This is a genomic window from Streptomyces dioscori (genome assembly GCF_003024195.1).
Taxonomy (GTDB): Bacteria; Actinomycetota; Actinomycetes; order Streptomycetales; family Streptomycetaceae; genus Streptomyces; species Streptomyces dioscori.
On the sequence record NZ_KZ679051.1, the window covers coordinates 121,790 to 179,460 of the forward strand.

Consider the following 57,671-nt stretch of genomic DNA (forward strand, 5'->3'; position numbering starts at 1 on the left):
CCGCGGCACCGACCACGCCCTCCACCACCGCTGGCAGACCGGCACCGGCGGCCCCTGGTCCGACTGGAGCCCTCTCGGCGGACAGATCGCGTCCGATCCGGCCGTCGTCCTGAGCCCCAACCGCGCGTTGTCGGTGTTCGCCCGCGACCCCGAAGGGCGTATCACCCACACCTGGCAGCACGGCGCCGAGCACGGCCACGCGTGGAACGACACCTGGGTCGACATGGGCGGCGCCGCACAGGGCCGACCCACCGTCCTCGTCGGCCGCGACGGAGGCATGGTCCTCTTCACCCGCGGCACCGACCACGCCCTCCACCACCGCTGGCAGACCGGCACCGGCGGCCCCTGGTCCGACTGGAGCCCCCTCGGCGGACACCTCACCACCGACCCGGCCGTGGTCCTCAACCCCAGCGGTGATCTCTCCGTCTTCGGACGGGACCCGCGGGGCCGGGTCACCCACACCTGGCAGCGCGGCCCCGAGCACGGCCACGCGTGGAACGACACCTGGGTCGACATGGAGGGCAGCCTCGCCGCCGATCCCGACGCGCCCGCGGCCGCGGCCGCCGGCGTACTCGCGGCTCCGCGTACCCCGGTCCAGGACCAGGCCCCGGCGGTCGCCCGCCCCATCCCGTAACCGTCCGCCCAAGGATCAGGAGCCCCAGGATGGCCTGCCACATCCCGCCCCACCACGATCGCGAAGTGACCGAGGCCGTCTACCTCGTCGGCGTCGAACTGCAGGTCTCGGACAAGGTGATGCTCGCCGGTTTCGAGGCCGGCTGGGTCGAGTCCCACATGAACAACCTCGACTGCGGCGACCGCGACTCCCTCGGCGTCTTCCAGCAACGCCCCAGTCAGGGCTGGGGAACCCCGGAGCAGATCCGGCACGTACCGTACGCGGCCCGGCAGTTCTTCGTGCGCGCGGTACGGGTCGAGGAGCAGTCGCCGCAGCTCACCGCGGGGCAGACGGCCCAGAAGGTGCAGCGCTCGGCCTTCCCGGAGCGGTACGACCAGGTCGAGGCGAAGGCCCGCGCTCTCCTCGACGAGGCGCGGGAGGCCGCGGGTACGCCCGCGCTGCCCGCGCCGCGCGTCAGCACCGGGGTTCCGTCCGTCGTGGACCACGGCTCGGGGATGGCCGTCTTCGGCGTCGACGACACGGGAGGGGTGTTTCACCGCTGGCAGAACGAACCCGGCGGTTCGTGGTCGGCCTGAACCGCTTTGTCCTCAAACGCCGGACGGGCTGAAGAATCGCGGCGCGTCCGCGAAATCTTCAGCCCGTCCGGCGCCTGAGGACCGGGGGCCCGGGGGCAGCGCCCCCCGAGTACCTACTCCCCTTCCTTCTCCAGCGCCGCCAGCGCCGGGTCCAGCACGATGTCCGCGTCGCGGGCCTCCGTCGTCGGGTCCTCCGGGAAGTGGCAGGCCGTCAGATGGTTCTCACGGTTGCCGGAGATCTGCACGAGCGGCGGCTCGCTCGTCGCGCACTTGTCCTGCGCCTTCCAGCAGCGCGTACGGAAGCGGCAGCCGGACGGCGGGTGGATCGGCGAGGGGACGTCACCGGAGAGCCGGATCCGCTCCCGGTCCTCGGTCTCGTCGTCGAGGGCGACCTCGGGGACGGCCGACAGCAGGGCGTGCGTGTACGGGTGACGGGGCCGGTTGTAGATGGAGTCGCGGTCGCCGACCTCGACCACCTTGCCCAGGTACATCACCGCGAGGCGCTGCGAGAAGTGCCGGACGATCGCCAGGTCGTGGGCGATGAAGAGGAAGGCGATGCCCATCTCTTCCTGGACCTTCTGGAGCAGGTTGACGACCTGTGCCTGGATCGACACGTCCAGCGCGGAGACCGGCTCGTCCGCGACGATCAGCTTCGGGTTCAGGGAGAGCGCGCGGGCCACGCCGATGCGCTGGCGCTGACCGCCGGAGAACTCGTGCGGGAAGCGGTTGTAGTGCTCGGGGTTGAGCCCGACCAGCTCCAGCAGCTCACGGACGCGGTTCTCGACGCCGCCCTTGGGGTTGATCCCGTTGACCTCCATCGGCGACTTGATGATGGTGCCGACGGTTTGCCGAGGGTTCAGCGAGGAGTACGGGTCCTGGAAGATCATCTGGATCTCGGACCGTACGGGCGCCATCTGCCGGCGCGAGGCGTGCGTGATGTCCTGGCCCGCGTACGTGACCTTGCCGGCCGTCGGCTCCAGGAGCCGGGTGATGAGCCGGCCGGTCGTCGACTTGCCGCAGCCGGACTCGCCGACCAGGCCGACGCTCTCGCCGACCCCGACCGTCAGGTCGACCCCGTCGACAGCCTGCACGGCTCCGACCTTGCGCTTGATCGGGAAGCCGCCGTAGATCGGGAAGTGCTTCGTCAGGCCCTCGACGGAGAGCAGCGTCTCGGCCGCTCCGTCCACCGGGCCCTGCGGCTTCGGCAGGGTGAGTTTGTCGCTCATGAGTCGTTCTCCCTAGCCCAGCCGGGGCTTGATCTGCTCGATGAAAAAGGTCGACTTCTGCGCGTCGTCCAGGTGACAGGCGGCGCCGCGGCCCGCGGGCAGCTCCGGCCGCTCGCCGGAGCAGCGGTTGCCGGAGACCTCGGAGGTGAAGCCGCACCGGGGGTGGAACGGGCAGCCCGACGGCGGGTTCAGCAGGCTGGGCGGGGACCCCGGGATGGGGGTGAGCGCCTGCGCCGTGTCACCGCCGAGTCGCGGCATGGAGCTCAGCAGACCCCAGGTGTACGGGTGCTGAGGGGCGCGCAGTACCTCGCGGACGCTGCCGCGTTCGACGGCCCGGCCCGAGTACATCACCAGCAGGTCGTCGGCCATCTTGGAGATGACGCCGAGGTCGTGGGTGATGAAGATGATCGCCGAGCCGAACTCCTGCTGGAGGTCCTTGAGCAGGTCCAGGATCTGGGCCTGCACCGTCACGTCCAGGGCCGTGGTCGGCTCGTCCGCGATGAGCAGGTCCGGGTTGCAGATCAGCGACATCGCGATCATCGCGCGCTGGCGCATACCGCCGGAGAACTGGTGCGGGTAGTCCTCGAAGCGCATCGCGGGCTGCGGGATGCCGACCTTGTCGAGCATCTCGATGGCGCGCAGCTTCGCCTCCTTCTTGGAGGCGCCGGTGTGCTTCATGAAGGGCTCCGCGATCTGCCGGCCCACCGTGTAGTACGGCGAGAGCGCGGTCAGCGGGTCCTGGAAGATCATCGCGACCTTGTTGCCGCGAAGCTTCTCCATCTCCTTCTCGGTCGCGGTGACCAGTTCCTTGCCGTCGAGGACGATCTCGCCCTCGACGGTGGCGGTCTTGGGGTTGTGCAGTCCGAGGACGGTCAGGTTGGTGACGGACTTGCCCGATCCCGACTCCCCCACGATGCCGAGCGTCTTGCCGCGCTCGACGTCGAAGGAGAGCCCGTCGACGGCCTTCACGATGCCGTCCTCTGTGGAGAACCGCACCCGCAGGTCGCGGACCGAGAGGAAGGCCTCCGGCCCGCTCGGGGCCCTCTCGCCTTCGGTCTTGGTCAGTGTGGTCACGGTATTTCTCCTAGGCGAGGCGCACGCGCGGGTCGATGTAGGCGTAGGCGAGGTCCACGATGATGTTCAGGATCAGGATGAAGAAGGCCCCGAACAGCATGACGCCCATCGTCAGCGGCAGGTCCTTGGACAGGGAGCCCTCGACCGCGAGACGTCCGATACCGGCGAGGTCGAAGGTGAACTCCGTGACCACCGCGCCGGACAGGAGCGCGCTGAGGTCCATGCCGATGATGGTGACGATCGGTATGAGCGAACCGCGCCAGGCGTAGCGGAAGAAGACGTAACGCTGCCGCATGCCCTTGGCTCGCGCGGTTCTGACGTGCTCCTCCTGGAGCTGCTCGATCATCGTCGAGCGTGCCATACGCGTGTACTGGGCGGTGAAGATGGTGGCCATCACGGCCCACGGGATCAGCATGCCCATGAACCACTGACCCGGGCTGTCCGTGATCGGCACGTACTTGGGGCTCTCCAGCCAGCCGGTGTTGAAAACGAGGAGGCTGAGGACGATGGGGCCCAGGAAGTAGATCTGGAACGAGCTGAGCACCATCGAGGAGCCGCTGACCACCTTGTCGAGGGCGGTACCGCGCTTCCAGGCCGCCATCAGACCCGTACCGAGGCCGAACAGCAGGAAGATCACCAGGCCGCCGATGGTCAGCGAGAGCGTCAGCGGGAAACGGTCCACGATGGAGTCCCACACGAACTGGCCGCTGTCGAACGAGACACCCAGGCACGGGGCGGCGCAGTGTCCCTGCGGGAAGTCCCGGCCGGACACGATGCCCATCATGAATTCCCAGAACTGGGTGGTGATGGGCTTGTCCAGGCCGAGGTTCTCGCGGATGACCGCGATGTTCTCGGGGGAGCAGTTCTTGCCGCAGGACAGCTGCGCGAAGTCCTGGGGGATCGTATAGAACAGGAAGAACGTGAAGGCGCCGATCAGGAACATGATCACGACGGCGCCGCTCAGCCTGCGGATGAGGAACTGAAGCATGGCGGGTGGGTGCTCTCTTCGAAACGCGGCGGCAGGAGGGGGATACCGACCGCGGGGGTGCGCTCCGCCTGGCGCACACCCCCGCGGATCAGCCGAGCATGGGTGTTACGGCTGCTTCAGGAACAGGTCGTTGATGTCGATGTAGCTCGACTCCGTGCTGAAGCGGGCGCCACCGATGTTCGAACCGTAGAGCTGCATCTGCTTCGAGTAGTAGACCGGGGCGCTGGGGTTGGTGTCCTCCACGATGGCGTGGTGGGCCTCTTCCCAGGTCTTGGCGGCCTGCTCGGGCTCCTCGGTCACGGCCTTCTTGATGAGGTCGTTGACCTTCGGGTCGTCGATGTGCGAGTAGTTCGGCGCGCCGTCGGCGACCAGGTCACCGTCGTAGACGGGCGTGATGACGGTGGACGGCGACGGCCAGTCCTGGCCCCAGCCGGTCATGTACAGGTCGTACGGGTTCTTGAGCTTGCCGACCTGCTCGTAGAACGTCGCGCGGTCGATCTCCTTGGCCTGGACATTGAAGCCGAGCTTGTTCAGCGCGTCCTTGATGATGAGCATCTGGGCCTGGCCGCGCGGGGTGTTGGAGTAGGCGTAGCTGAGCTTGGTGCCCTCCTTGAAGCCCGCTTCCTTCAGCAGCGCCTTGGCCTTCGCCGGGTCACCGTTGGGCTTCTTCAGCTTGCCGAACGGGTCGTACTTCGGGTCGAAGCCGGGCAGGGTCGGGGCGAGCAGACCACCCGCGACCTCACCGCCGTACCGGCCGCCGTCCGCCTGCACCATGGACTGGTTCGGGATCGCGTAGGTGATCGCGTCCCGGATCTTCTTGTCCTTCATCTTGGCGCTGTCGAGGTTGAAGCTCAGGGCCCAGACGTAGACCTGGTAGCCCTGGATGGTGCGCTTCTTCGCGTCGGCGTCGCCGATGACCGTCGAGAGCTGCGCCGGGTCCACCGAGTCGGTGAACTGGATGGCGTTCTTGGCCTCGCCCCGGTCGGCGATCAGACGCTTGGTCTGGCTGGCCTGGTCGATGGTGTTGGTGAAGGTGTAGCCGTCGACGTACTGGTGGCGCACCGAGTCCGTCTTCTCGTCCCACTGGTCGTTCTTGACGAGCTTGAGGGACTTGCCGGCCTTGTACTCGGCGATCTTGTACGGGCCGAGGGAGGCGGGGGCCTTGTCGTACTTCTCCTTCGTGTCCTGCTTCTCGGGCACGATGGCGTAACCGGCCATGGCCAGGGCCTGCGGGAGGTCCGGCTGGGCGGTCTTGAAGTGGAAGACGACCGTTTTGTCGTCCGGCGTCTCAAGAACCGAGTCCGGCAGGTGCTTGCCCTTGTACGGGCCGTCCGGCAGCGCCTTGCGGTAGTCGGAGCCCGAGAGCCAGGTCTGGACGTACGTCGGACCGTCGAAGATCACCTTCGAGTACTGCCGCTCGATGGTGTGCCGGATGTCCTTGGACGTGATGACGTTGCCGTCCTCGTCCTTGACGTCGTCCTTCAGCGTGTACGTCCAGGTCTTGCCGCCCTCGGACGACTTGCCGGAGTCGGTGGCGACGTCACCGACGACGGTCAGGTTGCCCTTGTCGTCCTCCTGGAAGTTCGTCAGACCGCGGTGGATCAGGTTGGCGAACTGGCCGGCGTCACTGACGTAGATCTGGCCCGGGTCCATGTGGGACAGGTCGGACTGCTGGTAGACGTTGATCGTGCCACCGGTCTTGGCCCCGGTCACCGCCTCGGCCGGACCGGTCGACGCCTGGGCGTCACCGTAGGCAACAGGCTTCGACTGCGCCTTGGCGTCCTCCTTGGACTTGGAGTCGTCCTTGCCGCTGTCCTTGCTGCTGTCGCTGCAGCCGGTCAGTGCCAGCGACCCCGCCGCGATCGCGACGGTTATGGCGCGGACGGTGCGCATTCTTATCGGGTTCATGATGCCGATGACCTACCTGTCGATAGTTGTCCACGAGTGCTGCCTGACGGTCCGGACGAGCCGGAACGGGGGTGGCAGCCCCCCCACCACCAATGGACGTTTAGCGTCCGGTCTTGGGGTCGAATGCGTCCCGGACGGAGTCGCCGAGAAGATTGAAGGCGAGCACGAAGACCACCATCGCGATGCCCGGGAAGAACATGAACATCGGGTCCTGCTCGTAGATCTCGGAGCCGATGGCGAACATCCGGCCCCAGTCCGGTGTCGGCTCGACGAAGCCCACACCCACGTAGCTGAGGAACGCGATCGAGAGGATCGCGCTGGGCAGCATGTACGTGCCCTGCACCAGGATCGGCGTGACGATGTTCGGCAGGATCTCCTTGCGCACGATACGCGCCGGAGAGGCCCCCGAGACCTTCGCCGCCTCCACGAACTCCCGCTCCCGCAGGGAGAGTACGGAGCTGCGCACCAGACGGGCCATGCCCATCCAGCCGAGGAACCACATCACCAGGATGATCGCCACCGCACGCAGATAGGTGGGGGTCTCGTCCGTCGGGGAGACGAACATCGCGGTGACCACCGGCATGAAGGCGATGAAGAACAGCTGCTGCGGGAAGGCCAGGAAGAAGTCGGTGATCCGGCCCAGCCAGTAGTCGACCTTGCCGCCGAAGTAGCCGCTGACCATGCCGAGGACGACACCCGTGACCACGCTGAACACCGTGACGAGCACGGCCATGTAGAGCGAGGTGCGCATGCCGTACAGCAGCATGGTGAAGACGTCGCGGCCCAGCTTGGGCTCGACGCCGAACCAGAAGTCGGAGGACATGCCCCCGAAGGAACCGGTCGGCATGGCGAAGTCGTCGAGCAGGAAGGGGTAGTCGGGCTCCTGCGCGTACAGCGTGTACGGGTCCTTGCCGTACAGGGACGAGATGACCGGGGCGAGGGCGGCGACCGCGAAGAAAAAAATCACCACGCACGCGGAGATGACTCCGGTACGGTCTCGCTTGAAGCGATGCCACATCAACTGCCCGGGGGAACGGCCTTCGAGCTGCTCGGCCTCGGCGGGCTCGGCGTTCGACGCGAGCTCGGGGTCCAAGGCCGCCGACGGCCCGGAGCCCTCGGCCTTGGTTGGACTGGTCATCTTTGTTCTTCCCCCGGGGGATGGAGAGTTGAGCGCAGCACAGATACCGGCAGGTTCTGTGGTTTCAGGGAACTTTCACCAAGTGGGTCAACGCGCGTCAAGGGCGGAAGACATAGGGATCTCCCTACCGTCGAAATTTTGAGCAAAAATTGCAGAGAATGACACCTGCGCGCGCTTGACAGGTGAGACGAGATTCCGGCGAATCGGTCATCTACTGCGAAAATTTCGTTTACGTGTCCGAAACTTGATTGGGCATTGACCGATATGCGAACGCCGCCGCATCCTTTACGCCGTTGTCCGAACTGAGCCGTTTTTTCGGCATGCGGACACGGGTGCATCCGGGTACGCCGAAGGCCCGGCTCCCCGCTGTGCGGGGAACCGGGCTACGACGACGCGGGGTCAGCCGTGCTTGGCGCGGCTCGCGGCGCGACCGCGCTCACGGGCGTCCAGGTTGACCTTACGGATGCGCACGGCCTCCGGGGTCACCTCGACGCACTCGTCGTCGCGGCAGAACTCCAGCGACTGCTCCAGCGAGAGCTTGCGCGGCGGGACGATCGCCTCGAAGGAGTCGGCCGCGGCCGACCGCATGTTGGTGAGCTTCTTCTCCTTGGTGATGTTCACGTCCATGTCGTCGGCGCGCGAGTTCTCACCGACGATCATGCCCTCGTACACCTCGGTGCCGGGCTCGGTGAACAGCACACCGCGCTCCTGGAGGTTCGTCATCGCGAACGCGGTGACGGCGCCGGAGCGGTCGGCGACCAGCGAGCCGTTGTTACGGGTCGTCAGCACACCGAACCACGGCTCGTGGCCCTCGTGGATCGAGTGGGCGATGCCCGTGCCACGCGTCCCGGTCAGGAACTCCGTACGGAAGCCGATGAGGCCGCGGGACGGCACGACGAACTCCAGCCGGACCCAGCCCGAGCCGTGGTTCGACATGTTGTCCATGCGGCCCTTGCGGACGCCCATGAGCTGCGTGACCGCGCCCATGTGCTCCTCGGGCACGTCGATCGTCATGCGCTCGACCGGCTCGTGCACCTTGCCGTCGATGACCTGCGTGACCACCTGCGGCTTGCCGATGGTCAGCTCGAAGCCCTCACGGCGCATCTGCTCGACCAGGATGGCCAGCGCCAGCTCACCGCGGCCCTGCACCTCCCAGGCGTCGGGGCGCTCGGTGTCGAGGACGCGCAGCGAGACGTTACCGATCAGCTCGCGGTCCAGGCGGTCCTTGACCTGCCGGGCCGTGACCTTGCGGTCCTTGACCACGGCCTTGTTGTCCGCGCCCTTGCCGGTCGCGCCGCGGCCGACCATCGGGGAGGTGTTCGTACCGATGGTCATCGAGATGGCCGGCTCGTCCACCGTGATGAGCGGCAGCGCGATCGGGTTCTCGGGGTCGGCGAGGGTCTCGCCGATCATGATGTCCGGGATACCGGCGACGGCACAGATGTCACCGGGGCCCGCCTTCTCGGCGGGCTTGCGGGTGAGCGCCTCGGTCATCAGCAGCTCGGTGATGCGGACGTTCGACATGGTGCCGTCACGCTTGATCCACGTGACCGTCTGGCCCTTGCGCAGCTCGCCCTGCTCGACACGCAGCAGCGCGATACGGCCGAGGAAGTTGTCCGCGTCCAGGTTGGTGACGTGCGCCTGGAGGGGGGCGTCCTCGTCGTAGGACGGGGCCGGGACGTGCGACAGGATCGTGGAGAAGAAGGGCTCCAGGCTGTCGCTGTCGGCCGGGACCGTGCCGTTCTCCGGCTTGGTCAGCGACGCGACACCGTCACGGGCGCACGCGTAGACGATCGGGAACTCGATCTGCTCCTCGTCGGCGTCCAGGTCGAGGAAGAGGTCGTACGCCTCGTTCACGACCTCGTCGATACGCGAGTCGGGGCGGTCCGTCTTGTTGATGCACAGGATGACGGGCAGGCGGGCCTGCAGCGCCTTGCGCAGCACGAAGCGGGTCTGGGGCAGCGGGCCCTCGGAGGCGTCGACCAGGAGGACGACCGCGTCCACCATCGACAGACCGCGCTCGACCTCACCACCGAAGTCGGCGTGGCCGGGGGTGTCGATGATGTTGATGGTGATGACGTCGCCGCCATCCTTCGGGTGGTACTTCACCGCCGTGTTCTTGGCCAGGATCGTGATGCCCTTCTCACGTTCCAGGTCGTTCGAGTCCATCATGCGGTCGTCGAGCGACTCGGCGGCGTGCGCGGCGAAGGCACCGGCCTGCTTGAGCATGGCGTCGACCAGGGTGGTCTTGCCGTGGTCGACGTGGGCGACGATGGCGACGTTGCGGATGTCGTGGCGCGTGGCCATATTGAGGCGCTTCTCCCGGAGTGAGGTTACGGCCATCCGCTTCGCGGGGCCCTGCCGGGCTGAAACGTGCCACGGCCTTACCCCCATGGTACGTGGCCGCTGCCGCTGGGGCTTCGCGGGCTGGATCGGTCGGCTCTCACAGCGCGGGCCGGTGGGGGTCGATCGCGCAGTTCCCCGCGCCCCTGACGGGGCCGGGGAATCGCCTTCACCTGCGGGTTCAGCTCTTTTTGAGGAAGCCCATGTCCTCGTAGAGGGGGGTCTGGAAACCGAAGGCTCCTGCGTTGGCCAGACCGTTACGTGATGCTGTCAGCTGGGGGCGCTGGTAGAGGGGGATCGAGGCCGCGGCGGCCCAGATGCGGGCGTCCGCCTTGCGGACCAGGGAGCGGGACTCGTCCGCGTCCAGTTCGGAGACGGCCTGGTCGAAGAGCTGGTCCACCTGGTCGGTGCCGACCCTGGTGAAGTTCTGCTCGACGTTCAGGGAGCCGTCCGCCGCCGGGACCGGCTTGGCGTAGATGGGGCGGGCGTCGGTCGCGGGGAACGCGGACGCGGGCCAGGAGTACAGCGCCAGGTCGTACTGGCCCGAGGCGATGTGATCCTTGAAATAGCTGTCGTCGGCGACCTTGGAGATCTCCGTGCGGATGCCGACGCGGTCCAGCATCCGGGCGATCCGGTCCCCGACCGCCCGCAGCGACTGGGATCCGGGGCCCGAGGGGAGCACGAAGCGCAGCGACAGCGGTTTGCCGTTCCTGGCGAGCGGTCCCACGGCCTCGGGGCCCGGGGCGCGGGTGCCCCTCGGCGCGTACGCCCCCGGGGCGCCGCCCGGCTTGAGCTGCTGCTTCCCGTCCTGGGCGAGGTGCTTCTCCGTCCCGCCCGCCCCGCCCCGCTGCCTGGGCGCGAGCACGCTGGGGCTCTCGTCGTCCGCGGGCTTGTCGTCCGTACCCCCGACGATGTACATGCCGTCGTCCCCGGAGCCGTCCGCGTCGTCCGAGTCCTTGGCACCCTTGGAGCCCTTGGGGTCCTTGGGGTCCTTCTTGCTTCTGGCCGCCTTCGATGCCTCGGCGCCCGCACCCTTCTTGGGCTTCCCCTCCTTGACGGGGCCGCCCGCCACCCATCCGGCGTCGGAGAGCAGTGCCTGCGCCTCCCCGGTGTCCTGGTCGCCGAGCGCTCCGCTGTTGTCGGCGTACGCGTGCTGTCCAGCGAGCGCGAGGTGGCTGCCGACCGGCTCCGCGGGCAGGCCGAGCGGCTCAAGGACGGCCTTGGCCAGCTCCTTGCGGTCGAGCGCGCGGGCCACGGCCCTGCGGACCCGTTCGTCGGCGAGCGGGCCCTGGGAGCCGTTCAACGCGAGCTGCGTGAAGGCCGGTTCGAGGGACTTGCGGACCACGAAACCACGCAGGGCGGACTGCTGGCCGGTGTACTTCGCCACGGCCTTGGCGCGCTTCTTGCGGGCCATGGTCTCCTTGTCGGCCGCCTCCTCGTCGGAGCCGTGCGCGATCGCCCAGGAGCGCAGCGCCCGGCCCGGGGTGAGGGCGGCGCCGGGGCCATGGGTGAGCGGCGCGCCCTTGCCGCTCTTCGCCTCCCGGTCGGCGGACGTGATGCGGTGGGCCTCGGTCGCGTCGATCTCGGCCAGGTCGAGCCGGCCGCCGGCGAGCGCGGCGGCCCGCTTCTCCCGGGGCACGGCCCGCAGGACCAGCTCGGAGAGCTTGGCGGGCCGCCCCCACCAGCGGGGGTTGCGCTTGAGGGTGATGTCGCCCGACTTGCGGTCGACCGTGTCGACGGCGAAGGGGCCCGCGGTGACCTTCAGCCTGCGGCGGGCGCTGTCGTTGAAGGCGTCCGGGGTGCCCATAACGTCCTTCGGGTACAGCGGTGAGAAGAGGGACTGCCAGTCCGCGTAAGGCTTCTTGAAGGTGACCCGCACCTCCAGGTCGTTCTTGCCGCGTTCGATCTTCTCGATGCGGTCGTAGCCGGCGTTGCGGGCCGTCCAGTACGCGGTGTCCTTGCCGGACAGGGCGCGCCACTGGGCGGAGAAGTCCGCGGCGCCGATCTCGCGGCCGTCGCTCCAGACGGCCTGCTGGTTGAGCTTGTAGAGCACGACCTGCCGGGGCTCGCGCTCGACGATCTTCGCGCCCTCCAGGTAGTCGGGGTTGCGCCGGGCGCGGCCGTTCGCGTCGAGCCGGTACAGGGAGGGCAGTACGGCGCCGGCGACCCGGGAGGTGGCGGCGTCCGCGTCCGCCTGGAAGGTGTTGAGGGTCTCGGGGACGGTGTCCACGGCCCAGTGCAGGGTGCCGCCGTCGGCGATCCGGTCGCGCTTCGCGGCCGCGATGTCCTGGCCGGCGGCGGGCTTGCCGGCCTCGTCCTGCTCACTGCACCCGGCGAGAGCGGGCACCGCGAGGACGCCCGCCGTGAGGAACGCTACCGAGCGCGTCACCGCGCGCAGTCCGACGCCGTCGTGGGACATGACTGGTACCTCCGGGGGGCCGCTCCACGGGTGAACACGGGTGGTCTGATCACGTTTGGCGGTATTTGGAGTTGATCAGATCTATGCGGCCACTGAAGAGGAAAGGTTCCGGCACCGGGTGGCGACACGGCGACGGCCCGGGGAAGCCCACCCGTGCGGCGCAACGCTCCGGGCCCGCACGCCGGAGCGGGCTCGGTGCCCGCGCGCCCCCGGAGGGCTTCTGCCGGATCTTCCCAATCCATGCACGTCCCTTCCCACCAGCCGGTGTGACGCGCGACACTCGCAGGCGCATGAACGTTGCCGCCTTGGGCCGCTGGGTCCGCGGAAGTGAGGGCAAGTCATGTCCGTGCACGACGAACTGACGTCAGTCCAGCGCTGCCTCGACGACCTCGTGAGGTCCGTGAAGCGCCTGGAACAGCAGGTGGACGGTGGCGGCCTGGAGATGCGCAGGGTGCGCACCGACGCCGATCACCTGCGCGAGAGCGTGGCGCTGCTGCGCGAGGCCGCACCCGGCATCGCCCGGCCGAAGCGCCCCGACCTCGTGTCCATCCCCGACACCCCGTACGACACGACCCTGTGGACGGACTCCGACGACGAGGGTCTCGGCGCCCGCGACCGCCACGCACCCTGATCCCCGACCGGAGCTCTCCTTGGCCACTGGTACGGAACCCCATCTGAACAGCGGCGGCGTACGCAACGGTACGCGCGCCGCGATCACCGCCCCGCATCTGCGGACCGACCGCTGGTGGCTGGCGCCCGCCGCGACGGCGGCCGGGCTGCTGGCCTTCGTCGTCTACTCGACGTGGCGGGCGTTCTCGAACAGCCACTACTACGCCGCCCCGTACGTCTCGCCGTTCTACTCGCCCTGTCTGGCGGAGAACTGCGTACCGATGAGGAACGGGCCCAACTGGGAGATCTTCGGCAGCTGGTGGGGTCTGTCCCCCGCCCTGCTCGTGCTGATCTTCCCGCTCGGCTTCCGGCTGACCTGCTACTACTACCGCAAGGCCTACTACCGGGGGTTCTGGGCCTCGCCGCCGGCCTGCGCGGTCGCCGAGCCGCACAAGAAGTACTCCGGTGAGACGCGCTTCCCGCTGATCTTCCAGAACATCCACCGCTACTTCTTCTACGCGGCGGTGCCGGTCGCCGGGATCCTCACGTACGACACGGTCCTCGCCTTCCGGAACGAGGACTACGAGTGGGGCCACATGGGGCTCGGAACGCTCGTGTTCCTCGTCAACATCGTGCTGATCTGGGCGTACACCGCCTCCTGCCACTCCTGTCGGCACATCGTCGGCGGCAAGCTCAAGCACTTCTCCAAGCACCCCGTGCGCTACCGGGCCTGGCAGCTGGTGGGCCGGCTCAACGCCCGGCACATGCAGCTCGCCTGGGCGTCACTGGTGAGCGTGGCGCTCGCCGACTTCTACGTGTACCTGGTCGCGTCCGGCGTCTTCGACGACCCGACCTTCTTCTAACAAACAAAAGGTGCTTCAGATGTCCGTGGTCGACCGGCAGGAGTGGGACGTCGTCGTGGTCGGTGCCGGAGGAGCCGGCCTGCGCGCGGCGATCGCGGCGCGGGAACGCGGCGCGCGTACGGCCGTCATCTGCAAGTCGCTGTTCGGCAAGGCGCACACCGTGATGGCCGAGGGCGGCATCGCGGCGGCCATGGGCAACGTCAACTCCGGCGACAACTGGCAGGTCCACTTCCGCGACACCCTGCGCGGCGGCAAGTTCCTCAACCAGTGGCGGATGGCCGAACTGCACGCCCAGGAGGCCCCCGACCGCGTGTGGGAGCTGGAGACCTGGGGCGCCCTCTTCGACCGCACGGCGGACGGGCGCATCTCCCAGCGCAACTTCGGCGGGCACGAGTACCCGCGGCTCGCGCACGTCGGCGACCGTACGGGCCTGGAGCTGATCCGCACGCTCCAGCAGAAGATCGTGTCGCTCCAGCAGGAGGACTTCAAGGAGACCGGCGACTACGAGTCGCGTCTGAAGGTCTACCAGGAGTGCACCGTCACCCGGATCCTCAAGGACGGCAGCAGGGTCGCCGGGGCGTTCTGCTACCAGCGGGAGTCGGGCCGGTTCTTCGTGCTCGACGCGCCCTCGGTCGTGGTCGCCACCGGCGGCATCGGCAAGTCCTTCAAGGTGACGTCGAACTCGTGGGAGTACACGGGCGACGGGCACGCGCTGGCGCTGCTCGCCGGGGCGCCGCTGCTGAACATGGAGTTCGTGCAGTTCCACCCGACGGGCATGGTCTGGCCGCCGTCCGTGAAGGGCATCCTCGTCACGGAGTCGGTGCGCGGGGACGGCGGGGTGCTCAGGAACTCCGAGGGCAAGCGGTTCATGTTCGAGTACATCCCGGACGTCTTCAAGGAGAAGTACGCCCAGTCCGAGGAGGAGGGCGACCGCTGGTACGAGGACCCGGACCACAACCGGCGCCCGCCCGAACTGCTTCCCCGGGACGAGGTGGCACGGGCCATCAACTCCGAGGTCAAGGCGGGCCGCGGCTCCCCGCACGGCGGAGTCTTCCTCGACGTCTCCACCCGGATGCCCGCCGAGGTGATCCGGCGCCGGCTGCCGTCCATGTACCACCAGTTCAAGGAACTCGCCGACGTCGACATCACCGCCGAGGCGATGGAGGTCGGGCCGACCTGCCACTACGTGATGGGCGGCATCGCGGTCGAGTCGGACACCGCGGCGGCCCGCGGGGTGCCGGGCCTTTTCGCGGCCGGTGAGGTCGCGGGCGGGATGCACGGCTCCAACCGGCTCGGCGGCAACTCCCTCTCCGACCTGCTGGTCTTCGGCCGGCGGGCCGGACTGCACGCCGCGGAGCACGCCGCCGGGCTCACCGGCCCCACCGGCGGGCGCCCCCTCGTGGACGAGGCCCAGGTCGACGCCGCCGCCGCCGAGGCACTGCGGCCCTTCTCGGCCGAGGGGCCCGCGCCCGGCGAGGAGGACGGCCGGCCGCCGGAGAACCCGTACACCCTGCACCAGGAGCTCCAGCAGGCGATGAACGACCTCGTCGGCATCATCCGCCGGGAGGCGGAGATGGAGGCGGCTCTGGAGAAACTCGCGGACCTGCGGGTACGGGCGCGGCGCGCCGGGGTCGAGGGGCACCGGCAGTTCAACCCGGGCTGGCACCTCGCGCTCGACCTGCGCAACATGCTGCTCGTCAGCGAGTGCGTGGCACGGGCCGCGCTGGAGCGCACCGAGTCGCGCGGCGGCCACACCCGCGAGGACCATCCGGCGATGGACCGGGCCTGGCGGCGCGTGAACCTGCTGTGTCAACTGACCGATCCCACCGGCGGCCTGGCGGCGACGGACCCGGTGCACGGCCAGATCGACCTCGTCCGGGAGACCACCGAACCCATCCGACCCGACCTGCTCGCTCTCTTCGAGAAGGAAGAGCTGGTCAAGTACCTCGCCGAAGAGGAGCTCTACGAGTGAGCAGCTATGAGGCCCGCTTCAAGGTGTGGCGCGGGGACGTCGGGGGCGGCGGCCTGAAGGACTTCGGGGTCGAGGTGAACGACGGCGAGGTGGTCCTCGACATCATCCACCGGCTCCAGGCGACCCAGGCCCCTGACCTCGCCGTGCGCTGGAACTGCAAGGCGGGCAAGTGCGGTTCGTGTTCGGCGGAGATCAACGGCCGGCCGCGGCTGCTGTGCATGACCCGGATGTCGGTGTTCACGCGGGAGGAGACGATCACCGTCACTCCCTTGCGGGCCTTCCCCGTCATCCGCGACCTCGTCACCGACGTCGGCTTCAACTACACGAAGGCCCGCGAGGTGCCCGCGTTCGTCCCGCCGGACAAGCTGGCGGCCGGTGAGTACCGGATGACGCAGGAGGACGTGGACCGGTCGCAGGAGTTCCGCAAGTGCATCGAGTGCTTCCTGTGCCAGGACACCTGCCATGTGGTGCGCGACCACGAGGAGAACAAGACCGCCTTCGCCGGGCCGCGCTTCCTGATGCGGGTGGCCGAGCTGGACATGCATCCGCTGGACGCGGCCGACGAGAGCGGCCTGGACCGCAAGAAGACCGCCCAGGACGAGCACGGGCTCGGCTACTGCAACATCACCAAGTGCTGCACGGAGGTCTGCCCCGAGGGCATCAAGATCACGGACAACGCGCTGATCCCCCTGAAGGAACGCGCGGTCGACCGCAAGTACGACCCGCTGGTCTGGCTGGGGTCGAAGATCGGCAGGCGTTCCTCGGGCGGGTGAGGCCCTGACGACGGCGGTGGCGGGCGAGGGTCAGAACAGGCTCAGCAGGGCCTCCGCCGGGTCCGCGAGGGCTGTTCCGCCGTTGGGCAGGGGCAGTTCGAACCACACCGTCTTGCCCCGGGGGGTGCGGCGCGAGCCCCAGGCGGCGCTGAGGAGCCCCACCAGCTGCAGTCCCCGGCCGCCCTCGTCGGTGTCGCGGGCCCGGCGGCGGCGCGGCTGGACGAGACCGGCGTCCCAGACCTCGCAGACCAGCGTGCGGTCGAGGAGGAGACGCAGCCGGATCTCGCCCTCGCCGTAGCGCAGGGCGTTGGTGACCAGCTCGCTGACGAGCAGTTCGGCCGTGTCGACGAGCGGCTCCAGGTCCCAGCCGACCAGCTGGTTGCGGGCGAACTCCCGGGCGCGGCCCACGCTCCGGGGCTCGCGCGGCAGCGTCCAGTCGCCCACCGAGTCGGCGGGCAGTCCCTGGACACGTGCCATCAGCAGCGCGATGTCGTCCTCGCCGTGATGGGTGTCGAGGGTGCTCAGGACGTGGTCGCAGACGTCCTCCAGCGGGGCCGAGGGGTCCGTGAGGGCGCCCACGAAGGCCTGCAGGCCCTCATCCAGGGGGTGGTCGCGGGATTCGACGAGACCGTCCGTGTAGAGCGCCAGGAGGGCTCCCTCGGGCAGTTCGACCTCCACCTCCTCGAACGGCTCGCCGCCGACCCCGAGAGGCATGCCCGGGGGTACGTCGAGCATGAGCGCGCTCTCGCCGGGCTCGACCAGGACCGGCGGGAGATGGCCGGCGTTGGCGAACGTACAGCGGCGGGTGACGGAGTCGTAGACCGCGTACACACAGGTGGCGAGGTACACCTCGGAGAGGTCGGCGTCCCGGGACTGGCGGGCACCGCGCGTAGATTGCTGGGTGCCGCCCGGTGTGCCGAGTCCACGGGCGATCTCGTCCAACGCGGAGAGCACTTCGGCCGGTTCGAGGTCGAGGAGCGCCAGGGTGCGTACGGCCGTGCGGAGTTCGCCCATCGCGACGGCCGCCCGCAGACCGCGGCCCATGACGTCGCCGACGACCAACGCCGTGCGGTGACCGGGCAGTTCGATGACGTCGAACCAGTCGCCGCCGACCTCCGTGGCCGCGTTCCCCGGGAGGTAGCGGCAGGCGATGTCCAGGCCTGATGCCTCCGGGTCGCCCGGGGGCAGCAGGGAGCGCTGGAGGATCAGGGCGCGTTCGTGCTCGCGGCGGTACAGGCGCGCGTTGTCCATGCAGACGGCGGCCCGCGCGGCCAGCTCCACGGCCAGCGCCCGGTCGCGCTCCCCGAACGGTTCGCTGCCCTTCGTCCGGGAGAACTGGACGATGCCGACGACCGTGTCGTGGGCGACCATCGGCACCGCGAGCGTGGACTGGATCAGCTCGCCCTCCTCGGCGGCGACGAACTGCGGCTTGGCGGTGCGCAGGGCATCCGCGCAGGCGGAGTTGAAGGCGAAACGGTGGACCGCGCCCACACTCACGAGCTTGCGGCCGCCGACGAAGGGCGCGTCGGACACGGCGCTGGCATAGGCCACCCGGCGCAGTTCGGCGCTGCCGTCGGCGAGGCCCGGCGGGGTCTCGTCACCGGCGAGCAGACCTTGGTAGAGGTCGACGGAGGCCAGGTCGCAGAAGCCGGGGACGGCCACGTCGAGCAGTTCGCGGGCCGTGGTCTCCAGGTCGAGCGAGTTCCCTATACGCGCTCCCGCCTCGTTCAGGAGGGCGAGATTGCGCCGGGCCTGCGCGGCCTCCCGGGCGGCGGCGCGGCGCGCGGTGATGTCGGTACCCAGCCACGCGATCCCCATCGGACGGCCCGAACCCCCGTGGACGCGATAGAGGTTGATGGACCAGTGGCGGCGCTCGGTGGAACCGGGGACGGTGCCCGTGACCAGCATCTCGGTGACGGAGTCGCCCGTCTCCAGGACCCGGCGCAGTATCGCCGAGACACGGTCGGTCTCGCCCGGCGACAGATAGTCCTTGACCGTCCGGCCGCGGTGGTCGTCGACGGTGCCGCCGAAGGTCGAGGCGAACCGCTGATTGGCGCGGCGAATCCGCAGGTCCGGGTCGATCAGCAGGAAACCGAAAGGAGATTGGCCGAATATGGCCTGCGAGGCGGCGAGGTCGGTTTCGATGCTGCGGAGCGTGCGTACGTCCACGACGATGCACACGGCGGCCCGTTCGCCCTCCTCGGTGCGCGTCGGCATGACGTACACCTCGGCGAGCCCGTCGATGATCCGGCCGCTGCCGCCGGGGTCGGGCAGCCGGAAGGGGACCACACCGGTCCACTCCCTGCCGTCGAGGACCTCGGCCATCTTCCGCTGGCCGAAGTCGCGCCTGTCCTCGGCCACGAAGGCCTCGATGGGGTCCATGCCCACGGCGCGGTCGGTCGGGATGCCGAAGAGCTGCTCGGCGCGCAGGCTCCACTGGTCGACGAGACCGTCGGGGCCGATAGAGAAGGAGGCGACCTTGATGTAGTCGTAGATCGACCCGGGCGGACTGCTCTGCCACACGACCTCACCGGACGAGTCGCCCGACGCCCCGTCCGACGGCGCGCCGAGCGCTCCGTCCGACGTGCCGTCCAACGCTCCGGCCACCGTCCTGCCCGCCGCGGGCGTGGCGTCATCGCCTGTCGTCGCATCAGCCATCGCGCCGCCCGACGGATCCTCGGACTCCGTGGCCTTCGCTGGTATCTCGCTCACGCGAACCGTCCCCTCCAGCTCACCGCGCCCGGCACCGGTCACCGAAAGCGGCTGCCCGCAGTATCCAGCACTACGGAGCCGCACAACACGGTGTTCACGATCACAGCACGGTCCCGATGCTTTTAGGACCGGCTGCGACAAACACTCCCAGTCTTCTAACCACGTGGCAGCCCGTCGAACCACCCACTCGCTCCGTCTCTGTACCCGAGACGGGCCGGATCGCCCGCGGACCGTGCCGAAGGGCCGGCGATCAGTCGGGGAGGGCCAGCTCGAACCACACCGTCTTGCCCGTTTCGCCTGGTCTGGTGCCCCAGCGGCGCGCTGCGTCGGCCACCAGCCGGAGTCCCCGGCCGGTCTCGTCGTCGGGCTGGGCGGAGCGCTCACGCGGCGGGTCGGGCAGCGGATCGGAAACCTCCACGAGCAGGCCGTCCAGAAGACCCGAGGGGCGTACGAGACGAACGCCGATGGGGCCGGTCGCGTGCCGCAGAGAGTTGGTCACCAGCTCGCTGACCAGCAGCGCCGTCACATCGCTCAGGGACTCCAGGCCCCAGGCGCGCAGTTGGCCGCGGACCACGGCACGGGCGGTCCTGACGGCGCCCGGCTCCGCGGGGAAGGTCCACTCGGCGACATCGCCCTCGGTGTGAATCACGCGGCTCACTCCCAGGCCTACGGCGGACCATGTCCGATTTCATGGGGTTAATGGGCACATACCCGATATCCCGGGCGTAGTACCGCGCGCGAGGGCGTGCGGTGCCACGAACGGCGTACTCCGAGCCCGCACCACTCTCCACACGCGCCCCGCGAGGACGAGCGTCGCACGTACGACACGTGAGGTGTTCCGTGCCTCGGCTCCCACCCGGGGGCTCCCACCCCCTACCCCCGAAATCGCGCTACGCGCTCGTCCTCGAACGCCGGACGGGCTATCCGACAGCCCCTCCCGCTTTTGAGGAGCGGGGGTTCGGGGGCAGCGCCCCCGAGTCGTGGACGGGAACGGGCAGGGGCGGCGGGGGCGAGGAAACCCCCCACACCACCCGCGCCACCTCGGCGACAGCCGGCACGTCCTGGTCCAGCCAGTCGACGTCCCAGAGCTCGTCGACCGTCAGCCACCGCAACTCGTCATGATCCTGAAGGGCCAGGGGCTCGGCCGACCCCGGCAGCAGCCGCACGGTCCACACCCGCAGGACGTACGGCGCCCGCAGGGCATACTCCCCCGGCACCCGCCCCACCACCTCCGCCGAAACCCCCAGCTCCTCCCGGAGCTCCCGCACGAGAGCCCGCTCGGGACCCTCCCCAGGTTCGACCTTCCCCCCGGGAAGCTCCCAGCGCCCGGCCAACTCCACAGGCGCACTGCGGCGCGCGGCGAGCAGACGCCCGCCGCTCAGCACGGCGGCCCCCACCACCACGATCGGTTCGGTCATGCGCGGGAGCCTACGGGAGGGGAACCGCGCGCACCCTCCGGCGCCGATCAGCCGACAGCCGTCACCTCGCGCCGTTCTGCGCGATCCGCTCGACCCAGTACAGCTGCTTGTGTCCCCGGACATCGAGACTGTCCGCGATCTTCTGGGCCTCGGCCCTGGTCGCGTACCTGCCGACGCGATAGCGATTGCCGTTGTCGTCCTGCCGGACGACAAGCCAGGGAAGTGTGATCGTGCCGTCGTTCATCGCGCCCCTCCACTCCCCGCCCCCGGTTCGCGCCCAACCCCGTTCCATAAGGAAACCGCAATCCGCATATGCCGGAGCCTACGCCTAACCTTCACGCAGCGAATACGGCTTTTCACAAAGAGGTATGCACGACGTAAGCAACCGGCCAGCGCAGAGAGGGCGCATCCTCAGGGATACGCCCTCCGACACCCCCCGCCACCCCCGACGGGTCCCGCGGACGGGGTGGGGACCGGCTCCGACACCACCCCGGAGAAGCCGGTGAGAACGACCGGATTGCACCGGCGGTCCACCGCACACCGTCACTTCACCGGCAGGTGGCACGCGTACGCGATCACTTCACCGGCAGGTGGTACGCGATCCGGTACCGGTCCGCCGGCACGACCACGTCCGCCGTCTCCACCGGCCGGCCCGACGCGTAGTACGTGCGCTGGATGACGAGTACGACATGGCCCGGCACGCCCCCCAGCGCGGACAGCTCCTCGGCGAGACCGGGCCGGGCGCCCACCTCCTCCGTGACGTTGTCCACGACCACGTCGATGGCGGCCATGCGCTCGACCACCCCCATCCCGCCGAGGGGGCCCTCCTCGGGGAGCATCACCGGTGTGCGGCCCGTGACGGCGAGGGGCTCCCAGGAAGTGGAGAGCATCATCGCCTCGCCCGCGTCCCGGAAGACGTACTTCGTGCACATCACCCGCTCGCCGGCCTCGATGCCGAGCCGCTCGGCGACGGCGCCGCTCGCCTCCGTCTGCGCGCTGTGCGACTCCCACGTACCGCGCGCGGCCGGGTCGGCCTGCTCCTGGCGGAACGGGGTCGAGGCGCTGTCCGACCGGTAGCCGGAGCGGGCGACTCGGCGGGGCACCGGGCGCGCCCGCACATACGTACCGGACCCGGAACGGCCCTCGACCAGCCCCTCGGCCATCAGCACCTTGCGGGCCTCCAGAGCGACCGTGTCCGAGACCCCGTACTCCTCGCGGATTCTGGCCTGCGACGGGAGTCTGGTGTGCGGTGGCAGCGATCCGTCGACGATCTTCTTGCGAAGATCGCCGGCGACGCGCAGATACGCCGGCTGCTCACCGAATGTCACTGGCCACTCCCTCAGGTTGTACAGACAGCAACAGGGTGGCAACCGTGGGTTGTACCAGGCAAGTAAAGGCCAGAGAATCACTCGATGTGATGACGTAGGGCCTTCGGGGGCTTTACGCAGGCACTTTCTTTCCGCTAGGGCCTGTCGTCAAATTCCCGGCGTCCGCCCGGAGGGCGGGCCGGGCGGCGTCTGGTGCGTGCTCTGGGGGTCCCCCCGGCCGGAGGCTGGGGGAGTGCCGGGCGGAAGTCCTCGTACTGGACGTACTAGGGCTTTCGCCCGGTGCAGCGAGTGGGGGTCCCCCCGGCCGGAGGCTGGGGGAGCGTGCCAGGCGTCGCCCGGCAGGCGGGAATTTGACGACAGGCCCTAGGGCCCGCTCTACACCTCGGCGCCGCCACCGTCGGAGCCGCCGTCGCCCGCCCCGCTGTCCTCACCGCTGCCGCCGTCCTCACCGCTGCCGTCCTCGTACGCGGGCGGCGGGGTCGACTCAAGACCCAGGGCCTTGCGGGTCGTGACGGACTTCTTCGCGTCGGTGAGGTCCAGTGCCTTGCCGTAGTGCTCGTAGAAGGTGTCCACGTCGGAGGTCTTCGCCGCGTCGGCCCACTCGTCCTTCGCGGACTCCAGGTGCTCGACGAGCGTGGCCACCGGCTTTTCGGCGTCGGCGGGCCACCGATGGCCGCGCAGCAGCCCGACCTGCTCGGTGAGGGCACCCGAGACCCGGGTCGCCCACGCCTTGTGACCGGGCAGGTCGTCCTCGACGTACTCCTCCTCGGGCGCCGAGTCCATCGCCTCGTTCAGGACCTCGGCCGCCTCCAGGTAGGCGACCTGGTCGGCGTCGAGGGTCGTCGCGTCCTGGCGCAGGGAGCCGGTCAGGGTGGCCTTCTCGTCCGTGTTGCCGAAGACGCAGCTGATCTCGCGGTCGCCGAAGGTCCAACTGTCGCTCGTGGGCGTGAAGTAGTAGATGTCGACGTCGTCCGGGACGGCCCAGGCGTCCATCGCATAGGCGAACTGGAGCGAGTAGCACTTGTCGTCGGCGGCTTCGGTGACGGCGTCGTCGCCGGGGTAACCGCCGTCCGGCAGCGGGAAGTTCGCGAAGACCTCGCCGTCGTGCTCACCCTCGCAGGACACCGTGTCGACGTCGTAGGCCACGCCCTCCAGGGAACCGCCCTGCGTGTCGAAGCACTGGCCCTTCTCCAGGGAGAAGACGGCGCCGCCGCCCGCGTCGCGCGCGCCCTCCTTGAAGCCCTCCCAGAAGCCGGCCGCACCGCCGGTGGCGAGCGCGAGCGCGAGGATCGCGGTGCCGAGTCCTGACAGGACGATTCCGGCGATCGCCATGCCCTTGCCGCGCTCGCCCTTCCGCCTGATCTGCCCCAGCGCGACGAATCCGAGCACCAGGCCGACCAGCGGCAGGAAGCAGAGGATGCCGAGCACCAGCGCGGAGATGGCGAGGCCGTTGAAGGGCGCCGGGGTGCTGTACGGGGAGTAGCCGTGCCCCCAGGGCTGGTACCCGTACGGGGCGGGTCCCTGCGGCGGGTACGGCCCCTGGCCCGGGTACGGGGCCGGCCCCTGGCCCGGGTATGCGCCGTACGGGCCCTGCGGCTGCTGCCCCGGCTGCCCCTGCGGCGGCTGCGGTGGCCCGGCGGGCGGGGGTATCTCCACTTGTGCTGTGCTCCTCGTCCCGGTGGTGCGCTGCGTTCCGCCGATACGGAACTGTGTGCGACAAAGCGCATGGTAAGCGGCGCACGCACGGGCACGGAACAACGTTTCCTCCGCCCCCGCCGCCCCTACCCTTCCCGTCACCGACTCGGGGGCGCTGCCCCCGAACCCCTGGTCCTCAAACGCCGGACAGGCTGAAAGACCAGCGGACCGTCCGCACATCTTCAGCCCGTCCGGCGTTTGAGGACGAGCGCGAAGCGCGATACGGGGGGCGAGGGGGCGCAGCCCCCATGCAGTGACGGGAAGGGTAAGGGCGGCGGGGGCGGAAACAGTGTGCTGGGTCAGAACTGCAGGCCCCAGGCGTTGACGTATCCCGTGTCCAGCGAAGCGTTGTCGCTCACCCGCAACGTCCACGTCCCATTGGCAACCTCGGACGACGCGTTCACCGTGTACGTGGTGGCGATGTTGTCCGTGGAACCCCCCACCCCGTACGCCTTCAGCGTGTACACGCTCCCGTCGGGAGCGACCAACTGCACCTGCAGGTCACCGATGTACGTGTGCACGATGTTCACCGGCACCCCGAGCGCCGCGGGCGCGTTGCCCGAGACCCCGCTCACCGTCACGGGCGAGTTCACCGTCGAGTTGTCGGCGATCGCATGGTCCGCCGTGTTCTCGAAGTACGGACCGGGCGGCGGAGTGGTCCCCCCGCCACCGACCCGCAGCAGCCGGTTCGGCGAACCGCTGCCGGGATTCGTCACGACTCCGCTCGTCGCCCCCGCGACCAGCGCGCTCTGCACGGCGGCCGGCGCGGCGGTCGGGTTGTCCGCCAGGTACAGCGCGGCGGCCCCGGCGACATGCGGCGTCGCCATCGACGTACCGGAGATGGTGTTGGTCACGCTGTCGCCCGTACCCCAGGCGGAGGTGATGGACGAGCCGGGGGCGAAGAGGTCGAGGACGGCGCCGTAGTTGGAGTAGCTCGCGCGGGCGTCGGTGCTGGTGGTGGCGCCGACCGTGATCGCCTCGGTGACGCGGGCGGGCGAGCGCGTCGAGGCGTTGGTGCTCTCGTTGCCTGCCGCGACGGCGTAGGTGACGCCGGAGGCTATGGAGTTGCGTACGGCGGTGTCGATCGCGGTGTCGGCGGTGCCGCCGAGGCTCATGTTGGCGACGGCCGGCTTGACGGCGTGGGACGTCACCCAGTCGATGCCCGCGACGACCTGGGCGGTGGTGCCGGAGCCGGAGTTGTTGAGCACCCGCACGCCGACGATCTTCGCCTTCTTGGCGACGCCGTACGCCGTACCGCCGACCGTGCCGGCGACGTGCGTGCCGTGGCCGTGGCCGTCCTGGGCGGTGTTGTCGTTGTCGACGGCGTCGTAGCCGTAGGAGGCCCGGCCGCCGAAGTCGGTGTGGGTGATGCGGACGCCGGTGTCGATGATGTACGCGGTGACTCCCTCACCCGCGGTGTCGTCGTAGGTGTAGCTCTGGTTCAGCGGGAGGGCCGCCTGGTCGATGCGGTCCAGGCCCCAGGAGGGCGGGTTGGGCTGGGTCGTCTCGATCGAGAAGACGCGGTTCTGGACGACGGAGGCGACGGCCGGATCGGCGGCGAACCTCTTCGCCTCGGCGGCGCTCGCCTCGACGGCGTACCCGTTGAGCGCCTTCTTGTACGTGCGCTCGACCGTGGCGCCGTACTCCTCGGCCAGGGCCCTGCCCTCGGCCGAACCGGCTTTCGCGGCGTCCGCGTGGAGCGTCACGATGTAGCTGTCCGCGATCGCGCCGGGCGCCCCCGCGTACTGGACGACACCTTCGGGGCCCGCGGCCTGGGCCGGGGCCGGAAGCGCGAGAACTAGGCCGCCGACGAGTACCGCCGAGCCCATACCTATACGAACACCGGCAAGTCTTCGCCGGGCATGACGCATCACTGCCATCTGAGGGATCCTCCTCGATCGGTGGTGCGCTGGTGGGGCGCTGATGGTGCGCAAGTGGTGCGCTGGTGGTGCAGCGGTGAGAGAGGTGCGGTGGTGCACTCACAAGGCGGTGCGGGTCGCACGGGCGCGCCGGAGGCAGGTTCACTCCGGGGTGTTCGGCGAGGCGAAGGACGCGCTCAGCCAGAAAGATGACGGCTCTCACAGGCAATGCACAAGAGCCCTGCACAAAGGCAACGCAACTGCCATATGCCAGTCATGACAGCCCGTCCCCAACCGGGGCATCTAACCTGCGGGAATGACTCCCTTGCCGGATTGTTTCTGCCCGGTGGACGGCACGCGCGTCCCCACGGACTCCCTCGCGTGGTGCTGCCCGGTCTGCCGCGGCCCGCTCGACCTGGACTTCGCACCGACGCCCGCGACCCTCAAGTCCCTGACAGGCAGGGTCAATTCGCTCTGGCGGTACACGGAGTGCCTGCCGCTGCCGGCCCCCTCGGTGTCGCTGGGCGAGGGCCGCACCCCGCTGATCCCGCTCCGGGAGGGCGTCTCGGCCAAACTGGACTTCCTCATGCCGACGCTCTCCTTCAAGGACCGCGGTGCCGTCATGCTCGCCGAGCTGGCCCTGCGGCTGCGGCCCCGGCGGGTCGTCGCGGACAGCAGCGGCAACGCGGGCACGGCCGTCGCCGCGTACTGCGCACGGGCCCGGCTGTCGTGCACGGTGTACGTCCCCGAGGGCACGTCCGCCAAGAAGCTGGAGCAGATCGCGGCGCACGGGGCGCGGCTCGAAGTGGTCCCGGGCGACCGTGAGGCGACCGCGCGGGCGGCCCGGGAGGCGGCGGACGAGGAGGGCACGTTCTACGCCTCGCACGTCTTCAACCCGTACTTCCTGCACGGCACGAAGACGTACGTCCACGAGGTGTGGGAGGAGCTCGGCGGACGGCTTCCCGAGGTACTGGTCGTGCCCGTCGGGAACGGCACGCTCCTGCTCGGCGCGGCACTCGCCGTCGCCGAACTGCACGCGGCGGGCCTGATCGACCGCAGACCCGCGCTGTACGCGGTCCAGTCCGCGGCGGTCGCCCCGCTGGCCCGCGCCTGGCACGACGGGGCGGACGACCTTGTCGGGGTCACCCCGGCGGCCCCCACGTTCGCCGAGGGCATCGCGATCCCCCATCCGCCCCGGGCCCGCCAGATCCTGCGGGCGGTACGCGAGTCGGGCGGCACGTTCCTCACCGTGACGGAGGACCAGATCCGCCACGCCCAGACCGACCTGGCCTCGCAGGGCCTGTACGTGGAATCCACAGGAGCGGCCTGCTGGGCAGCCACAAGAGAAACCCCCCTGACCCCCCGCACCGCAGTGATCCCCCTATGCGGAGCAGGCCTGAAGTCAGGCCCGGCAACCCCGCATTAGGGGCGCGGGGAACGCCGCAGCCTTTGGCCCCTCAGGGGCGCGGGGAACGGCGCAGTCTTTCGTCTTTCAGGGGCGCGGGGAACTGCGCAGTCTTCAACTCGCGCCAGGACCGACCCGCCCCGTCAAAGCCAACCGCTCCTGCTCCTCCTCCACAACACGCCGAGCAATCGCCCCGTCAGAAACATCCACCGCGTCAGGCGAAGCCTCAGCCACATCACTACGCCGCGCATACGCGTCGAAAAGCCGCGCCTTGCTCTCAAGGATCCGCAACAACCGATCGTCCACACTGTCCGCCGCCAGCAGCCGATGCACCTGAACCGACCGCACCTGCCCCATCCGATGCGCCCGCGCGACAGCCTGATGCTCCAGCGTCGGCTTGACCTGCGGTTCACACAGGATGACCACGGACGCGGCCTGCAGATTCAGCCCGACCCCACCCGCCTCGATCTGACAGAGCAGCACAGCGTGCCCGTCCGCGCCGGCGAACTCGTCGACGAGCTGCTGCCGGCGCACGGCAGGCACACCCCCGGCCAACGGCCCCAGCACCACACCCCCGCCACCGCCACCGCCAGCACCGTCGCGCAGCGCCCGCTCCACCGCGGCAAGCACGTCACGGAAGTACGAGAAGACGACGACCTTCAACTCGTTCGCCGCCGCCTCGGTCACCAGCTCACGCAACCGCTGCAGCTTCGCCGACTTCTCCGCGTGCGCGTACGCGGCCCTGCGCATCGCCATGAAATTCCCCGCGGCGACCGCGAGCCGGTAGGCGTCCTCGTCGGCCGCGCTGAACTCCTCCCACTCGTCGACCTGTACCAGCGCGGGCAGTTCGGTCAGCACGTCCTGCTGATTGCGCCGCAGATACGCGGGAGCGACGGACCTGCGAAAGGTGTGCGGCCCGGCGACCGCGTCGCTCCCCTGGATGCGCGGCACGAGATCGGGCTGGAGGTAGCGCACGAGCGCACGGAACTCCTCCACCCGGTTCTCCATGGGCGTACCCGTGAGGAACAGGACCCGCTCGCAGCGGTTCGTCCAGCGCGCGACCGCCCGGGAGCGGCGGGCCTCGGGGTTCTTCACGTAGTGGGCCTCGTCGACGACGAGCGCGGCGGGCGCGTCCAGCGGATGCCGCTCGGCCTTCTTCGGGTCCGGCAGGCTGTGCAGCACGTCGAAGGTGGTGACCGCGACCCCACCGCGCTCACGCCACTCCGCGTACGCGTCCAGCCGGTCGGGGCCGTGCACGGGCACCGCGCGCAGGGTGCTGCGGGAGCCGATCTCCCGCGTCCAGTTGATCAGTACGCTCGCCGGGCACACCACCAGGAAGTGCCGGTGGCCGTCGGCGGCGAGGTGCGCGAGGACCGCGATGGCCTGGATCGTCTTGCCGAGCCCCATCTCGTCGCCGAGGACCACCCGCCGCTGGGCCAGCGCGAACCGCGCGCCGAAGGACTGGTAGCCGCGGAGCGAGACCCGGCGGTGGGTGTCGTCGAGCCCCTGCGCGTGCACCCGCTCGGCGACCTCCGCCGGCAGGAAGCCTTCGGACGCCTCGACGTCGGGCGCGCTGCCGGCGATCTCGGCGAGCTGGCTGTAGTACTCCGCGGACCGCAGCTCGAAGTCCACCCACGCCCCGGCATCCGAGGAGGACTCCCGCAGCAGATCGGTGGAGGCCTGCGTGAGCAGCATCGGTACGCCCTTGGCGACGGCGTCGGCGACCAGCGTGCGCAGCTCGGTCACGGCCGCGAGCGCGCTCTCCCGCCCGGCCCTGCCGAGGAGTGCCATCCGCAGACGTCCGCCGGCCGGCCGCGCCGCAGGCAGGAGTCCCGCGAGCTGTCGTTCGAGTCCCCGGGCCGCGTCCACGGCCCGGCGCAGGTCGGGCCCCGCCTCGACGATCCGCCGCAGCGCGATGACGAGGGCGGTGGTCCGCGGCTCGGGGTGGTCCACGTCGATCCGTACGGACACGGTCTCTTCCAGGGCGCGGGCGATCTGCCGGGCGGCGGCGAGCGCCTGGTCGGCGGTCTGCGCGCCGACTCCCGGAATCTGCCGCAGCTCGTGGCGGCTCGCCTCGAACACCGGCCGTACGCTGCCGAATCCGGCGGTCTCCAGGGCCCCGAGCCGCAGCCGCCCCTCGGTGACGTCCTTCAGCCGGGAGACGGGGATGCCCTCCAGCTCCTGGGCGACCAGTTCGGCGAGGAGCGGGGCGAGGGCGGCCCGTACCTGCTCCGTCGCCCGGACGTGGTCGGCAAGCACGTTCCGGGCGAGTCCGGCCAGCCGCTCGCCGCGCGCGACGACCTCACGCGCCTTGCGCCCCACTGCCACGGGGCTGCCGACAGCCCTCTCGCCCTCCGCCATGACGCCCCTCATACCCCGCAGACCCCGATCGAGCGGTCATCCTTGCACGGGGGTACGACAACGGGCCTGCGCGCACGTGCCGGACCGCGGGCCCGCGGTCAGCCCCGGCCGGTGTCCGCCGGGTTCTCCAGCAGCCGCCCGCACTGTGCCGCGAGGCCCGCCATGCCGTAGGCCCGTGCGCTGCGCAGGGACTCCTGCAGAAGGCTCCGCGCCTGGGCCTCGTTGCCGGCACCGCCGACGCCGCGCAGCGCACGGGCCCGGGCCAGCCGGAGCCGCGCCAGTTCCGGCTGTGAGGAACGGGCCGGTACGGCGCCCTGCCGGAAGTGGCCGAGGGCGGTCCCCGGTTCCCCCGCGGCCAGCGCCAGCAGACCGCGGGCCCTCGCGGTCGAGCCGACCAGCACGGTGGGCCAGCCGGCGAGCGCGATCTGCTGTCCGTCGTGCGGCGCCAGCCGCTCGCGCAGTCCCGGCAGCAGCTCCCTCAGCCGGCTCTCGTACCCCCCTTGGATGTCGAGGGCCGCGCACGACTCGGCGAGGACGACGAGGGTGGGCACCGCCCATCCTGAGGGCGGGAAGCGGCTGAAGTCGACGGTGTCGGCGGCGAAGCCCGCCAGCAGGTCCGCCGCCTCGGCGTGCTGCCCCGTCTCGCAGAGGGCGAGCGCGAGGCCGGCCCGCCAGATGGGGAAGTAGGCGTGCCGCTCGACGTCCTCGGCGAGGTCGGAGGTGAACAGCTCCGCCATCCGGCCCTGTTCGCGCAGCAGCCAGAAGGCCTGGCCCAGGCGGGTCTGGCGCAGGGCGTCGGCGGGGACCGCGAGATCGGCGTGCAGTCCTTCGATGTACTTCGGCGACTCGCCGAGGATCCAGTGCGCCGCCGCGTCGAACCTGCCGTGCCACAGGTCGAGCAGGGCGTCCAGGGTGTGCCGCTGCCAGGTGGCGAGGACGCTGCGGGTGTCGGCGGCGTACTTGCGGTACTGGCTCGCGGTGGCCAGCGCGCTGTAGACCCTGCCGGTGCGCAACTGGTCGATGACGAGGGCCATGAGCGCCTCGCCGTGGAAGTAGGGGGAGTCGAGCCTGACCGCGGCGTCGTGCAGTTTCTGGGACAGCGCCAAGGCGTCGGCCGCCGGGGTGAAGTCGTAGCGCGCCCACCGGCATTCGGTGAGCACTTCGCAGCGCACCTCGTCGTCCCGGACGTCTCTGCTGTCCCTGCTGTCCCTGCTGTCCCTGCCGTCCGCCGGTAATCGGCTCAGTGTGTCGTCGGCGAGTCCGGCCCCCTCCTCGGGGCCCACCCGGCCGGCCGCGGTGTCCTCGCTGACCGCCATGGCGACCTTTTTCGCCAGGTGCGCGGTGAGGCGCAGCCGCAGGCCCACGGCCTCGGCCCCGGCGTCGCCCTGTAACTCGGCCAGGCTGTTCCTGATCAGGTGCAGCAGTTCGTGGTCGACCTGCCCGGGGTCGGACCAGCGCCGGGCCATCCGGATCACGGCCTCGGCCTGGGCCCGCGGGTCCCCCGCGGCACCGTGCAGCGCGGCCCGGTAGAGCCGGTCGGCCGCCCGCATGTCACCGGTGGTGTGGCTCAGGTCGCCGCGTCTGAGCAGCCGGTCGAACTCGTGGCGCCGCTGGGCGGCGGCCCCCTGCGCGCGGGCTGCGCCGGCCGGTCCGGCCGTCCGTCTCGCGGTCCCGGTCCTGACCGGCCTCGGTAAGGAGTCGAGGCTCGGCGGAGCCAGGGCCGTCAACATCCCCTTGGCGTCCAGCACCTGGTCACACAGCTGTGCCAGCTCCACGGACGCCCGTCGCTGACCTGTCTCGATCCGGCTCAGGAAGCTGCGGCTGCAGTGCACCTCGTGGGCCAGTTCACTGAGCGACAGTCCTGCTGCGACGCGGCGGCGGCGCAGCTCGGCACCCAAGGCGTTGTCCTCGATCGTCATCCCCCCAACAGTCCGCTGTCCGCCCCGTGTTGCCAGATGTGCGCTGGCAACAGCAGACCACTCCACATCGCCGTGGATACGAACGAACCTGTCCGTGCGGAGCTTATCGGGAGCAAGGGCTTGGTCACCGGCAGACAGGAGCACCGGCCACCGGCGGAGCCGGCGTGCCCGCACGGTGTCGCCCCGGCCTTGTCGCACGGTGCCGGTGACCCGCACAGGTGCGGCCTGCCCGGACGGGCCGCACGAGTTCGTCGCCGACGGGCACTCTTTGGGGGAAGAGGCTCGTCGGCGACGTCCTGTCCACCCTGGGGCCGGAGTCGGGGCAGGGCGCATGCGGTCCGGGGCGCACCGGGGGGGCGCTCCGGACCGGCTCGTACGCCCGGCCCGTTCGTCGGTCAGCCGCGTATTCGGGCGTCGTCGCGAGGGCGGCGGAACGCGAAGGCCGCGGCCACCCCGCCCAGCAGTCCGAAGAGATGCCCCTGCCAGCTGACCCCGGTCGCCGTCGGCAGGACGCCCCACAGGATCGAGCCGTACACCGCGCCGACGAGGAGTCCCACGACCACGTCACCGATGCGGCGGTCCACGAAGCCCCGTACCAGGAGATAGCCGAAGAGGCCGAACACGACGCCGGACGCGCCCGCGGTCAGGGAGTGGGCGGGTGCGGTGAGCCAGACGCCCAGGCCGCTCACGAGGATCGTCACGGTGACGACGGCGAGGAAGCGGCGGGTGCCGGACAGCGCGGTGAGGAAACCGAGGACGAGCAGCGGCACGCTGTTCGCCGCGAGATGGTCGAAGCCGAAGTGCAGGAAGGCGGCGGGCACGATGTCGCGCAGCTCGCCGAACTCGCGCGGGCTGATGCCGAACGTGTCAAGGGCGTGGCCGCTCACCGCGTCGATGCCTTCGAGCACCCAGAGCAGGGCGACCCAGCCGCCGGTCAGCAGGGCCGCGCTCCTGGCCCGCTCACCGCGCGACACCGGAGCGGGAAGGCCCACGCCCTGCCGTTCGTACGTCATCACAGCCCCCTGCCGGTCCCTTTTCGGTCCCTGTGTACCGCTCAACGCACGGGGGGCTCGGGCCGGTTCCCGTCGCGGGCCGGAAAAGGGCGCGTACGCCCGCTTCTCAGGTCTGTCCCCCGTCCGAGCTACGCGCAGGTGTCCACCGAGCGGTGACGATTCCCGGCCGCCGGATCCATAGCTTTCTGCACAGCCCGCGGCGCTCGGCCGCGGCTCTGGAGCAGGAGTCCTCATGAGGTTCGTCTGGCAGCTCGTGGCCGTCGCCGCGGTCGCTTTCGTCGGTGGTCAGGGCATCACGGCGGCGGAGGGCAGACCGTGGCTCCAGCTGCTCGTCGGCGTACCGACGGCCGTGCTCGCGGTCTTCGTCTACCGGTGGGTGGTGGGGCGGACCGAGCGGCGCCCGGTCACCGAGCTGGCCCTGGAGGAGGCCCCCGCCGCGCTGGGCCGCGGAACCCTGATCGGCGGCGCGCTGTTCAGTGCCGTCATGGTCAACCTCTTCACCTCCGGGTACTACGAGGTCGACGGCATCGACTCGCGGTCGGGCGCGATGGGCCTGCTCGGCTTCATGGCCGCCGCCGCGGTGACGGAGGAACTGATGTTCCGTGGCGTCCTGTTCCGTATCGCCGAGGAGCGCGTCGGCACCTGGATCGCGCTGGTGCTGACCGGCACGCTGTTCGGGCTGTCGCACCTGCTCAATCCGAACGCCACTCTGTGGGGTGCCGCCGCCATCGCCGTCGAGGCGGGCGGCATGCTCACCGCCGCGTATGTCGCCACCCGCTCGCTGTGGCTGCCCATCGGCCTGCACTTCGGCTGGAACTTCGCCGCGTCCGGTGTCTTCAGTACCGAAGTCTCCGGCAACGACACCCCTCCGGGGCTGCTGGACTCCTCGATGTCGGGCCCCTCGCTGCTCACCGGCGGCGACTTCGGTCCGGAGGGGAGTGTGTACTCGGTGCTGTTCTGCGTGCTGGCGACGATCGCGTTCCTGTGGCTGGCCCACCGGCGCGGCCGTGTGCTGCCGCGCCGCGGGCGTGCCGAGCGCGCCGGCGCCACCGCTACACTCCCCCGATGATCGGGATGGCCAGTCTGCGGCGGGCCCGTGACCGGTGGCCCGCCCTGGTCCGGCGGCGGGCCCCGCAGTGGTGGCACCGCTCCGATGTCACCGTCCGGGACCTTCCGCTCGGGCTGCTGCTGCTCGCCGTCTCGTTCCTGCCGGACGCCCACGGGACGCAGATCGGCGGTCTGCCGACCCGTCCCCTCGACGCCCTGGCCCTCCTGCTGATCGCCCTCCAGAGCCTCCCGCTCGCCGTGCGCCGCCGCTGGCCGGCCGTCTGTCTCGCCCTGGTGTCGGCGGGGTTCGCCGTCGACCAGCTGCGCGGCTACCACTCGTTCGCGGGCACCGCCCTGCCGATCGCGCTGCTGAGCGTGGGAGCCCACCTGGAACGGCATCGGCGTACGGCCGCGCTCGTCTTCACCCTGGCGTACGTGCCGGTGGCGGTCGCGTTCGCCCGCCTCGATCCGGGTGAGCCACCGAGCGAGCTCGTCACGTTCTATCTGGCGATGGTCCTGGCCTGGGGCCTCGGGGCGTGGCTGCGCTCGACCCGGGTCGCGGACGCCGAGCACCGGCTCCGGATCGCCGAGGACACCCGGACCGCCGAACGCACCCGTATCGCCCGGGAGTTGCACGACGTCGTCACCCATCATGTGACGGCGATGGTCGTGCAGGCCGAGGCGGCCCGCTATCTCACCGCCTCGCCCGACCGTCTCGACCAGTCCCTGACGGCCGTCACCGACACCGGCCGGCGGGCCATCGCCGATCTGCGGCACCTGCTCGACCTGCTCAACCCCGACCACGGCACGGGCCACGGCACCGACCGGAACACCGGCGGGGCAGTCGAGCGGGCCACCGAGCCACGAGCGCCCTCCGGCGGGCGGCTGCGCACACTCGTGGAACAGACGCGGCTGGCCGGGCAGCCGGTGGAGTTCACCGAGGAGGGCACCCCGGCGGAGCCGGCCGGCAGCGCCGAACTCGTCGCCTACCGGGTCGTACAGGAGTCCCTGACCAACGCCCTCAAATACGCTCACGGCAGCAGCACCTCGGTTCGGGTACGGCACGCCGAAAGGGAGATCACCGTGGAGGTCGGTACGGACGGTTCCGGCTCGGGGGCCGGTTCCCCGGGCGGGAGCGGGCGGGGTCTCGCCGGTCTCCGCGAGCGGGTCGACGTCCTGGGCGGCGACTTCAGCGCGGGCCCGCGACCGGGCGGCGGCTTCGTCGTACGGGCGCGCATACCCGCGGGGAGCCCTTCGTGACCCCACCCGTCACGGCATCCGCGACCGCCCCGATCCGGGTCCTGGTCTGCGACGACCAGGTGCTGATCCGCACCGGCCTGGTGACGATCATCGACGCCCAGCCCGACCTGGAGGTGGCGGGCGAGTGCGGGGACGGGCGGGCCGCGGTCGACCTCGCCGCCCGAGTGCGCCCGGACGTCGTGGTGATGGACGTACGCATGCCGGTGCTCGACGGCATCGAGGCCACCCGCCTGCTGGCCGGCGCCGGGGTGCCGCATCCCGTCAAGGTGCTCGTGGTGACCACGTTCAATCTGGACGAGTACGTGTATGAAGCGCTGCGCGCGGGGGCGAGCGGTTTCCTGCTCAAGGACGCGCCCCCGGCCCAACTCCTGCACGGCATCAGGACCGTGGGCGCGGGCGCGGCCCTGCTGGACCCCGAGGTGACCCGCCGCCTCGTGGGCCGTTACGCCGCCCGTATCCGCCCCGCCGACAGCACCGCTCCGCAGGACATCCCGCTGACGCCGCGCGAGCTGGAGGTCCTGCGGCTGATCGCGAACGGCCTCTCCAACAGCGAGATCGCCGCGACCCTCGTGATCAGCCCGGAGACGGTCAAGACCTTCGTCTCCCGCATCCTGGCGAAGCTCAATCTGCGCGACCGGGTGCAGGCGGTGGTGTACGCGTACCGGCAGGGGCTGGTGACCTGACGCGGACACGCACGAGCGAAGAGCGCCCACGGACTTCCGTGGGCGCTCTTCGCTCGGCGGGGGCCGGTCGTCCCGGCCTCCCCGGGTCAGGAGGCGGAGGCCGTCCCCGCGGACCGGAGCTGCTGGCGGGTGTAGAGGCGGCCCCGGCGCTTGGCGATCCGCAGGAACACGACCGTGGGAACCGTGCAGACGAGGATGGCGAAGATGCTGGCCTCCGGGCCGAAGCCGCCGCCGGTGATCGCCTCGGGGCCGGACAGCACGCCGTGGAGCAGACCGGTGGGCTGGTCCTCGTTGCCGGAGACCGTGACGCCGAAGATGCCGCTCAGGGCGTAGTTCCAGCCGAAGTGCAGGCCGATCGGCATCCACAGCGAGCGGGTGGCCGCGTAGACGGCGCCGAGCATCAGGCCGGCCTCGACGGCGATGGCCAGCGCGCCCCACACGGTGGCACCGGAGTTGACCAGGTGCAGGCCTCCGAACAGCACGCCCGAGATCACCATCGCGCCACGCGTACCGGTGAGTTCCTCGACGAGGCGGAAGATGATGCCGCGGAAGAGGAGTTCCTCGACGACCGCGACCCCCGCCATGATCCCGAGGACGGTCAGGGCGCCGCCGACGGACACCCCGCCCTCGGTGCCGTATCCGCCGAACAGGGCGATCAGGGCGATCGTCGCGGCGAAGAGCCCGAGCCCGGCGGCGGTGCCGACACGCAGAACGGATCCGGCGTCGGCGAGGTCCAGCTCGGTCACGGGGCGCTGTTCGAGGAACCGTACCGCCGCCGCGTAGACCGTCAGGGCGATCAGCACGGACACGGCGCCGGACAGCAGCGACAGCACCGGGTTGTCGCCCGCCACGCTCCTCGTCCCGGCGGCGAGCCCCGTCACCAGGACGAACAGCACCACCATCACGGCCAGCCGCACCCCGGCCGGCCACACCCGGCGCGTGGGCTCGAAGTGCGCCTGCGTGTACTGGTCCTCGACCCACCGCACGGCCCGCGTGTTCCAGAGCGACATGACATCTTCCCCTTCTCGACCGGCGGCCCGGCCGCCCCTGTATCGAGTGGAACGCTATGAGGAGGGGGTACTCCGGAACGTCCCGCCGGGGTGGGCATTGCTTGTCGCTCGCGTGGGGGACAAAGGGGCGGCGTACGGGCGGTGCGTCCGTCCGTCCGTATGTACGTCCGTCCGTCCGTCCGTCAGAGCTGATTCTCGCCGCCGTCGACGTAGAGGTTGGCTCCGAGGATGAAGCTGCTCTGCCCGGAGGCGAGGAAGGCCACCGCGTCGGCGACCTCGTCCGCTCGCCCGATCCGGCCGAGCGGGACGGCAGCGGCGAACTGCGCCTTGGTGACGGGCGGGCTGCCCACGGCGGCTGACGCGTCCGACGCCTCCGACGCGTCCGACAGAGAGATCGCATCCGCCTCAGCTGTCTCATCCGGCGCGTCCGGCATGTCCGGCACGTCCTGCGTGGCGACCACGGCGTCGAGGCCGGGAGTGTCGATCGTGCCCGGGGAGATCGCGTTGACCCGGATGCCACGCCCCTTGAGCTCATTGGCCCAGGTCCGGGCGAAGGACCGGATCGCCGCCTTGGAGGCCGCGTACGCGCCGAACGCGGCGACACCGTCATCGGCGCGCACCGAGGAGTTGAGGACGACCGAGGCGCCGTCGTTGAGCAGCGGCAACGCCTTCTGCACCGTGAACACCGTGCCCCGGACGTTGACGCCGAAGATCCGGTCGAAGTGCTCCTCGGTGATCTCCTCCAGCGTCGCGAACGACGCGGTGCCGGCGTTGGCGAAGAGGACGTCCAGGCCCCGGCCCCGGGCGCGGACCGCGTCGTACAGCCGGTCCAGATCGGCCGGGTCGGAGACGTCACCCGTCACGGCGGTGGCTCTCTGCGGCCCGATGGCCTCCACGGCCCTGTCCAGCTCGGCCTTGCGCCGACCGGTGAGGAACACGTGCGCGCCGTCGGCCGCGAGTCGCCTCGCGGTCGCCAGACCGATCCCGGTGCCGCCGCCGGTGACGACGGCGGTCCTGCCTTCGAGCTGTCCCATCAGGATGACCTCCATGAACATCGGTACCGATCGGTACTGATTGACATCGAGAGGGACCGTAACACATCCGCACCGACCGGTACGGAAAGGTAGGGTGGGTCGCATGGAGACGCGACAGAAGGCACCGATCGGCCGACCGAGAGGCTTCGACACCGAAGAGGCCCTTGAGCGCGCGATGCGGGTCTTCTGGGAGCAGGGCTACGAAGGCGCCAGCCTCACCGACCTGACCAACGCCATGGGCATCACGCGTACGAGCATGTACGCGGCCTTCGGCAACAAGGAGGACCTGTTCCGCAAGGCGCTCGACCGCTACACCGAGGGGCCCGCCTCGTACGGCGTCCGGGCCACGCGGGAGCCGACCACGCGGGAGGTGGCCACCGCGTTCCTGAACGGCTCCGTACGGGCGACCACCCAGCCCGGCTGCCCCGCCGGCTGCCTCGGGGTCCAGGGCGCCCTCGCGGTCGGCGAGCCGGGACGCACCGCCCGGGACGCCCTCGTCATCTGGCGCGACGAGGGCATCACCCTCCTCCGCGACCGCTTCCGGCAGGCCGTCGACGAAGGCGACCTGCCCCCGGACCTGGACCCCGCCCTGCTGGCCCGCTACCTCATGACCCTCGCGAACGGCATCGCCGTCCAGGCCGCGGGCGGCGCCACCCGGGAGGACCTCCAACTGGTGGCGGACATGGCACTGCGGTCCTGGCCTTCGGCCGGGGCACAGCAGACCGCCCCCTGACCGGCGCGGACGCGGACCAAGGGGCGGTTCGAAGCGGGACTAGACGTTGAAGCGGAACTCCACCACGTCGCCGTCCTGCATCACATAGTCCTTGCCCTCCATGCGCGCCTTGCCCTTGGCTCGGGACTCGGCGATCGAACCCATCTCGACGAGGTCCTCGAAGGAGATGACCTCCGCCTTGATGAAGCCCTTCTGGAAGTCGGTGTGGATGACTCCGGCGGCCTCGGGGGCGGTGGCGCCCTTCTTGATGGTCCAGGCGCGGGATTCCTTCGGGCCGGCCGTGAGGTAGGTCTGCAGGCCGAGGGTGTTGAAGCCGACGTGCGCGAGCCTGGCGAGGCCCGGCTCCTCGACGCCGACCGACTGGAGGAGTTCCATGGCCTCCTCGTCGTCGAGCTCCGCGAGGTCCGACTCCAGCTTGGCGTTGAGGAAGATCGCCTCGGCGGGGGCGACCAGCGCGCTCTGCTCGGCCTTGAACGCGTCGTCGGTCAGTTCGTCCTCGTCGACGTTGAAGACGTACAGGAACGGCTTGACCGTGAGCAGGTGCAGGTCGTGGAGCAGGGCCTCCTGGTCGGAGCCCTGGGTGATGCCCGCCGCGAACAGCGTCTGCCCCGCGTCCAGGATCCCCTTCGCCGCCTCGATCGCGGTCACCTTCGCCACGACGTCCTTCTTGATCCGCGACTCCCGCTGGAGGCGCGGCAGGACCTTCTCGATGGTCTGCAGGTCCGCGAGGATCAGCTCGGTGTTGATGGTCTCGATGTCGTCCTTTGGCGAGACCTTGCCGTCCACGTGCACGACGTTCTCGTCCTTGAAGGCTCGGATGACCTGGCAGATCGCGTCCGACTCGCGGATGTTCGCGAGGAACTTGTTGCCCAGTCCCTCACCCTCGCTCGCGCCGCGCACGATGCCCGCGATGTCGACGAAGTCCACGGTGGCGGGCAGGATCTTCTGCGAGCCGAAGATCTCCGCCAGCTTGGCCAGCCGGGCGTCGGGGACACCGACCACGCCCACGTTCGGCTCGATCGTGGCGAACGGGTAGTTGGCCGCCAGCACGTCGTTCTTGGTCAGGGCGTTGAAAAGGGTCGACTTGCCGACATTCGGCAGACCGACGATTCCGATCGTGAGCGACACGTTGCGACTTCCCGTACGTGAGGGTGTGGGGCGAGGACTGGGCCAGGAGGATGCTCGGGCCGATCCACCAGTCTACGGCGTGCCGCGCCTCGCACCGGCGACGTATCGAACGCTTGGCCAAGGTCGGCCAAAGCGCGTGTCTAGGGGGTCATTCCGCACATAACCCGACCTAAGTTGGACCAGTGGAGCAACACAGGACACGTCCTCCCCAGTCACAGCCGTCGCGAGGCGGCTCGCCCCTTCCCCCGCAGGCCGGGCGGGGCGGTGCCCGTACGGCCCGGCAGGCCGGGGCCGGTGTCCCGCGTACCGCGACGTCCGTCTCGCCGCTGGTGCAGGCGGTACGCCGCTTTCCCAACCCCCGGCTCACCGGGCTCGGCAGCGGGCTGTTCTGCACCGCCTCGATGTTCGCGCTGGCCTGTCTGATCCAGCTGCTGTTCGGGGCGTCGATCGTCGTCTACGGAGTGCTGTTCCTGCCGGTCTGTGTGCTGACCGCGGTGTGGGTGCGGCGCGCCGACCTCGTCACGGCGGTCGTCGCCGTGCCGATCGCCTTCGCCGTCGGCCTCCTGCCCATCGCCGACAGCGAGGGCGGCTTCGGCGGGCGGCTGATGGGCCTCGTCACCGCCCTCGCGATGCACGCGGGGTGGTTGTACGGGGGGACTCTGCTGGCCGGGGTCATCGTGACCGTGCGCAAGGCTCGGATGATGACGCGTAAGGCCGCGCAGCGGCGGCGGGCTGTTTGAGCGCCCGGCGGGGCGATCAGACCGCCCGGCCGGCCGTCGGCGCCCCGTCTGCGGGCCGGTGACTGGCTGCCCGGCCGGCCGTCGGCGTCCTGACTGCGGGCCGGTGACTGGCTGCCCAGCCGGCCGTCGGCGTCCCGACTGCGGGCCCTCGGGGGCGGGCCGCGCAGTTCCCCGCGCCCCTGAAGACGTCGTTCGGCTGCGGGACCGTGGGGGCTGGTCGCGCAGTTCCTCGCGCCCCTGAAAAACCGCGCTCGGCTGCGGGACCGTGGGGGCGGGCCGCGCAGTTCCTCGCGCCCCTTACGGGGCCGGGGCGGGGGGTCAGGCTGTTTGGGCCGCTTGCATTGCCGCGCCTACGATTCCCGCGTTGTTCTGCAGTTGCGCCGGTACGATCTCCGCCTTGACGCCCTCGATCAGCGGCAGGAACTTCTGCGCCTTGCGGCTGACTCCGCCGCCGATGATGAACAGCTCGGGCGAGAAGAGCATCTCCACGTGGGCGAGGTACTTCTGGACGCGGTGCGCCCAGTGCTCCCAGGAGAGGTCGTGGTCCTCCTTGGCCTTCGTGGAGGCGTGCTTCTCGGCGTCGTGGCCGTTCAGTTCGAGGTGGCCAAGCTCCGTGTTCGGGACGAGCGTGCCGTCCACGAAGAGGGCGCTGCCGATCCCCGTACCGAAGGTGAGCAGGAAGACCGTGCCCTTGCGGCCCTTGCCCGCGCCGAACTGCATCTCGGCGACGCCCGCCGCGTCCGCGTCGTTCAGGACGGTCACCGGCAGCCCGCCCAGCCGCTCGCCGAGCAGGGCGCGCGCGTCCGTGTCGATCCAGTCCTTGTCCACGTTGGCCGCCGTGCGGATGGTGGAACCGCCGGTGACCACGCCGGGGAAGGTGATACCGACCGGGCCCGTCCAGCCGAAGTGGCCGACGACCTCCTTCACACCGTCCGCCACCGCGTCGGGTGTCGCCGGATGCGGCGTGAGCACCTTGTAGCGCTCCTCCGCCAGGTCGCCCTTGTCCAGGTCCACGGGAGCGCCCTTGATCCCTGAACCACCGATGTCCACGCCGAAGATCTGCATGGCTCTACGTTACGTCGTGGGACGGACAGTCACTCGGCCGAGGGGGTGGTTCCGGTGCGCTGCGCCACCAGGGCCGCCGCCTCCGCGCGCAGGTCGCGGCGCAACTCCTTGGGCAGCGAGAACGTGATGGACTCCTCGGCCGCCTTGACGAGTTCGACGTCCTCGTAACCGTGGGTGGTGAGGTACTCCAGGACCTGCTCGACGAGGATCTCCGGCACCGAGGCCCCGGAGGTGACACCGACCGTGGAGACACCCTCGAACCAGCTGTCGTCGATCTCGTCGGCGAAGTCCACGAGGTACGCCTCCTTGGCGCCCGCGAGCTTGGCGACCTCCACGAGCCGTACGGAGTTGGACGAGTTGCGCGAACCGACCACGATGACGAGGTCGGCCTGCTCGCCCATCTGCTTCACCGCGAGCTGGCGGTTCTGCGTGGCGTAGCAGATGTCGTCGCTCGGCGGGGAGATGAGCTGCGGGAACTTCTCCTTGAGGGCGTCGACCGTCTCCATGGTCTCGTCGACCGACAGCGTGGTCTGGGAGAGCCAGACGACCCGGGAGGGGTCGCGGACCTCGACCTTCGCCACGTCACCGGGGCCGTCGACCAGCGTGATGTGGTCGGGCGCCTCTCCGGAGGTGCCGATGACCTCCTCGTGGCCCTCGTGGCCGATGAGGAGGATGTCGTAGTCGTCGTCCGCGAACCGGACGGCTTCCTTGTGGACCTTGGTGACCAGCGGGCACGTCGCGTCGATGGTGGCGAGCTTCCCGGCCGCGGCCTCGTCGTGGACGACCGGGGCGACGCCGTGCGCCGAGAACATCACGATGGACCCCTCGGGGACCTCCGCCGTCCGCTCGACGAAGATCGCGCCCTTCTTCTCCAGGGTCTGCACGACGTACTTGTTGTGGACGATCTCGTGACGGACATAGATCGGGGCCCCGTACTGCTCCAGGGCTTTCTCGACGGCGATCACGGCACGGTCGACACCCGCGCAGTAGCCACGGGGGGCGGCGAGCAGGACACGGCGGCCAGTCGAAGCAGTCATGCGTCCCATCGTAAGGCCGCGCCCGACAGGTCGGAGATCACGTCCGCGGCGAGACTGGTCGGGGGCCGGGGAGCTGGGAGGGACGCAGGCGGTACGACTCTCGGAGGCATGGATGTCCGGTACGGATCCAGCGGCCCGCACGGCCGACGGCGAACAGGGCCTGCGGCGCAGCCTCGGCTTCCGCGACCTGGTCGTGTACGGGCTGCTCTTCATCGCCCCCATGGCGCCGGTCGGTGTCTACGGGACCCTCGACGCCAGGTCCCACGGGGCGGTCGCCCTGGTCTACCTGGTCGCCACGGTCGCGATGGCGTTCACCGCGTTCAGCTACGCACAGATGGTGCGGGTCGTCCCCCAGGCGGGTTCGGTGTTCGCCTACGCGCGCGTGGGGCTCGGAAAAGAGGCCGGGTTCATCGCCGGGTGGATGGCGATGCTGGACTACCTCCTCATCCCGGCCGTGGCGTACCTCTTCTCCGGAATCGCGATGAACTCCCTGGTCCCGGACGTCTCCCGCTGGGTGTGGACGGCGCTCGCCGTCGCCGCGACGACCCTGCTGAACCTGTGGGGCGTACGGGTCGCCGCGCGCGTCGGTTTCCTGGTGCTCGCCATGGAGATCGTGGTCCTCCTTGTCTTCTTCGTGTCCGCGATCGTCGTCCTCGCGCGCGACGGGGCGCAGCGCGGATGGCTGTCGCCCCTCTCCGGAGACGGCTCGCAGGGGGCGTTCGCGCTGTCCGCGGTCCTCGGAGCGGTGTCGATCGCGGTGCTGTCGTACCTCGGGTTCGACGCGATCGCCTCCTTCGCGGAGGAGGTCACCGGCAGCTCGGAGAAGGTGGCTCGGGCCGTGCTGTTCTGTCTCGCGCTCGCCGGCGTGCTGTTCATCGCGCAGACGTACCTGGTCGCCCTCCTGGAGCCGACGTCGTCGGCGCAGCTCGCCGACGATCCGGTGAAGCAGGGATCGGCCTTCTACGACGCCGTGGACGCCTCCGTCGGCACGTGGCTGCACGATCTGGTGGCCGTCAGCAAGGCGATCGGGGCGGCGTTCGCCGCACTGGCCGGGCAGGCGGCGGCCGGGCGGCTGCTGTTCGCGATGTCCCGCGAGCGGCGGCTGCCGCGGGCCCTGTCGCGGACGGACTCCGGGGTGCCGCGGGTCGCGCTGCTCTGCGCGGCCGTCATCACGCTGGTGGCCGCGGTGTGGGCGGCGCGGCGTTCCGACGGGATGGACCATCTGGTGTCGGTCGTCGACGTGGGCGCGCTGACGGCGTTCACGCTGCTGCACGCGAGCGTGGTGGGGTGGTTCGCCGTGCGGCGGCGGGGGGTTGGTGGGGTGGTCGTGTGGTGGCGGCATGTGGTGGTGCCTGTGGTGGGGGCCGGGATCACTGTGCTGGTGATCTTTGAGGCTTCGGGGGCGGCGCAGGTGGTGGGGGCCGTGTGGTTGTTGGTGGGGGTCGGGGTGCTGGTCGCCCAACGCGGGTGGACGCCCACGTCCGGCTGAGCGTGCGCGTCCTCCCCCCGGGGCTGCGCCCCATGCCCCGCGTTCACCTGCGGGCCGGTGGGGGCGGGCCTGAAGGATTGCGCCGTTCCCCGCGCCCCTGAAAAACCGCGTTCGTCTGCGGGACGGTGGGGGTTGGCCGCGCCGTTCCCCGCGCCCCCGAAAAACCGCGTTCGTCTGCGGGACGGTGGGGGTTGGCCGCGCCGTTCCCCGCGCCCCTTGGGGAGGGGCTGCGCCCCGTCCCACCCAGGGGCGCGGGGAACTGCGCAGGCTTTTCGTCTTTGGGGTGCGCCGCCGCCGGGGTGCACCCGGGCGGGAGCTCGGGGTGTGTCGGAGGGGGCCGCTACGCTCGGCGTATGGCTCTCAATACGTCCGCCGACGCCCCCCTCCCCGTCGGCGAGGTGTCACGCCTCATCGGGGGATGGATCGACCGGCTGGGCGCGGTCTGGGTCGAGGGGCAGATCACCCAGCTGTCCCGCCGCCCCGGCGCAGGCGTCGTCTTCCTGACGCTGCGCGACCCGTCGCACGACATCTCCGTGGGCGTGACCTGCTACCGGCAGGTGTTCGACGCCATCGCCGACGTGGTGAGCGAGGGCGCCCGCGTCGTCGTCCACGCGAAGCCCGAGTGGTACGCGCCGCGCGGACAGCTGTCGCTGAGAGCCGTCGAGATCAAACCGGTCGGCGTCGGCGAACTGCTCGCCCGCCTGGAGCAGTTGAAGAAGTCCCTGGCCGCCGAAGGGCTGTTCGCCGCCGAGCGCAAGAAGCAGCTCCCGTTCCTGCCCCAGCTCGTCGGGCTGGTCACCGGTCGCGCCTCCGCCGCCGAGCGGGACGTCCTGGAGAACGCGCGCCACCGCTGGCCGGCCGTCCGCTTCGAGGTCCGCAACGTCGCCGTACAGGGCGTCCACGCGGTCCCGCAGGTCGTCCAGGCGGTGAAGGACCTGGACGCCCTCGACGACGTCGACGTGATCATCGTGGCGCGCGGCGGCGGCAGCGTGGAGGACCTGCTCCCGTTCTCGGACGAGCAGCTCGTACGGGCGGTCGCGGCCTGTCGTACTCCGGTCGTGTCGGCCATCGGTCACGAGCCCGACAACCCGCTCCTGGACCACGTGGCCGACCTGCGCGCCTCCACCCCGACCGACGCCGCGAAGAAGGTCGTACCGGACGTCGGGGAGGAGTACGAGCGGGTCCAGTTCCTGCGGGACCGTGCGCGCCGCTGCGTCGGGTCCTTCATCGAGCGCGAGGAGCGGGGGCTGGCGCACGCGCTGGCCCGCCCCTCGATAGAGGATCCGCACCGGATGGTGGACGAGCGCGCCGACCACGTCGTCGCGCTCCTGGACCGCGGCCGCCGCACGCTCGGCCATCTCCTGGACCGCGCGGACTCGGAGCTGACCCACACGCACGCGCGCGTGGTGGCCCTCTCCCCCGCCGCGACCCTGAAGCGGGGGTATGCGGTCCTGCAGAAGTCCGACGGCCACGCCGTCCGGTCCTCGGACGAGGTGACGGCGGACGAGAGCCTGCGGGCGCGGGTCGCCGAGGGCGAGTTCACGGTACGAGTCGATGTCTGAGGCAGACCCTAGGGTGGACGCATGACCAGCAGGACCGGCACGGCCGGCACGACGGACGAGGCGCTCGGGTACGAGCAGGCGCGCGACGAACTCATCGAGGTCGTGCGCCGCCTGGAGACGGGCGGTACGACGCTTGAGGAGTCGCTCGCCCTGTGGGAGCGCGGCGAGGAGCTGGCCAAGGTGTGCCGGCGATGGCTGGACGGCGCCCGCGCCCGCCTCGACGCGGCGCTGGCGGAGGAAGAGGTAGAGGCGGAGAAGGGGGCGTCGGCTGCGGGCAGCGGCTGACGGCGGGTAAGCATCCGAGGGGACGTCCGAGCGGGCAGGGGCGGCGCGAGGGCGTCGCCTTTCCCTTGCGTCAGATAATTGGTCTGGCCATGTATATGTGAAGCGGATCACTCTGGTCCACTTTTGGTTGAAACTTAAACCTACTCGACGTAGCGTCGTACACGTCAGCCGATCCCCCGGATCCGACGCACGCTCCGAGAAGGTTTTGCTTCATGTCTCTCGTTCTTGACCCCGCCGCCCAGGACCTGCTGTTCCGCGAGGCCCGCACCGCCAACGCCTTCACCGACGAGCCGGTGACCGACGAGCAGGTGCAGGCGATCTACGACCTGGTCAAGTACGGCCCGACCGCCTTCAACCAGTCGCCGCTGCGCATCACCCTGGTCCGCTCCGCCGAGGCCCGCGAGCGCCTGGTGCAGCACATGGCCGAGGGCAACCAGCCGAAGACGGCCGCCGCCCCGCTCGTCGCGATCCTCTCCGCGGACAACGAGTTCCACGAGGAGCTGCCGGCCCTTCTCCCGCACTTCCCGCAGGCCAAGGACCTCTTCTTCGCCGAGCGCCCGGCCCGCGAGGGTGCCGCCGCACTCAACGCCGCGCTGCAGGCCGCGTACTTCATCATCGGCGTCCGTGCCGCCGGCCTGGCCGCCGGTCCGATGACGGGCTTCGACTTCGCGGGAGTCCAGAAGGAGTTCCTCGACGGCGACCACACCCCGCTGATGGTGGTCAACATCGGCCGGCCCGCCGAGAACGCCTGGTTCCCGCGCTCCCCGCGCCTTGAGGCCGACCAGGTCATCACGACGGTCTGAGCCGAAGAGCCGAAAAGCCGAAGAGCCGGACGGGATCCCGGGACCGGGGCTCCGGACATGCGAGAGGCCCCCAGCATCGCTGGGGGCCTCTCGCATGTGCGTGCGCGCTCACGACGTCCTGAGCGACTCCGCCATCTTCGTCAGCTTCGCGAACGACGCCGTGCCGGTGACCACGGTCGTGGAGTTCTTCTCCCGGAGCACCAGGGCGTCGTACTTCTCGCCCTTGTACCGCTTCCAGGACTTCTCGCCGATGCGCTGGGTGACGTTCGTCTCCTCGGCGCCCTGCGTGGTGTCACCGATGAACGTGACGGGCTTCTGAGTGGACTGCTCGATCGCCACGTACTCCCCGTCGGGGTCGTGGAAGCCGAGGTGCCACGCGTCGAAGTCGGCTCCACGGAACCGCACCGAGGTCGCCTTCCACTCCGTGGGCAGGCCCTCGGGCGCCGCCACCGGATAGGTGGCCGCACGGCGTGCCGTGAGGAGCTCCACGCGGTAGTCGACCCGTTCGAGAGGGGGCTCCGAGTCGTCCTTGGGGATGAAGACGTAGATGAAGCCCGCGACGATACCGATCAGGCCCAGGGACAGCACCATGTCCCGGACCGACTGCTTGCCTTTTCTGCCTGCCACTCCCCCATCGTCGCAGGTGCACTGCCCCGCTCATCCGTGGGGCCCCCTGCTCATTTTGTCGGACTGAGGATAGAGTCGGCGAAAACCCTCATCCGGCCGTCGCCGTATCAGAAAGGTGCGCTCCGATGACCGAGCATCACTTGCCGTCCGAACTAGAGGTCCCCTCCGAGGCCCCCGACCGCAACCTCGCCCTTGAACTCGTCCGCGTCACCGAGGCCGCCGCGATGGCCGCTGGCCGCTGGGTCGGCCGCGGCGACAAGAACGGCGCCGACGGCGCGGCCGTGCGGGCCATGCGGACCCTCGTCTCCACCGTCTCGATGAACGGCGTCGTCGTCATCGGGGAGGGCGAGAAGGACGAGGCCCCGATGCTCTTCAACGGGGAGAACGTCGGCGACGGGACAGGTCCCGCGTGCGACATCGCCGTCGACCCGATCGACGGGACGACCCTCGCCGCGGCGGGCATGACCAACGCGATCGCCGTACTGGCCGCCGCCGACCGCGGCACGATGTTCGACCCGTCCGCGGTCTTCTACATGGACAAGCTGGTCACCGGGCCCGAGGCCGCCGACTTCGTCGACATCAACGCGCCGGTGTCCGTGAACATCCGCCGGGTCGCCAAGGCCAAGCGCGTCACGCCCGAGGACGTCACCGTCGTCATCCTCGACCGGCCGCGGCACGACGGCATCATCAAGGAGATCCGGGAGACCGGGGCGCGCATCAAGCTCATCTCCGACGGGGATGTGGCGGGCTCGATCCTGGCGCTGCGCGAGGGCACGGGGATCGATCTGCTGCTCGGCATCGGAGGTACGCCCGAGGGGATCATCTCCGCCTGTGCGGTGAAGTGCCTCGGCGGCACCATCCAGGGGAAGCTGTGGCCCAAGGACGACGAGGAGCGGGCGCGGGCGGTTGATGCGGGGCATGACCTGGACCGGGTACTGCTCACGGATGACCTGGTGTCCGGGGAGAACGTGTTCTTCGTGGCCACCGGGATCACTGACGGGGAGTTGTTGCGGGGGGTTCGGTATCGACCCGAGACCGCTACCACCGACTCGATCGTGATGCGGTCCAAGTCGGGGACGGTTCGGCAGATCAGCTCCGAGCATCGGCTTGCGAAGTTGCGGGCATACAGCGCGATCGACTTCGACCGGGCGAAGTAGCTCCGCTGGTTTTGGGGTGGGGGGTAGGGGGTGGGGGTGCGGTCCGTGGACGACTGCGGGTGCGTCGTGGCTGGTCGCGCCGTTCCCCGCGCCCCTTGTTGGGCCGGTGGATGCCTGCGGGTCCGTCGTGGCTGGGCGTGCCGTTCCCCGCGCCCCTTGAGGCGCGGGGTGGGTTGTCGGGTTAGCCTGCTGCGGCTATCGGGCCCGGGGTTCGGGTTGATTTCTGGAGGTCCAGGTCCCGGCGGCGGCGGCGGGCCAGGACCACTCGGCGCTCGGCGGCGGTGAGGCCGCCCCAGACCCCGTACGGCTCGGGTTGCAGCAGTGCGTGTTCCCGGCACTCGATCATCACCGGACAGCGCGCGCAGACCCTCTTCGCCGCCTCCTCGCGGGACAACCGGGCCGCGGTGGGTTCCTTCGAAGGTGCGAAGAACAGCCCGGCCTCGTCGCGGCGGCACACGGCCTCCGTGTGCCAGGGGGCGTCCTGATCCCTCTCGCGCACCGGCACCGGCTGGGGCGGAACGGCAGCGACCTGCAGGGACTGATGCGGCGGATGCAGCACGGTCTACTCCTGACGACGGCTTCGCGAGCGAGAGACGATGCAGCAAGGCCTACCCGCTGTACGCGCGCCTATGCACTCAGTTCGCAAGCGCCGAAGATCCCGGCAAGTGCCGGACCGGGCACGGGGCTTCGTCCCGGACCGTGCTCCTCCGGTCGTCGTGGATTCGCGACCGTCAATGCCCCAGATGTTTGCGCAACTTGGCGTTCACCTTGTCGGTGACCCGGTCGAGGATGTCCTCGATCAGCTTGCCGCGCTTGGGCTTCGCCTCGATGCTCCCGAGGACGGCCAGCCCGTCCACGTACACCACGGGGGCGTCCTGTTCGCCGGAGTCCAGCGTGTCCACCTCGAAGCTGCCGAGGACCCCGCCACCGCTGCCGCGCAGCGACACGTTCTCCGGGACGCGGACCTCGACGCTGCCGAACACCGATATCGCCCTGATCACGACCTGCTGGTGCTCGAAGATCGCCTCGCTGAGGTCTATCTCCACGCTGCCGAATATCGCGTACGCGTGCGTGCGGCGGCCCACGCGCCAGCGGCCTCTGCGCACGGCCGCGCTGAACACCGCCACCACGTTCTCGTCGGCGACCGGCGGGATCGCGCCCGGAGCGGGCCGGTTGGGGGCCGCCGCGAACGCGGCCGACGCGCGGGGGCGGTGGGCCGCGGGCAGGTCCCGCACCAGCGGTTCCAGGTCGCCCACGGTCTTCGCGCGGAAGACCTCCTCGACCCGCTCCGCGTGCTCCTCCGCGGTGAGGCGCCCCTCGGCGTGGGCGTCGCGCAGCATGTCCGCGATCCGGTCGCGGTCGGCGTCGGACGCGCGGAGGTCGGTGTGCTTCCGAAGGTCGGGCTCGGTGTGCTTCTGAAGGTCCACGGCAGCAGCGTACCCAAACGCGATAGATCGCGACTAGAGGGTGTGGACAGCGGGTGTGGACGACCTACTGAGCCTTACCTCACACGCTCGGTGTCCGAGGCAGGTTCTACGCTGGTGGCGCCGCCAACGGAGGCCGGCCGCTGTCTGTCGATGAAGGATTTGGCGAGATGCCTGAGTTCGCGTACACCGATCTGCTCCCCCAGGGAGAGGACACCACCCCGTACCGGCTGGTGACCTCCGAGGGTGTGTCCACCTTCGAGGCCGACGGGCGCACGTTCCTCAAGGTGGAGCCCGAGGCGCTGCGCACGCTCGCCGCCGAGGCGATCCACGACATCCAGCACTATCTGCGGCCCGCGCACCTCGCTCAGCTGCGGCGCATCATCGACGACCCCGAGGCGTCGGCCAACGACAAGTTCGTCGCGCTGGACCTCCTGAAGAACGCGAACATCGCGGCGGCCGGCGTGCTGCCCATGTGCCAGGACACCGGCACGGCGATCGTGATGGGCAAGCGCGGCCAGAACGTGCTCACGACGGGCGGCGACGAGGCGGCCCTGTCCCGCGGCATCTACGACGCGTACCTGAACCTGAATCTGCGGTACTCGCAGATGGCCCCGCTGACCATGTGGGACGAGAAGAACACCGGCTCGAACCTCCCCGCCCAGATCGAGCTGTACGCGGCCGACGGCGGCGCCTACAAGTTCCTCTTCATGGCCAAGGGCGGCGGCTCGGCCAACAAGTCGTTCCTCTACCAGGAGACGAAGGCCGTCCTGAACGAGGCCTCCATGATGAAGTTCCTGGAGGAGAAGATCCGCTCGCTCGGCACGGCCGCCTGCCCGCCGTACCACCTGGCGATCGTCGTCGGCGGCACGAGCGCGGAGTACGCCCTGAAGACCGCGAAGTACGCGTCCGCGCACTACCTGGACGAGATTCCGGACGAGGGGTCCGAGCTCGGCCACGGCTTCCGGGACAAGGACCTGGAGGAGAAGGTCTTCGAGCTGACGCAGAAGATCGGCATCGGCGCGCAGTTCGGCGGCAAGTACTTCTGCCACGACGTGCGCGTGGTGCGCCTGCCCCGGCACGGCGCGTCCTGCCCGGTCGCCATCGCCGTCTCCTGCTCCGCCGACCGCCAGGCCGTCGCGAAGATCACCGCGGAGGGCGTCTTCCTGGAGCAGTTGGAGACCGACCCGGCGCGGTTCCTGCCCGACACGACGGACGAGCATCTGGACGAGGCCGGTGACGTCGTGCGCATCGACCTGAACCGGCCGATGGACGACATCCTCGCCGAACTGACGAAGTACCCCGTCAAGACCCGGCTGTCCCTCTCCGGGCCGCTCGTCGTGGCGCGTGACATCGCGCACGCGAAGATCAAGGAGCGGCTCGACGCGGGTGAGGAGATGCCTCAGTACCTGAAGGACCACCCCGTGTACTACGCCGGTCCCGCCAAGACCCCCGAGGGGTACGCGTCCGGGTCGTTCGGGCCGACCACGGCCGGGCGCATGGACTCCTACGTGGAGCAGTTCCAGGCGGCCGGCGGGTCGAAGGTGATGCTGGCCAAGGGGAACCGGTCGCAGCAGGTCACCGACGCGTGCGGCGCCCATGGCGGGTTCTACCTCGGGTCCATCGGGGGGCCTGCCGCGCGGCTCGCGCAGGACTGCATCAAGAAGGTCGAGGTCGTCGAGTACGAGGAGCTCGGCATGGAGGCCGTGTGGAAGATCGAGGTGGAGGACTTCCCGGCGTTCGTAGTCGTCGACGACAAGGGCAACGACTTCTTCAAGGACCCGGCGCCCGCTCCGACGTTCACGTCGATTCCGGTACGGGGTCCCGGGCTGTAGCTTTTCTTCGCCCCCGCCGCCCCTACCCGTTCCCGTCCACACATGGGGGCTGAGCCCCCTCGCCCCCGCTGATCGCGCTGCGCGCTCGTCCTCAAACGCCGGACGGGCTGGATTTCCAGCCCGTCCGGCGTTTGAGGACCGGGGGTTCGGGGGCAGCGCCCCCGAGTCAGTGACGGGAATGGGCAGGGGCGGCGGGGGCGATATACCTGCTATGACCGACTACCGCATCGAACACGACTCCATGGGCGAGGTCCGCGTCCCCGCGGACGCGAAGTGGCGGGCCCAGACCCAGCGCGCCGTCGAGAACTTCCCCATCTCCGGGCAGCATCTGGAGCGCGCGCACATCGAGGCCCTGGCCAGGATCAAGGCGGCCGCGGCCAAGGTGAACGCGGGCCTCGGGGTGCTGGACAAGGATGTCGCGGAGGCCATCCAGGAGGCGGCGGCCGAGGTCGCGGACGGGAAGTGGGACGCGGAGTTCCCCGTGGACGTCTTCCAGACGGGCTCGGGCACCTCGTCCAACATGAACACGAACGAGGTTCTCGCCACGCTGGCGACGGAACGGCTCGGCAGGGACGTACACCCGAACGACCATGTGAACGCCTCGCAGTCCAGCAACGACGTCTTCCCGTCCTCGATCCACATCGCCGCGACCGCCGCCGTCACCCGTGATCTCGTCCCGGCGCTCGACCACCTCGCCGCCTCGCTGAGCCGCAAGTCCGAGGAGTTCGCCGATGTGGTGAAGTCCGGGCGGACCCATCTCATGGACGCCACTCCGGTGACGCTGGGCCAGGAGTTCGGCGGGTACGCGGCGCAGGTGCGGTACGGGATCGAGCGGCTGGAGGCGTCCCTGCCGAGGCTCGCCGAGCTGCCGCTCGGGGGGACGGCCGTCGGGACCGGGATCAACACGCCCCCCGGGTTCTCCGGCGCGGTGATCGCCGAGGTCGCGCGCACCACCGGGCTGCCGCTCACCGAGGCGCGGGACCATTTCGAGGCGCAGGGTGCGCGGGACGGGATCGTCGAGACCAGCGGGCAGTTGCGGACCATCGCCGTGGGGCTCACGAAGATCGCGAACGATCTGCGGTGGATGGCCTCCGGACCGCGGACGGGTCTCGCGGAGATCAATCTGCCCGATCTGCAGCCGGGCTCGTCGATCATGCCCGGCAAGGTGAATCCGGTGATTCCCGAGGCCGTGCTGATGGTGGCCGCGCAGGTGGCCGGGAACGACGCCACGATCGGCGTCGCCGGAGCCTCCGGCAACTTCGAGCTGAACGTCATGCTGCCGGTCATCGCGAAGAACGTCCTTGAGTCCGTGCGGCTGCTCGCCAACGTCTCCCGGCTGCTCGCCGACCGGACCGTGGACGGCATCACGGCCAACCGCGAGCGGGCCCGGGAGTACGCCGAGTCGTCGCCGTCGGTCGTGACCCCGCTGAACAAGTACATCGGGTACGAGGAGGCCGCCAAGGTCGCCAAGAAGGCGCTCGCCGAGCGGCGGACCATCCGCGAGGTCGTCCTGGATTCGGGGTACGTGGAGCGCGGCGACCTCACCCGGGAGCAGCTGGACGAGGCCCTGGATGTCCTGCGGATGACAAGGCCGTAACGTCGTCCGGCGAGCAGGCGAACCATGGCGCTTACCGCAGCGTCGTATGCCCTGGGCACCTAATATCTGTTCATGGCAGAGGGTGGAGCGGTGACACACGTGGAAGCGGGCGGTTCGGCGGCGTACTGGAACCCCGGGAGTCAGATCCTGTGGCGGTACCGGGAGAACGCCGGCGACCGCATCCACATCGCGCGTCCCGTGACCGTCGTGCGGGACGACGGCGACCTGCTCGCCGTGTGGCTGGCGCCGGGGACGGAGTGCGTGAAGCCCGTCCTCACGGACGGCACGTCCGTGCACGCGGAGCCGCTGGAGACCCGCTACACCAAGCCGCGGACCGTGCAGCGCGACCGCTGGTTCGGCACGGGCGTCCTGAAACTGGCGCGGCCCGGCGAGCCCTGGTCGGTGTGGCTGTTCTGGGAGCCGGGCTGGCAGTTCAAGAACTGGTACGTCAACCTGGAGGAACCGCTGGCCAGATGGGCCGGCGGCGTCGATTCCGAGGACCACTTCCTGGACATCTCGGTGCATCCGGACCGCACTTGGGGCTGGCGTGACGAGGACGAGTTCGCACAGGCCCAGCGGGACGGCCTGATGGACGAACGGCTGGCCGCGCGCGTGGCGGAGGCCGGGCGCGCGGCGGTCGAGGTGATTCGGCGCTGGGGCCCGCCGTTCTCGGACGGCTGGCAGCACTGGCGCCCCGACCCCGCCTGGTCCGTACCGGCCCTGCCCGACGACTGGGATCGCACGCCCGCGCACGTGTCCACATGAGACCCTTGATGCGCCCCCGTGGTAGAACCGTAGGATCGTCCTCCGCAACGCACGGAACGAACAGTCAGGGTCGGTGTGCGACACCGTCGTTGAGGAGTGATGGTCGGGCGGCGGGCGGGTGCGCCACGGCAACTCCCGCACAAGGCGCTGGGCTTGACCGAACGTCACCGAGGGGCGGCAGGACGTGAGCGTGGGGTACGAGGGTCACAGCGGTACGACCCGGAGCCGGCGAATCAGACCGTTCCCGCCGGTGTCCGAAGGTCATTCTTCTGAGAGGCTGTCTGATCACGCGGGGATTCCGTTCCTGGGGCACGCATTCCGGGTATCGGGCTCTCTGCGGGACGAACTGCACGCACGGCGCGCAGCACCGGACGGATGGATTCGACACGCGTGACGGAGCACCCCACCTCCCATGAGCGCCGACAGCCCAGCGCTGCCAGGCCCACGGCCCCCGCGGACCCTCGCGGGGCGCTTCTGCGTACCCCGGAGCCGCCCCCTCAGGGCTCACCCGGTTTACCGGCACAGGGACGGCCTGACGACACCCCCGGTCCACCGGGGACCGTCGGCATGCCCGTTCCCGACGGCCAGAGCCCGATCGGTACGCCCGTGACCGCGGACGCGCAGGCCGCCGCCCCGGGCGTGCCCGCCGGTTCCGGGCCCGAGCACTCCCAGCCGTCGGCCACCGAACCGGCCGGCGAACCCGATCCGCACCGGCCGCGGCCCGAGTCCCTGGGCGCCGGATCCGGCGCGGAGGCCGCCGTCCACCTGGGCGGCAAGGACCGTCGTACGGGACAGAGCCCGCAGGCGCCCGGCACACCCATGCCCATGCGCCGGGACGGCGACCGGCTGCGCTTCGTGGGCGCCGCCACCCGGCGGATCGCCCGCGGCATCGACCTCGACGAGATCGTCATGGGGCTGTGCCGGGCCACCGTGCCGACCTTCTCGGACGCGATCCTGGTCTATCTGCGCGACCCGCTGCCGGTGGGCGACGAGCGGCCCACCGGGCCCGTCGTGCTGCGGCTGCGGCGCACGGACCGGATCCCCGAGGACCGGGACACCGAGGGCTTCCTGCTGCCCGCGCTGCAGCCCGAGCCGGACGTCGGCATCACCGCCGAGCTGTGCACCGTACGGCCCGGTGGCGCCCTGAACGAGGTGCTGCGCGGGGTGCGGCCCGTCTTCGCGGACGCGCCCGCCGCCCGGGCCGCGCTGCCCGAGCTGATCGGCGACGACCTGAGCGTGCCCGGCGGGCAGCGCGCGATCCTCGCGCCGCTGCGCGGCCGGCGGCGCGTGATCGGGGCCGCGCTGTTCCTGCGCCGCCCCGACCGGCCCGCCTTCGAGACCGACGACCTGCTGGTCGCGGCGCAGCTCGCCACGCACAGCGCGCTCGGCATCGACAAGGCGGTGCTGTACGGCCGCGAGGCGTACATCGCCGACGAGCTGCAGCGCACGATGCTGCCCGAGACGCTGCCCCGGCCGACCGGTGTGCGGCTGGCGTCCCGGTATCTGCCGGCCGCCGAGACCGCGCGGGTCGGCGGCGACTGGTACGACGCGATCCCCCTGCCCGGCAGCCGGGTCGCCCTCGTCGTGGGTGACGTCATGGGCCACTCCATGACCTCCGCGGCGATCATGGGCCAGCTGCGCACGACCGCGCAGACCCTCGCCGGGCTCGACCTGCCGCCGCAGGAGGTCCTGCACCACCTGGACGAGCAGGCCCAGCGCCTGGGCACCGACCGGATGGCGACCTGCCTGTACGCGGTGTACGACCCGGTCGCGCACCGCATCACCATCGCCAACGCGGGCCATCCCCCGCCCGTACTGCTGCATCTGGGCGGGCGGGCCGAGGTGCTGCGCGTACCGCCGGGTGCTCCCATCGGCGTAGGCGGTGTGGACTTCGAGGCGGTCGAGCTGGACGCGCCCGCGGGCGCCACGCTGCTGCTGTACACCGACGGGCTCGTGGAGTCGCGGCTGCGTGACGTGTGGACCGGGATAGAGCAGCTGCGCGAGCGGATCGCCGCCACCGCGGCGCTGACCGGACCGGACCATCCGCCGCCCCTGGAAGCCCTGTGCGACGAGGTGCTCGACATGCTCGGCCCGGGTGACCGGGACGACGACATCGCGCTGCTCGCCGCCCGCTTCGACGGGATCGCGCCGAGCGATGTCGCGCTGTGGCACCTGGACCCCGAGGACGCGGCGCCCGGCCGGGCCCGCCGGCTGGCCCGCAAGGCGCTGTCCCGCTGGGACCTGGAGGAGCTCACGGACTCCGTGGAGCTGCTCGTCAGCGAGGTCGTCACCAACGCCGTGCGGTACGCGTCGCGGCCCGTGACGCTGCGGCTGCTGCGTACCGACGTGCTGCGCTGCGAGGTCGGCGACGACGTCCCGCAGTTGCCCCGGCTGCGGCAGGCGCGCGCCACGGACGAGGGCGGACGCGGGCTCTACCTGGTGAACAAGCTGGCCAGGCGGTGGGGCGCGACCCGGCTCAGTACGGGAAAGGTCGTCTGGTTCGAGTTGAACCACAGCTGAGGGGTACCCAGGCGGGACTCACCTCGGCAGTGACTCGGCGATCCCGAAAGCGACCCTGGAAGCGAGCCGGAATACAACCGGAATTAGACCCCGTCCAAATGTTGCCGACATCCCGTCGGCGGAGTTGACTGCTGGGTGAGCGAAGCGATCATTCGACTCTTCTCGAACGGGAGGACGCTCGTGACGCAGGCACCCGACCAGGCTCCGTACACCACGAACAACGTCGGAATTCCGGTGGAGAGCGACGAACACTCGCTCACCGTCGGTCCCGACGGCCCGATCCTGCTCCAGGACCACTACCTCATCGAGAAAATGGCCCAGTTCAACCGGGAGCGGGTTCCGGAGCGGGTGGTGCACGCCAAGGGCAGTGGCGCGTACGGCTTCTTCGAAGTCACCAATGACGTCAGCCAGTTCACTCGGGCCGACCTCTTCCAGCCCGGGAAGCGCACGGACATGCTGGCGCGCTTCTCCACCGTCGCGGGTGAGCAGGGCTCCCCCGACACCTGGCGCGACCCGCGCGGTTTCGCGCTGAAGTTCTACACCGAGCACGGCAACTACGACATGGTCGGCAACAACACGCCGGTCTTCTTCGTCCGTGACACGATCAAGTTCCAGGACTTCATCCGCTCGCAGAAGCGCCACCCGGTGACCGGGCTGCGCAGCAACGACATGCAGTGGGACTTCTGGACCCTCTCACCCGAGTCCGCGCACCAGGTGACCTGGCTGATGGGCGACCGGGGCATCCCGAAGACGTACCGCCACATGAACGGCTACTCGTCCCACACCTATATGTGGATCAACGGCGGCGGTGAGCGGTTCTGGGTGAAATACCACTTCAAGACCGATCAGGGCATCGAGTTCCTGCCCCAGGCAGAGGCCGACGAGCTGGCCGGTTCGGACGCGGACAAGCACCGCCGTGACCTGTACGAGTCGATCGCGGCCGGGAACGCGCCGAGCTGGACCCTCAAGGTCCAGATCATGCCGTTCGAGGACGCGGCGGACTACCGCTTCAACCCCTTCGACCTGACGAAGGTGTGGCCGCACGGCGACTACCCGCTGATCGACGTCGGCCGGATGGTCCTCGACAAGAACCCCGAGGACTACTTCGTGCACATCGAGCAGGCCGCCTTCGAGCCGTCGAACCTGGTGCCGGGCATCGGGCCCTCGCCGGACAAGATGCTGCTCGGCCGGCTCTTCTCGTACCCGGACACCCACCGGTACCGGATCGGTCCGAACTACGCGCAGCTGCCGCCCAACCGGCCGCACTCGGCGGTGAACTCGTACGCCAAGGACGGGCCGATGCGGTACGTGCCGTCGAACGCGGCGCGGCCTTACGCGCCCAACTCGTACGGGGGGCCTGCGGCTGACTTCGGGCGGTTCGGTGAGCCGGCGAGCTGGCAGACCGCGGGTGAGCTGGTGCGGGAGGCCACGCGTCGGCATCGTGAGGACGACGACTTCGGGCAGGCCGGGACGATGGTCCGGCAGGTCCTCGATGACGCTCAGCGTGAGCGGCTCGTGGCCAACGTCAGTGGGCATCTGTTGGCCGATGTGTCGCAGCCTGTGCTTGAACGGGCGTTCCAGTACTGGCGGAACGTCGACAAGTCGGTCGGCGACCGGATCGCCCAGGCGGTCAGGGAG

At 70.3% G+C, this 57,671-nt stretch carries 47 protein-coding genes (1 of these 47 cut by a window edge); 22 read left to right on the plus strand and 25 right to left on the minus strand.

What is annotated here, in order from left to right; translation table 11 throughout:
- Both C6Y14_RS31160 and C6Y14_RS31165 read left to right on the plus strand, forming a co-directional pair.
- Positions 1-634: hypothetical protein (locus C6Y14_RS31160; protein WP_199854928.1), on the plus strand; the 634-nt coding region annotated here is incomplete at its 5' end.
- A gap of 65 nt (positions 635-699) precedes the next feature.
- Positions 700-1,209: a hypothetical protein gene (locus tag C6Y14_RS31165; protein ID WP_159074341.1), complete on the plus strand. Its 510-nt coding sequence runs from the start codon at positions 700-702 to the stop codon at positions 1,207-1,209.
- Positions 1,210-1,322: 113 nt separating this feature from the next.
- On the opposite strand, the gene C6Y14_RS31170 is transcribed toward C6Y14_RS31165, so the two are convergent.
- The 7 genes from C6Y14_RS31170 to C6Y14_RS31200 all read right to left on the minus strand — a co-directional run bounded on the left by C6Y14_RS31170 (position 1,323) and on the right by C6Y14_RS31200 (position 12,305).
- Positions 1,323-2,435, minus strand: coding sequence for an ABC transporter ATP-binding protein (locus tag C6Y14_RS31170; protein WP_107020210.1), 1,113 nt, complete (start codon positions 2,433-2,435; stop codon positions 1,323-1,325).
- 12 nt (positions 2,436-2,447) lie between these two features.
- Positions 2,448-3,509 (minus strand): ABC transporter ATP-binding protein, encoded by a 1,062-nt coding sequence (locus tag C6Y14_RS31175; protein ID WP_107020211.1) that lies wholly within the window; start codon positions 3,507-3,509, stop codon positions 2,448-2,450.
- A gap of 10 nt (positions 3,510-3,519) precedes the next feature.
- Positions 3,520-4,497, minus strand: a complete 978-nt coding sequence (locus tag C6Y14_RS31180; protein WP_107020212.1) for an ABC transporter permease — start codon at positions 4,495-4,497, stop codon at positions 3,520-3,522.
- Positions 4,498-4,602: 105 nt separating this feature from the next.
- A complete protein-coding gene (locus C6Y14_RS31185; RefSeq protein WP_107020213.1) occupies positions 4,603-6,405 on the minus strand; it encodes an ABC transporter substrate-binding protein in 1,803 nt (600 codons plus the stop codon).
- Between the two features lie 100 nt (positions 6,406-6,505).
- On the minus strand, positions 6,506-7,543 hold the full coding sequence (locus tag C6Y14_RS31190; RefSeq protein ID WP_107020214.1) for an ABC transporter permease: 1,038 nt from the start codon (positions 7,541-7,543) through the stop codon (positions 6,506-6,508).
- A 399-nt stretch (positions 7,544-7,942) separates the two neighbouring features.
- The gene (gene typA / locus C6Y14_RS31195; RefSeq protein WP_107020215.1) at positions 7,943-9,850 is read right to left on the minus strand and encodes a translational GTPase TypA; all 1,908 of its coding nucleotides are present in this window, start codon (positions 9,848-9,850) and stop codon (positions 7,943-7,945) included.
- A 217-nt stretch (positions 9,851-10,067) separates the two neighbouring features.
- Positions 10,068-12,305: an ABC transporter family substrate-binding protein gene (locus C6Y14_RS31200; protein ID WP_107020216.1), complete on the minus strand. Its 2,238-nt coding sequence runs from the start codon at positions 12,303-12,305 to the stop codon at positions 10,068-10,070.
- A gap of 340 nt (positions 12,306-12,645) precedes the next feature.
- Between C6Y14_RS31200 and C6Y14_RS31205 the strand changes: the two genes are divergently transcribed.
- Genes C6Y14_RS31205 through C6Y14_RS31220 form a run of 4 tightly spaced genes read left to right on the plus strand, consistent with a single transcriptional unit; the run spans position 12,646 to position 16,522 of the window.
- A complete protein-coding gene (locus C6Y14_RS31205) occupies positions 12,646-12,936 on the plus strand; it encodes a hypothetical protein (RefSeq protein WP_107020217.1) in 291 nt (96 codons plus the stop codon).
- 19 nt (positions 12,937-12,955) lie between these two features.
- Positions 12,956-13,777, plus strand: a complete 822-nt coding sequence (locus tag C6Y14_RS31210) for a hypothetical protein (protein WP_107020218.1) — start codon at positions 12,956-12,958, stop codon at positions 13,775-13,777.
- A 19-nt stretch (positions 13,778-13,796) separates the two neighbouring features.
- Positions 13,797-15,749 carry a fumarate reductase/succinate dehydrogenase flavoprotein subunit gene (locus tag C6Y14_RS31215; protein WP_107020219.1) on the plus strand — a complete coding sequence of 651 codons (1,953 nt, stop codon included), beginning with the start codon at positions 13,797-13,799 and terminating at the stop codon, positions 15,747-15,749.
- Positions 15,746-16,522, plus strand: a complete 777-nt coding sequence (locus tag C6Y14_RS31220; RefSeq protein ID WP_107020220.1) for a succinate dehydrogenase/fumarate reductase iron-sulfur subunit — start codon at positions 15,746-15,748, stop codon at positions 16,520-16,522. Before C6Y14_RS31215 ends, C6Y14_RS31220 begins: the two co-directional genes overlap by 4 nt.
- Positions 16,523-16,552: 30 nt before the next feature.
- Here the strand turns inward: C6Y14_RS31220 and C6Y14_RS31225 are convergent, their stop codons facing one another.
- The 7 genes from C6Y14_RS31225 to C6Y14_RS31255 form a co-directional block, all read right to left on the minus strand.
- Positions 16,553-19,234, minus strand: coding sequence for a SpoIIE family protein phosphatase (locus C6Y14_RS31225; protein WP_107020221.1), 2,682 nt, complete (start codon positions 19,232-19,234; stop codon positions 16,553-16,555).
- A 250-nt stretch (positions 19,235-19,484) separates the two neighbouring features.
- Positions 19,485-19,892, minus strand: coding sequence for an ATP-binding protein (locus tag C6Y14_RS31230; RefSeq protein ID WP_107020222.1), 408 nt, complete (start codon positions 19,890-19,892; stop codon positions 19,485-19,487).
- Positions 19,893-20,154: 262 nt separating this feature from the next.
- Complete coding sequence (locus C6Y14_RS31235; protein ID WP_107020223.1) at positions 20,155-20,652, minus strand: (deoxy)nucleoside triphosphate pyrophosphohydrolase; 498 nt, start codon at positions 20,650-20,652, stop codon at positions 20,155-20,157.
- A 61-nt stretch (positions 20,653-20,713) separates the two neighbouring features.
- Positions 20,714-20,896, minus strand: a complete 183-nt coding sequence (locus tag C6Y14_RS31240; RefSeq protein ID WP_107020224.1) for an SPOR domain-containing protein — start codon at positions 20,894-20,896, stop codon at positions 20,714-20,716.
- 331 nt (positions 20,897-21,227) lie between these two features.
- Positions 21,228-21,980 (minus strand): GntR family transcriptional regulator, encoded by a 753-nt coding sequence (locus C6Y14_RS31245; RefSeq protein ID WP_107020225.1) that lies wholly within the window; start codon positions 21,978-21,980, stop codon positions 21,228-21,230.
- Between the two features lie 375 nt (positions 21,981-22,355).
- Entirely contained in the window at positions 22,356-23,636 is a 1,281-nt protein-coding gene (locus C6Y14_RS31250; RefSeq protein WP_225891367.1) for a DUF4190 domain-containing protein, read from the minus strand.
- A 338-nt stretch (positions 23,637-23,974) separates the two neighbouring features.
- Positions 23,975-25,555 (minus strand): S8 family peptidase, encoded by a 1,581-nt coding sequence (locus C6Y14_RS31255; protein WP_107020227.1) that lies wholly within the window; start codon positions 25,553-25,555, stop codon positions 23,975-23,977.
- Positions 25,556-25,850: 295 nt separating this feature from the next.
- Here C6Y14_RS31255 and C6Y14_RS31260 point away from each other — a divergent pair, with 295 nt between their 5' ends.
- A complete protein-coding gene (locus tag C6Y14_RS31260) occupies positions 25,851-26,960 on the plus strand; it encodes a threonine synthase (protein ID WP_107020228.1) in 1,110 nt (369 codons plus the stop codon).
- Between the two features lie 93 nt (positions 26,961-27,053).
- Here the strand turns inward: C6Y14_RS31260 and C6Y14_RS31265 are convergent, their stop codons facing one another.
- The 3 genes from C6Y14_RS31265 to C6Y14_RS31275 form a co-directional block, all read right to left on the minus strand.
- Complete coding sequence (locus C6Y14_RS31265) at positions 27,054-29,300, minus strand: DEAD/DEAH box helicase (RefSeq protein ID WP_107020229.1); 2,247 nt, start codon at positions 29,298-29,300, stop codon at positions 27,054-27,056.
- Positions 29,301-29,398: 98 nt separating this feature from the next.
- On the minus strand, positions 29,399-31,219 hold the full coding sequence (locus tag C6Y14_RS44670; protein ID WP_199854929.1) for a helix-turn-helix domain-containing protein: 1,821 nt from the start codon (positions 31,217-31,219) through the stop codon (positions 29,399-29,401).
- Positions 31,220-31,614: 395 nt separating this feature from the next.
- A complete protein-coding gene (locus tag C6Y14_RS31275) occupies positions 31,615-32,232 on the minus strand; it encodes a rhomboid family intramembrane serine protease (RefSeq protein WP_107020230.1) in 618 nt (205 codons plus the stop codon).
- A 232-nt stretch (positions 32,233-32,464) separates the two neighbouring features.
- Here C6Y14_RS31275 and C6Y14_RS31280 point away from each other — a divergent pair, with 232 nt between their 5' ends.
- The 3 genes from C6Y14_RS31280 to C6Y14_RS31290 are packed head-to-tail and all read left to right on the plus strand — an operon-like array spanning position 32,465 to position 35,222.
- Entirely contained in the window at positions 32,465-33,301 is an 837-nt protein-coding gene (locus C6Y14_RS31280) for a CPBP family intramembrane glutamic endopeptidase (RefSeq protein ID WP_107020231.1), read from the plus strand.
- A 5-nt stretch (positions 33,302-33,306) separates the two neighbouring features.
- Positions 33,307-34,539: a sensor histidine kinase gene (locus C6Y14_RS31285; protein WP_107020232.1), complete on the plus strand. Its 1,233-nt coding sequence runs from the start codon at positions 33,307-33,309 to the stop codon at positions 34,537-34,539.
- Positions 34,536-35,222, plus strand: a complete 687-nt coding sequence (locus C6Y14_RS31290; protein WP_107020233.1) for a response regulator — start codon at positions 34,536-34,538, stop codon at positions 35,220-35,222. The genes C6Y14_RS31285 and C6Y14_RS31290 overlap by 4 nt, the downstream gene beginning before the upstream one ends.
- 86 nt (positions 35,223-35,308) lie before the next feature.
- On the opposite strand, the gene C6Y14_RS31295 is transcribed toward C6Y14_RS31290, so the two are convergent.
- Positions 35,309-36,232 (minus strand): CPBP family intramembrane glutamic endopeptidase, encoded by a 924-nt coding sequence (locus tag C6Y14_RS31295; RefSeq protein ID WP_107020234.1) that lies wholly within the window; start codon positions 36,230-36,232, stop codon positions 35,309-35,311.
- Between the two features lie 182 nt (positions 36,233-36,414).
- Positions 36,415-37,266 carry an SDR family NAD(P)-dependent oxidoreductase gene (locus tag C6Y14_RS31300; protein ID WP_107020387.1) on the minus strand — a complete coding sequence of 284 codons (852 nt, stop codon included), beginning with the start codon at positions 37,264-37,266 and terminating at the stop codon, positions 36,415-36,417.
- A 103-nt stretch (positions 37,267-37,369) separates the two neighbouring features.
- Between C6Y14_RS31300 and C6Y14_RS31305 the strand changes: the two genes are divergently transcribed.
- A complete protein-coding gene (locus C6Y14_RS31305) occupies positions 37,370-37,999 on the plus strand; it encodes a TetR/AcrR family transcriptional regulator (protein ID WP_107020235.1) in 630 nt (209 codons plus the stop codon).
- 39 nt (positions 38,000-38,038) lie between these two features.
- Here C6Y14_RS31305 and ychF read toward each other — a convergent pair whose 3' ends face one another.
- The gene (gene ychF / locus C6Y14_RS31310; protein ID WP_107020236.1) at positions 38,039-39,127 is read right to left on the minus strand and encodes a redox-regulated ATPase YchF; all 1,089 of its coding nucleotides are present in this window, start codon (positions 39,125-39,127) and stop codon (positions 38,039-38,041) included.
- A 182-nt stretch (positions 39,128-39,309) separates the two neighbouring features.
- On the opposite strand from ychF, the gene C6Y14_RS31315 reads away from it, so the two are divergent.
- A complete protein-coding gene (locus C6Y14_RS31315) occupies positions 39,310-39,867 on the plus strand; it encodes a DUF6542 domain-containing protein (RefSeq protein WP_107020237.1) in 558 nt (185 codons plus the stop codon).
- 318 nt (positions 39,868-40,185) lie between these two features.
- Here the strand turns inward: C6Y14_RS31315 and ppgK are convergent, their stop codons facing one another.
- Both ppgK and C6Y14_RS31325 read right to left on the minus strand, forming a co-directional pair.
- Positions 40,186-40,932, minus strand: coding sequence for a polyphosphate--glucose phosphotransferase (gene ppgK / locus C6Y14_RS31320; protein WP_107020238.1), 747 nt, complete (start codon positions 40,930-40,932; stop codon positions 40,186-40,188).
- 29 nt (positions 40,933-40,961) lie between these two features.
- Positions 40,962-41,978, minus strand: coding sequence for a 4-hydroxy-3-methylbut-2-enyl diphosphate reductase (locus C6Y14_RS31325; protein WP_107020239.1), 1,017 nt, complete (start codon positions 41,976-41,978; stop codon positions 40,962-40,964).
- A gap of 103 nt (positions 41,979-42,081) precedes the next feature.
- Between C6Y14_RS31325 and C6Y14_RS31330 the strand changes: the two genes are divergently transcribed.
- From C6Y14_RS31330 to C6Y14_RS31345, 4 genes are all read left to right on the plus strand, one after another.
- Entirely contained in the window at positions 42,082-43,458 is a 1,377-nt protein-coding gene (locus C6Y14_RS31330) for an APC family permease (protein ID WP_107020240.1), read from the plus strand.
- A 353-nt stretch (positions 43,459-43,811) separates the two neighbouring features.
- Entirely contained in the window at positions 43,812-45,020 is a 1,209-nt protein-coding gene (xseA, locus tag C6Y14_RS31335; RefSeq protein ID WP_107020241.1) for an exodeoxyribonuclease VII large subunit, read from the plus strand.
- A 21-nt stretch (positions 45,021-45,041) separates the two neighbouring features.
- The gene (locus C6Y14_RS31340) at positions 45,042-45,305 is read left to right on the plus strand and encodes an exodeoxyribonuclease VII small subunit (protein ID WP_107020242.1); all 264 of its coding nucleotides are present in this window, start codon (positions 45,042-45,044) and stop codon (positions 45,303-45,305) included.
- 212 nt (positions 45,306-45,517) lie between these two features.
- The gene (locus C6Y14_RS31345; protein WP_107020243.1) at positions 45,518-46,108 is read left to right on the plus strand and encodes a malonic semialdehyde reductase; all 591 of its coding nucleotides are present in this window, start codon (positions 45,518-45,520) and stop codon (positions 46,106-46,108) included.
- Positions 46,109-46,216: 108 nt separating this feature from the next.
- On the opposite strand, the gene C6Y14_RS31350 is transcribed toward C6Y14_RS31345, so the two are convergent.
- Positions 46,217-46,735, minus strand: coding sequence for a DUF4245 domain-containing protein (locus C6Y14_RS31350; protein ID WP_107020244.1), 519 nt, complete (start codon positions 46,733-46,735; stop codon positions 46,217-46,219).
- Between the two features lie 125 nt (positions 46,736-46,860).
- Here C6Y14_RS31350 and glpX point away from each other — a divergent pair, with 125 nt between their 5' ends.
- Positions 46,861-47,892 (plus strand): class II fructose-bisphosphatase, encoded by a 1,032-nt coding sequence (gene glpX, locus C6Y14_RS31355; protein ID WP_107020245.1) that lies wholly within the window; start codon positions 46,861-46,863, stop codon positions 47,890-47,892.
- Positions 47,893-48,073: 181 nt separating this feature from the next.
- Here glpX and C6Y14_RS31360 read toward each other — a convergent pair whose 3' ends face one another.
- Positions 48,074-48,451 (minus strand): WhiB family transcriptional regulator, encoded by a 378-nt coding sequence (locus tag C6Y14_RS31360; protein ID WP_107020246.1) that lies wholly within the window; start codon positions 48,449-48,451, stop codon positions 48,074-48,076.
- Positions 48,452-48,623: 172 nt separating this feature from the next.
- Positions 48,624-49,319, minus strand: a complete 696-nt coding sequence (locus C6Y14_RS31365; protein ID WP_107020247.1) for a DUF1707 SHOCT-like domain-containing protein — start codon at positions 49,317-49,319, stop codon at positions 48,624-48,626.
- Positions 49,320-49,486: 167 nt separating this feature from the next.
- Here C6Y14_RS31365 and C6Y14_RS31370 point away from each other — a divergent pair, with 167 nt between their 5' ends.
- The 5 genes from C6Y14_RS31370 to C6Y14_RS31390 form a co-directional block, all read left to right on the plus strand.
- The gene (locus tag C6Y14_RS31370) at positions 49,487-51,151 is read left to right on the plus strand and encodes a fumarate hydratase (RefSeq protein WP_107020248.1); all 1,665 of its coding nucleotides are present in this window, start codon (positions 49,487-49,489) and stop codon (positions 51,149-51,151) included.
- A gap of 211 nt (positions 51,152-51,362) precedes the next feature.
- A complete protein-coding gene (locus C6Y14_RS31375) occupies positions 51,363-52,748 on the plus strand; it encodes a class II fumarate hydratase (protein ID WP_107020249.1) in 1,386 nt (461 codons plus the stop codon).
- A 72-nt stretch (positions 52,749-52,820) separates the two neighbouring features.
- Positions 52,821-53,513: a cytidylyl-2-hydroxypropylphosphonate hydrolase gene (gene fomD / locus C6Y14_RS31380; protein WP_199854930.1), complete on the plus strand. Its 693-nt coding sequence runs from the start codon at positions 52,821-52,823 to the stop codon at positions 53,511-53,513.
- A 375-nt stretch (positions 53,514-53,888) separates the two neighbouring features.
- A complete protein-coding gene (locus C6Y14_RS31385) occupies positions 53,889-56,033 on the plus strand; it encodes an ATP-binding SpoIIE family protein phosphatase (protein ID WP_199854931.1) in 2,145 nt (714 codons plus the stop codon).
- A 180-nt stretch (positions 56,034-56,213) separates the two neighbouring features.
- Positions 56,214-57,671 carry the 5' portion of a catalase gene (locus C6Y14_RS31390; RefSeq protein ID WP_107020252.1) on the plus strand. The gene runs 6 nt beyond the window's last position, so the window shows 1,458 of its 1,464 coding nt (coding positions 1-1,458); it begins with the start codon at positions 56,214-56,216; its stop codon lies off the right edge, out of view.

Excerpts from the sequence above, each read along its gene's own strand:
- C6Y14_RS31190 (WP_107020214.1), bottom strand. The coding sequence starts at position 7,543 with ATGACCAGTCCAACCAAGGCCGAGGGCTCCGGGCCGTCGGCGGCCTTG.
- C6Y14_RS31185 (WP_107020213.1), bottom strand. The coding sequence starts at position 6,405 with ATGAACCCGATAAGAATGCGCACCGTCCGCGCCATAACCGTCGCGATC.
- C6Y14_RS31265 (WP_107020229.1), bottom strand. The coding sequence starts at position 29,300 with ATGGCGGAGGGCGAGAGGGCTGTCGGCAGCCCCGTGGCAGTGGGGCGC.
- C6Y14_RS31300 (WP_107020387.1), bottom strand. The coding sequence starts at position 37,266 with ATGGGACAGCTCGAAGGCAGGACCGCCGTCGTCACCGGCGGCGGCACC.
- xseA (WP_107020241.1), top strand. The coding sequence starts at position 43,812 with ATGGCTCTCAATACGTCCGCCGACGCCCCCCTCCCCGTCGGCGAGGTG.
- C6Y14_RS31370 (WP_107020248.1), top strand. The coding sequence starts at position 49,487 with ATGCCTGAGTTCGCGTACACCGATCTGCTCCCCCAGGGAGAGGACACC.
- C6Y14_RS31215 (WP_107020219.1), top strand. The coding sequence starts at position 13,797 with ATGTCCGTGGTCGACCGGCAGGAGTGGGACGTCGTCGTGGTCGGTGCC.
- C6Y14_RS31205 (WP_107020217.1), top strand. The coding sequence starts at position 12,646 with ATGTCCGTGCACGACGAACTGACGTCAGTCCAGCGCTGCCTCGACGAC.
- C6Y14_RS31375 (WP_107020249.1), top strand. The coding sequence starts at position 51,363 with ATGACCGACTACCGCATCGAACACGACTCCATGGGCGAGGTCCGCGTC.
- C6Y14_RS31200 (WP_107020216.1), bottom strand. The coding sequence starts at position 12,305 with ATGTCCCACGACGGCGTCGGACTGCGCGCGGTGACGCGCTCGGTAGCG.
- C6Y14_RS31235 (WP_107020223.1), bottom strand. The coding sequence starts at position 20,652 with ATGACCGAACCGATCGTGGTGGTGGGGGCCGCCGTGCTGAGCGGCGGG.
- C6Y14_RS31325 (WP_107020239.1), bottom strand. The coding sequence starts at position 41,978 with ATGGGACGCATGACTGCTTCGACTGGCCGCCGTGTCCTGCTCGCCGCC.
- fomD (WP_199854930.1), top strand. The coding sequence starts at position 52,821 with ATGGCAGAGGGTGGAGCGGTGACACACGTGGAAGCGGGCGGTTCGGCG.
- C6Y14_RS31170 (WP_107020210.1), bottom strand. The coding sequence starts at position 2,435 with ATGAGCGACAAACTCACCCTGCCGAAGCCGCAGGGCCCGGTGGACGGA.
- C6Y14_RS31305 (WP_107020235.1), top strand. The coding sequence starts at position 37,370 with ATGGAGACGCGACAGAAGGCACCGATCGGCCGACCGAGAGGCTTCGAC.
- C6Y14_RS31280 (WP_107020231.1), top strand. The coding sequence starts at position 32,465 with ATGAGGTTCGTCTGGCAGCTCGTGGCCGTCGCCGCGGTCGCTTTCGTC.
- C6Y14_RS31340 (WP_107020242.1), top strand. The coding sequence starts at position 45,042 with ATGACCAGCAGGACCGGCACGGCCGGCACGACGGACGAGGCGCTCGGG.
- C6Y14_RS31275 (WP_107020230.1), bottom strand. The coding sequence starts at position 32,232 with ATGACGTACGAACGGCAGGGCGTGGGCCTTCCCGCTCCGGTGTCGCGC.
- C6Y14_RS31330 (WP_107020240.1), top strand. The coding sequence starts at position 42,082 with ATGTCCGGTACGGATCCAGCGGCCCGCACGGCCGACGGCGAACAGGGC.
- C6Y14_RS31385 (WP_199854931.1), top strand. The coding sequence starts at position 53,889 with ATGGATTCGACACGCGTGACGGAGCACCCCACCTCCCATGAGCGCCGA.
- C6Y14_RS31295 (WP_107020234.1), bottom strand. The coding sequence starts at position 36,232 with ATGTCGCTCTGGAACACGCGGGCCGTGCGGTGGGTCGAGGACCAGTAC.
- C6Y14_RS31180 (WP_107020212.1), bottom strand. The coding sequence starts at position 4,497 with ATGCTTCAGTTCCTCATCCGCAGGCTGAGCGGCGCCGTCGTGATCATG.
- glpX (WP_107020245.1), top strand. The coding sequence starts at position 46,861 with ATGACCGAGCATCACTTGCCGTCCGAACTAGAGGTCCCCTCCGAGGCC.
- C6Y14_RS31345 (WP_107020243.1), top strand. The coding sequence starts at position 45,518 with ATGTCTCTCGTTCTTGACCCCGCCGCCCAGGACCTGCTGTTCCGCGAG.
- C6Y14_RS31240 (WP_107020224.1), bottom strand. The coding sequence starts at position 20,896 with ATGAACGACGGCACGATCACACTTCCCTGGCTTGTCGTCCGGCAGGAC.
- typA (WP_107020215.1), bottom strand. The coding sequence starts at position 9,850 with ATGGCCACGCGCCACGACATCCGCAACGTCGCCATCGTCGCCCACGTC.
- C6Y14_RS31285 (WP_107020232.1), top strand. The coding sequence starts at position 33,307 with ATGGCCAGTCTGCGGCGGGCCCGTGACCGGTGGCCCGCCCTGGTCCGG.
- ppgK (WP_107020238.1), bottom strand. The coding sequence starts at position 40,932 with ATGCAGATCTTCGGCGTGGACATCGGTGGTTCAGGGATCAAGGGCGCT.
- C6Y14_RS31255 (WP_107020227.1), bottom strand. The coding sequence starts at position 25,555 with ATGGCAGTGATGCGTCATGCCCGGCGAAGACTTGCCGGTGTTCGTATA.
- C6Y14_RS44670 (WP_199854929.1), bottom strand. The coding sequence starts at position 31,219 with ATGACGATCGAGGACAACGCCTTGGGTGCCGAGCTGCGCCGCCGCCGC.
- C6Y14_RS31260 (WP_107020228.1), top strand. The coding sequence starts at position 25,851 with ATGACTCCCTTGCCGGATTGTTTCTGCCCGGTGGACGGCACGCGCGTC.